Origin of the sequence: Paenibacillus sp. LK1, from assembly GCF_002750415.1 — a bacterium.
Taxonomy (GTDB): domain Bacteria; phylum Bacillota; class Bacilli; order Paenibacillales; family Paenibacillaceae; genus Paenibacillus; species Paenibacillus taichungensis.
The window spans coordinates 748,500-806,170 of sequence record NZ_PEII01000001.1 but is presented as its reverse complement, the minus strand read 5'-3'; the positions used below and the strand labels follow the sequence as shown (position 1 = coordinate 806,170).

Here is a 57,671-nt window from a genome sequence, read left to right as displayed (position 1 = left end):
CGATCGCAATTTCAGGTTTCTTCAACAGTGCAAACTGTTTGCGAATCGGAACAGGCGCCTCGCCATTGGATTGGGGAATAGCAATAAGGATTAAGAACATGGCAAACAAACCTAGTAGACCGATAACGCCGAAAATGAGCTTCCAATCATAAACCGAAGCGGCGACTCTTCCAAGTGGAACTCCGATAATTAAGGAGGCACTGAAACCCATTATAAGAGTTGCAATAGCACTTCCTTGTTTGCCAGGTGCAGCGAGCTTGGCAGCAACCGTCAATGAGGTAACGAGAAACACGCCGGTACTAATCGCGAGAACAATACGCGATACGAGCAAGAATGTAAAGCCGGGTAACGCGACGGCAATCAGGTTGCCTACAGCAAATACACCAAGCGCATAAAGGAGAAGTTTACGTCTCTCCATACGTGCAGTGACGGCTATGACGATCGGTGTGCCGAAGGCATAGGCCAGAGAAAAAACGGTAATCAGCTGACCTGCGACCGATACGGAGACACCTACGTCTGCAGCCACCTTATCCAAAATCCCTGCAATAATATATTCGGATGTCCCAACTAGAAAGCTGATAATAGCCAGCATATAAATTTTCAATGCATTCGACATACTGGTAAAGCTCCTCTCTATACTTCAATGTTTTATATTTCTAGTTCTATAGAAATAATGTTTAAAAAAAATTACTCCAGCAAATAAGGCGCATATTTCTGTGCCATTTCGCGGTTTACGCTGTAGTAGATATATGTTCCTTCCTTGCGGTGGTTCAACAGTCCACAGTCTGTCAATTGCTTCAAGTGATGGGAAAGCGTTGAGCTGGCCACTGATTCCAGCTTAGACTCGATATCCGAGCAACACAAAGTTGTCTCCTCCGTAAGGAGTAAGGCAATTTTGATTCTCGTGGGTTCTCCGAGCGCTTTGTACACTTTAATAGCTTGACGCACATTCGCATTTTCTTCTAGCATCGTAAATTCACCTTTTTTCTAACTGTAGTTATTTCTATATCCGTAAAAATAATGTAGCACACCTTTTTTTGAATGTAAACAGAGAATAAGACTGTGTAGTTATTTTAACAGATGAGTCGCTTGGGCTTTCCGTCAAAATAGCTACCACCTTGCCAGGCTCTCATGCCAGGAACACCTGAAATCTGGTGCTTACGGCTTCTTGGGTTCGCAGCCTGAATCAGCTCTCCCCGCAACATGATTAAACTTTGAGTTAAAAAAGGATAGGATGGAATGTTTTATTTGAGACCATTATGTAAAAGTAACTTGCGTTGTAGAATACGGTTGAAATTTTTGCCATACTTATGGCGACAATCGTAAAAGCTATTTATAATTGAACGCTAGTATTCTGGAGGAAGCCACAATGTTAAAATAACATGCAGAGCCGTTTATCAGGCATCATCCCATCATCAGTAAGTGGACTGAATGACCCCAGAACAGAACGATTATTTTAGTTTCCCGCTAACAGGCATAACAGTCACGGAGGAATAAGAAAATGAACAACTCGGAATGGGCAGAGTCCTATTTTCCAATATATACAGCAGACAGCATTCAATCATTATATAGTACGTCAACCATGCCGATACATAGAATCCATGAGAACTTGACCGTTCTATTGGCTGTTTCGAGTGGTAAGGGCTCACTTCATCTCGACGATCACATCTACGAACTCACCGATGGGATAGTAATCCTTATTCCGGCGAAGAGTGATGTTGTAATACAGGGGAATCAGTTGCATCCTCTTCATATATACACGCTATCCATCAGCACACAAGAACAGAAGAGATCACTGCCCGTGCAAGCCATGGGGCGGTCCAGTGTGCTTGCGTCAGGAACCCTTATTGAGTTCTATGAACCAACGATTGCAGCTCAGCTTGAGGAGCTCTATATGTATCGTTTACCTGGCAATGAAGTCAGGCATATGCGTAACCAGATTCTGTTTCATCAAGTACTGATGAGTCTTTTGGAACGAATGGAAGCAAAATATATTGCGAGTGAGCAACCGTCTATGGAACGCAGCATCTTATTTATGGAGAACCATTTTAGTGAGAAAATAACAACCGAAGGACTTTCCGAAATTGCGGGGGTCAGTCGATCTCACTACTCCACTCTTTTTAAGCAGCTAACTGGATTCGCACCGAATGAGTATCTCTCACGCTTGCGTGTTCACCGTGCCAAAGAGTTATTGATTGGTGGGTCCGCTTCACTTCGTGAGATCGCGCTGAAGGTAGGATATAAAGATGAATTCTATCTTAGTCGTCGTTTCAAGCAGCAAACAGGAGAGAGTCCATCAGGTTACACACGTCGCAGACCTTCTCAACAAGTGGCTGTGTGGTGTGCACCTTATGCAAGCCATCTAATGTTACTTGGAGTGGAACCAGCGGTCGTAATCTCAGAAAGCAGCGAATATGTAAGCACAGAGGGAGTTAGCCCACCTCAAACGATACATTTTATCCATTCTGACAGTTCACCTGAACAAATAAAGTCCGTATTACTAGATGCTAATATTGAGCTCATCATTGCAGCAAATCAGCATCTACATATGAACGGATTAAGTTCTGAACGTCTAAGATCCATCGCTCCTATTGTTGAAATTGCGTGGATGGAGCTTGGATGGAAAGAACATCTGCGGTTTATCGCACAGGCAATTCAAAGATTGGAGAAGGCAGAACAATGGCTGGCAGACTTTGAAAGGGAAGAACAGCAGGCACGTGAAGCAATTCAAACAAGCCCGATTGTGAATGAGACACTGACCATTCTCGTCATAAAACCGGATACCTTACAAATATATGGAATTAGAAATGTCGGATATGTGATGTATCAATCGCTCGGATTACGACCTTCGGCCAAGATTGCCCAGGAAATAGAGAGGCTTGGAGACCAATTTCATTCGATTACTATCCAACTGTCGCAACTTCAGGATTACGAGGGAACTCGTATGCTCGTCATTGTTTTTCCAGATGAAAAAGGGTCAAAGGCTCATTCAGAGGGTATATTTAACTCGGAATACTGGAAAGGGCTTGAGGCAGTGAAGCGAAATCGGATCTATCATCTGGAGCAGGAAGAGTGGATACCCTACAATCCGGTTTCCATTCGTTTGCAGCTCGGACGGGCTGTATCCTTATGGAATGCCATCCAATAATCCAAAGGTTTTCTCAAACAAAAAGGCATGGTTAGGTTCATCCTGCATGCCTATAATTAGCTATTGTAATGAGAATGATTTTCATATTCAAAGAGAAAAGGGAGAGAGTCATCTAATGAGAAAGCTTTTTGTTCCATTTATATTAGTTCTGGTATTATTGCTTAGCGCTTGTGGAAGCAACTCAGCCAAAGATACAACGGAGAATGCAACTACATCCAACGAATCCAATTCTTCGAACACGGATTCAGCAGGTTCTTCATCCGAGTCAGATTCAGGCACGTTCACTTATCAATCGGAGACAGGTCCTGTGGAAGTTCCCTCCCACCCGCAACGTGTGGTTGTGCTGACCCGATTCCTGACAGGAAACGTGATGGCACTGGATGTACCGCTGGTCGGTGTGGATGAAATGTCCAAGGAGAACCCAAATTTCAAAGATAAACTAGCGAATACAGAGGCGGTTACCGATGAAAGTCTGGAGAAAATTATTGAATTGAACCCAGATCTAATTATCGGCCTGTCTGATATCAAGAACGTAGACAAGCTGAAGCAAATTGCTCCAACAGTCACCTATACATATGGTAAGGTGGACTTCCTCAAGCAACAACTGGAGATCGGAAAACTTGTGAACAAAGAAAAAGAAGCACAGGCTTGGGTTGAAGATTTTGACGCTCGAAGCAAAAAAGTAGGGGAAGAAATCAAAGCTAAAATTGGCGCGAATGCGACTGTATCCGTTATTGAAACGTTCAATAAACAACTTTATGTTTATGGCGAGAAATTCGGACGTGGAACGGAAATACTGTATGATCAATTCGGTTTAGGCATGCCAGATAAGGTCAAGGAAGCTACCAAGAAAGACGGATTCTTTGCTGTATCGAACGAAGTACTGAAAGACTACATGGGAGACTATGTAATATTCAGTAAAAATGCCGATGAGGACAATTCGTTCCAAAATACCGAAACATACAAAAATATTGATGCGGTGAAAAATAATCGAGTATTCGAAGCGGATGCCAAGGCATTTTACTTCAATGATCCACTGAGCATGGAATACCAGCTGGAATTCTTTATCGAACATTTTCTTGGCAAGTAAACCTTGAACGCGATGAAAAATAAACGACTTCCTTTTCGGTTTGCAACCAAGCTGCTGGGTAGTGTACTCGTACTTATCGTGTGTTTCATCATCGCCATGATGTTTGGCGCAGAAGAAACGACATTTCGCAATCTGTGGCTGACCTTGATCTCTGCGACGAAGAACGATAATATTCTTATTCTGCGAGAGATCAGACTTCCACGGGAACTCGCTGCCATGCTGATTGGAGCGGCTCTCGCCGTCTCTGGAGGCATCATGCAAGGAATTACTCGCAATCCGCTGGCTGATCCTGGACTGCTTGGTCTGACTTCAGGGGCCAATATGGCACTCGCCCTGGCTTTTGTTTTTATGCCATCACTCGGATATTTTGGAATTATGGTTGCTTGTTTTGTTGGTGCTGCACTTGGAGCAGTTTTGGTTATTGTGCTTGGCTCGATGCGGAGGGGGAGCTTGTCTCCAATTCGGGTAGTGCTGGCTGGGGCAGCGGTATCCGCTTTTATGTATGCCATCTCGGATGGTATCAGTATCTTTTTCAAAATTTCCAAGGATGTATCCATGTGGACTTCGGGAGGACTCATCGGAACGACATGGGGGCAGATTCAAGCTATTGCGCCTGTCATACTGATTGGTTTAGCTGTAGTTCCGTTTCTTTCCAACCAGATCAACATTCTTAGCCTGAGCGATGAGGTGGCGACTGGACTGGGGCAGAAGCTTGTACTCGTCAAAACTGTTCTGTTCCTGCTGGTCATCGTACTTACCGGAGCGTCGGTTGCATTGATCGGAAATATGGCCTTTGTCGGCTTAATGATCCCGCATATTGTCCGTAAATTGGTAGGCACGGACTATCGATATATTATACCCGTATCCATTTTTGCCGGAGCATCGTTTATGCTGCTTGCCGAAACACTGGGTCGAACGATAAATGCACCTTACGAAACACCGGTGGTCGCCATTGCTTCCATGCTTGGTTTACCTTTCTTCCTGTTCGTTGTGCGTAGAGGGGGCAAAGCATTCTCATGACAATGTCTGCGCGAATTCGCAAACAACGACTGATTCTGCTCGTGTGTTTGCTGCTGATCCTCATCACGGCTGTGGTAGGTATGAGCTGGGGTTATTCCTCGTTGTCTTTCAAAAGGGTAATTCCGGTGTTATTTGGCCAAGGCACATTCAAAGAAGACTTTGTTCTGTTTTCGGTCCGATTACCTCGAATTTTTATTACATTACTAGCTGGTATGGCGCTTGCGCTGTCAGGCTCTATTTTGCAAAGTATTACGCGTAATGATTTGGCCGATCCAGGCATCATCGGAATCAATTCAGGTGCAGGTGTTGCTGTTGCGATCTTCTTTCTGTATTTCCCGATTGAAGCGGGCACGTTCGTTTATATGTTGCCGTTAGCTGCTTTTATCGGTGCATTACTAACTGCGGCGCTCATCTATCTGTTCTCCTATAGTCGGACCAAGGGACTTGATCCCATAAAAATGGTGCTGGTCGGGGTTGGATTCTCGATGGCGCTGTCAGGCATCATGATCGTCATTATCTCTTCCGCGGAGCGTTCCAAGGTCGACTTTATTGCCAAATGGATATCCGGAAACATATGGGGGGCAGACTGGCCATTCATATGGGCTTTGCTGCCTTGGCTGATTGTGTTAATCCCGCTTACTTTGTTCAGAACCAGACGGCTTGATCTGATGGGGCTGAACGAAGAAACAGCGATCGGAGTGGGTTTGAAGCTTGAGCGGGAACGCTTGGTACTCATGGTGATTGCTGTTGCAGCCGCCGCATCTGCTGTATCGGTTACGGGAGGGATCGCGTTTATCGGTTTGATGGCTCCACACATCGCCAAAGCGCTGGTCGGTCCACGTAATTCGTTATTTATTCCTGTTGCCGTTCTGCTTGGAGGCTGGCTTCTATTAATTGCCGATACGGTTGGGCGCAACCTGGTTGATCCTGATGGAATTGCAGCTGGAATTATGGTCTCCCTAATCGGTGTGCCGTATTTTGTCTATTTATTATTGAAGAAATAATCTAAAAAAGTTTTAGACTAATTCAATACTTAGCTAATCAGGCTATCTTTTTGTCGTCAAGACAAGGGATGGCCTTTGTTTGTAGTTTTGGACGGTGGAGGGTGAACTCAGGCAACCAAATATGACTTGATTTGTGTGATAAGATAAAATAGGCACAGTTTAAACCGATTCTAAAAGATAGGTGGAATTACCATGACAGATGTGGGCCAATTAGCTTCAATATTTGCAGATTATTCTTATAAAATAGATGGAATCAATCGATTGGTTTTGCAACCCAAAAGTATATTGCGTGAATTCAGAACATTAAATCATGGATTTCTTTTTGTGGTACGGGGAGAAGCCAGTATGTCAGTAGATGGAACGTTATACGAGTTACAGCCCGGGTCTGTTTTTCATGCAGCACCTGGCATGCAGCTGGACTCACAAGTGAAAGGCCATTCGGAGTATGAATATTATTTACTGTTTTATAGTTTTGACCAATTGGAAAAGGGCGACAGTGTTCAGGAATGCGACTCTCATTTCAAATTGGAATCCGGTGCCAATCCAAGGGTTGTTGAATTACTGGTCATGCTGCAGGAACAATTGCACGCACAAGGGGGAATTGGCAAACTGCGAGTCAAAGAATTATTTTTGAGCATCATGGTTCAGGTTTTTACAGGCTGCAGTCAACGGGAAAGTGGAACTTCGCCGAGTGAAAAGGTGATTGAGCAAGCCATCTCTTATATACATGGACATTACATGAATCTGCTGACACTGGATGAGCTAGCAGAGTTACATGGCATGAGTTCAAAGCGTTTCTCATACTTTTTTCACAAATACACAGGATTCCGCCCAATTGACTATGTCATCCATTATCGCATGGAGAGGGCAGGAGAGCTGCTGAAATCAGGTAGTTATTTGATTCGCGATGTTGCGATCAGTGTTGGTTATACCAATCCGCTCTATTTCAGTCGAATTTTTAAAAGTAAATTTGGTGTTTCTCCTTCGGAATACATGCATCTTGATTAAGCCTCCATTAGACAATAGTACATCCCAAATTGGTGATTTGTGCATTCGCATTTTCAATAATCCTTGCTATAGTATTAAATGATAATGAGAATCATTATTATAAAAAGGTTGGAAGGTTGACTGAGATGAATACAATAAAAGCTCTTTTTTCTCTCGATGCGTCCTCGGCCGTTCTAACCATGCAGGAATAAATTGAAGAATGTTGGAACAAACCAATTCGGAAATGAGGGTATTCAAGATGAAAGATCATGAAGTGTTTGATGTAACGATTATTGGTGGTGGGCCTGCCGGATTATTTTCAGCTTTTTATAGCGGTTTGCGTGAAATGAAAACCAAAATCATTGAATTTCAGCCCTATCTGGGCGGTAAGGTGCATGTGTATCCTGAAAAAATGATCTGGGATATAGGGGGATTACAACCCGTTCCGGGCGCACAACTAATCGAACAAATGGTCAATCAGGGGCTGACTTTCCAGCCAGAGGTTGTTCTTGGAGAAAAGGTCACGTCCATATCCAAGGATGAGCAAGGACACTTCGTACTGCACACCGCTTCTGAGGAAAAACATTACTCCAAAACTGTGATTTTAGCTATTGGTGGAGGAATTCTGAAACCGATTAAACTGGAAATTGAAGGTGCAGAACGTTTCGAGGTTACGAACTTACATTATACAGTCAAATCGCTCTCCCGCTTCAAGGATAAAACGGTTCTGATCTCGGGTGGTGGTAATGCGGCAATTGATTGGGCGAACGAGCTAGCCCTTATTGCCAAACAAGTCTTTTTAACGTATCGGAAAGATACGCTGAAAGGTCATGAAGCTGAAATATCACGTCTTGAGAACAGTTCAGTCGAATGCCTGCTTAATACAACGATTGAGAAGCTGGTCGCTACAGACGATCATCAACAGATTGAGACAGTTGTGCTGAAACGTAATGAGGACGGAGCTTCATTGGAGCTGGCCGTGGATGAGGTCATCATTAACTACGGTTATGAGCGGGACAAGGAATTGCTGGTGAATAGTCATATTAAAATTGATATGAAGGATCATTGGATCGCAGGCACACCAGTCAGCGAAACATCTGTTCCGGGCATTTTTGCTGCGGGAGATATTTTGCATCATGAAGGGAAGCTTCATTTGATCGCAGGAGCGTTCCAGGACGCAGCCAATGCCGTGAACAAAGCCAAACTATACGTAACACCCGAAGCCAATACACATGGAATGGTTTCCTCACACAATGACTTGTTCACGCAGAAAAACCGTGAGCTGATGAAGCATCTATACACCAAATAAAATACACAAACTAAAATGGTCATCATAAAAATCTTCGTTCAATATCAAAAAAGCCGCTCACCGTCAGCATGACGAGGAGCGGTTTCTTTTTCACAAGCCGACGATCTCGTCGGTCTGCTTAATTAATTAGTGTAAGGCTCATGTTTTAGCGTTTAACCGCTTCTCCAGCGAATACTTCAACGTTCATTGGAGCGGCCATGAATGCTGCTGCTTGTTGAACGAAAGCCTGGAAATGGGCGCTTGCATTATGGGAAGCTGTAGCGGCTTCGTCTTTCCACAGCTCAATCATCGTGTAGTGATGTTCGCGTTCAGTACTTTTGGCGAGATCATAGCTGATGTTGCCTTCTTCATTACGTGTTGCAGGGATCAGCACTTTTGTAGCTTCCAAAAAAGCTTGTTCCTGGTCTGGTTTAACTTGCAAGTGAGCGTGAATGATAATCATAATATTCAACCTCCATTAGTGTATTTAGAATGTTGTTATTGTTTGAAATGTAACTGGTGCTGGAGCACGTAAAACATTGACTGATATTATGCCCAAGTCGTAATTGTCTCAACAGGCAGACGGTAGGAAGGGTGACCTTCTTTGGCCGATTTACCGATCGAGATCAGCATAACGGGTTGGTAACGATCTTTATCCATACCGAATGCTTCAGCAATTTGATCTTTCTCATAACCACCGATTGGGTTAGTATCATAACCATGAGCACGTGCAGCGAGCATCAATTGCATGGAAGCCAGACCGGCGTCAATCAGATTGACATCGCGAAGAGCGGAAGTGGGCATATTTTCGTAATAAGGCATTACAGTTTTGAGCTGCATATCCTTGACTTCCTGTGGCATATAACCAAGCTCTACCGCTTTACCAAAAATTTCGTCCATGTACTCGACATTGTTCATATCAATAAATACACCAACGACTGCTGCGGAAGTCAAAACCTGATTTTGGTTGAATCTGGCGAGAGGAGCAAGCTTTTCTTTGCCTTCAGCCGTATCTACAACGAGAAAACGCCAAGGTTGCAAATTGATGGAAGATGGGGCGCGAGAAGCTTCTGACAGAATTTCTGTCATTTCTTCACGGCTGATTTTGACTTCAGGATCATATAGTTTTACAGACCGGCGGCCGTAAGTAATTTCGTTAAAATCATTTGTCTTTTGAAAAGTGCTTTGGAATGTACTCATGTATGATTCTCTCCTCTATATATGGGTTTAGAAATTGTTTTGCATTCGTTCCAGGAAATCGGCGAGAGCGTAAACTTCATCTTCGTTGAACCCCTGTAAAATCTGGTTAATATAATTGGTTTTCTCTGCCTTGTAGCCTTCAATCTGCTTCCGACCATGGTCCGTCAGACGAACAAACGTTACCCGGTTATCATCGGGATTTTTACGTCTCGTGACCATCAGGTCCGCCTCAAGCTGTTTCAAGTGACGTGTGATTGCAGCACTATCGATGTTGATGATTTTCTGGAGCATGGACTGGTTAATCTCGTCCACCTGATCCAACTCATGCAAAATCTCAAAGCGAGAGGAACTGATACCAGTACAGCGTTCGAATTTGGGACTAATTTTATTCCCCAGTACGTTCAGCAGATTGATAATCTGCTCTTCTTTGGAAACAATACGTGTCATGACTAGACCTCCCGGGTGAATCTCGACCATGAACAACGGCTTATGTGAACAAAATACATAAAGTGCCATTATACAGTGCCATTGCTTATTCAGTGAAATCTGCTAAGTTAATCTTTGACGTATCAATATTTGATGCATCAATCATTGATGGCTCAATTAATATATCATGAGTATTTTGATTTTGCAACAGGGTAGTCATGAGAAGATAAATCCATCTATTCCAAAGCGAAAGTCTTCTTAGTTCCGTAGGTGTAGGTTATCCAATTAAGTAACTATATATCGATTTCCTGCCGGACGATAATAGCATGTGGGAGCGCTGCACGAGTCGGTTCAGTTTATCCTGGATTAGAGTGATGAGTCTCTTTGCAATTCATTAGACTTTCCTATATACTTCAAGCTATTGATCAATTAATTACTAATGAATGGAGGCGTGATTACCATGGCTAAAGATGCAGCGGTGTCGGTTAATCGACGTAGTGATATCATATCCGCAGCGATTGAGGTGTTTGCTGAAATCGGCTATTTTCGGGCGACCACAGCTCAAGTAGCAGAAAGGGCAAATATTTCGCAACCGTATATCTTTCGTTTTTTTAAAAGTAAAGAGGCTTTGCTTCTAACAGCGCTGGAGGTATCTTGGACGCGAGTAATTGATTCATTCCGAGGGGTGGTGGAGACAGCTACTCCAGATCAATTGGAGAACGAGTTAACAGAAGCCTATGAGGAGATTCTTAAATCTCACAAGAACGAAATTTTGCTGCAAATGCAGGCTCAGACGATTCAGGAGGAAGTCATCCGTCAAGCCATGCAAAAAGGGTTCACTGAGGTGCGAGATATGGTATTGGAAGCTTTCACAGCAGCAGGCAGTGCCAATCCAAAGCAAAGAACGTTAATATTCCTGGCAATTGGCATGTTATGTAATATATCTACCTCACTGCATATGCCAGAGCTTATGGATAGATAGAAAGGGAAGAATCCCTTTTTGCATTTTAGTTATTGATCAATCACTAAATATACGTTATATTGTGTTTAAGTAAGTAATTGATCAATAACTAATTGAGAGAAAGAGGTTGAGATGAAATGAACAGAGCAATCGTAGTTGGGGCAACAGGTGGAACGGGCGCAGCAATTACAGAGGAATTGATTAAACGTGGCATTTCTACAACCATTTTTGGTCGCTCACGTCAAAAACTGGAGCAACTTGCGGTAAAGCTTGGTTCCCCTGATTACCTTCAAATCGCTGTGGGAGATGCGTTCCGACCTGATGATATAGTAGCTGCTTCACTAGGAGCTGATGTAATGTTTCACTGTGCGAATGTACCTTATAACGAAATGGAGAGTAAGCTGATCCCTTTGGGTGAATCCGTTATGGAGGCGGCAGAACAACTGGGCCTGAAGGTGGTCGTCATTGACGGGATTTATCCTTATGGAAGAAGACAAATGAAAGAAGTGACTGAAGAACATCCAAAGCAGCCGCATACTCGAAAAGGCAAAACTCGACTTGCCTTTGAGCAGATGTTATTTAGCGGTCAATGGTGTAAAGCGCAAGTGATGATTGTTCGATTGCCTGATTATTATGGCCCTACTGCCAATCAGGCTTCATACCTGGGGTCTACGCTTGAAGCAATAGCGGAAGGGAAAATGACTTTTTTTATCGGAACTATGAAAACGCCACGAGAATATGTCTATTTGCCAGATGCGGCGGTCATGGTTGTGGAGTTGGCGAGCAGAGATGATGCCTACGGGCAGAACTGGAATATTCCTGGTGCTGGCGTAATATCGGGCAAGGAAATCGTACGTATTGCACGACAGGCCGCGGGTAAAGCGAAACCGGTCATAGCCCTTGGCAAAACAGGACTTTCGCTGCTTGGATTGGCCGTACCGGTAATGAAAGAAATTGTTGAAATGTTATATTTGACAGAAGAACCGCTGGTGTTGAGTAAAACGAAATACGAGGCCACCATTGGGCCGGTGAAGATGACTTCTTTTGAAGAAGGGATTACACAGACGATAGATGAGCTGCAAAAGAAATAATTGTGTTATGTTCAATTGTAATTGATCAATCAATAATTAAAATACTTTATGACTCGGTTAATGCTTACGACCTAAACCCAAATGATGCATGGTGATATGACTTCATTAATGGGCGGTGCACAAGACCTGTCCTAGACATAGAGTGTAGTATTGCAAAAGCGGAGAATTGATACGGTGTACAAGGAGGGGGGATTTTCTTGTGAGCTATATATCCAAAAAGGAGCGCAAAATGTCCTCCATCAGTACAACCAGACGCAAATTAAAAAAAGCAGGCACTCACGTTTCTAAAAAAGGAAAAGTCAAATGTAAATCTAAAAAGAAGCTTACGCTAAAAAAGAAAAGAGCACTCAGATCCAGATGTCGTGTGCTTCGTGGACCGAGGGGATATAGAGGGGTTCAAGGAAAGACAGGAGCGATTGGAGCTACGGGAACCACAGGAGCTATGGGATTAGCAGGTAAGATGGGGAGTACGGGAGCTACTGGCTTGATAGGAATAACAGGATTGACTGGAGTAATAGGTAAAACTGGTGACCGGGGAGTTACAGGAAGTACAGGGGCAACTGGGTCAAACGGAATCTCAGGCGTAACTGGTGTGACAGGTGCAACTGGAATTAATGGTGATCCAGGAGTCACAGGTGCAACAGGCTCGACAGGGGTAACAGGAGCGATGGGCGATCCTGGGGTGACCGGAGTGACAGGTAATACAGGTTCGACCGGAGCTACCGGAGCCGTGGGAGCAATGGGCACAACAGGTGTAACCGGCGTAACTGGAATGGGAGCTACGGGAGTAACGGGTAACACAGGAGTGACGGGTACGACAGGTATAACTGGGTCCACAGGCGATCATGGAGAAACAGGCGTTACAGGTACCGCAGGTGTGACTGGGGCAACTGGAGCTATCGGAAGCGCAGGAGCTACGGGAGCCACCGGCGCGACGGGTCTTACTGGGATAACCGGTACGACCGGAGCAACTGGAACAGGAACGACTGGGGCCACTGGTACAACAGGATCTACGGGTATAACTGGTGTGACCGGCGATCCTGGAGTGACCGGAATTACAGGCGTTACAGGTTCGACTGGAGCAACTGGAGCCGTTGGAGCAATGGGCACAACAGGTGTTACAGGTAATACAGGTGTGACTGGGGCTACTGGAGTAACGGGGCTTGATGGGGTAACTGGTGCAACCGGGGCAACGGGAACGACAGGTGCGACTGGCTTAGCTGGGATAACCGGTACGACAGGATCAACGGGAACAACAGGAACCAGCGGCGCGACAGGATCTACTGGGGTAACAGGTGTGACAGGTGCCACCGGAATAGGAACAACTGGAGCCACCGGCGTGACGGGATCAACGGGTGTAACCGGAGGAACGGGGCTTGATGGGGTAACTGGTGCAACCGGCGCAACGGGAGCGACAGGTACGACGGGCTTAGCTGGGGTCACCGGTACGACAGGATCAACGGGAACGGGAATAACCGGAGCCACCGGCGCGACGGGTTTAACTGGTATAACTGGTGTGACAGGTGCAACAGGTGTGATTGGAGCAACTGGAATAGGAGTCACCGGGGCTACTGGAACTACAGGAGCCATAGGTACGACAGGATCTACTGGGGTAACAGGTGAGACAGGCGCAACCGGGACGGGAACGACTGGGGCCACCGGAGCCACAGGATCTACGGGTATAACAGGTGCGACAGGCGCCATCGGAACAGGAACAACTGGAGCTACAGGAGCAACGGGTCTTACAGGAGTAACTGGTGAGACAGGTGCAACCGGAAACGGAGCAACTGGGGCCACCGGCGCAACGGGTTTAACAGGTGAAACTGGTGTGACAGGTGCAGCGGGGCTTACTGGTGAAACAGGTGTGACTGGAGCAACCGGAATTGGAGTCATGGGAGCTACCGGAGCCACAGGTACGACAGGGTCTACTGGGGTAACTGGTCCAACAGGCGAAACCGGAACGGGAACAACAGGAACTACTGGTGCAACGGGTTCAACTGGGGCCACCGGCGCAACAGGATTTACAGGTGCAACAGGTGTGACAGGCGCTACCGGAGCCACAGGTACGACAGGGTTTACTGGTGAAACTGGTGCAACCGGCGCGACGGGTTCAACAGGTGTAACTGGTGCGACAGGTTCCACCGGAACAGGAACAACTGGGGCCACCGGCGCAACAGGATTTACAGGTGCAACAGGTGTGACAGGCGCTACCGGAGCCACAGGTACGACAGGGTTTACTGGTGAAACTGGTGCAACCGGCGCGACGGGTTCAACAGGTGTAACTGGTGCGACAGGTTCCACCGGAACAGGAACAACTGGGGCCACCGGCGCAACAGGATTTACAGGTGCAACAGGTGTGACAGGCGCTACCGGAGCCACAGGTACGACAGGGTTTACTGGTGAAACTGGTGCAACCGGCGCGACGGGTTCAACAGGTGTAACTGGTGCGACAGGTTCCACCGGANTGAAACTGGTGTGACAGGTGCAGCGGGGCTTACTGGTGAAACAGGTGTGACTGGAGCAACCGGAATTGGAGTCATGGGAGCTACCGGAGCCACAGGTACGACAGGGTCTACTGGGGTAACTGGTCCAACAGGCGAAACCGGAACGGGAACAACAGGAACTACTGGTGCAACGGGTTCAACTGGGGCCACCGGCGCAACAGGATTTACAGGTGCAACAGGTGTGACAGGCGCTACCGGAGCCACAGGTACGACAGGGTCTAGTGGTGAAACTGGTGCGACAGGCGCAACCGGAACCGGAGCAACAGGGTTTACTGGTGAAACTGGTCTTACAGGTGCAACAGGTGTGACAGGTGCAACCGGGACAGGAACAACTGGGGCCACCGGCGCAACAGGATTTACAGGTGCAACAGGTGAGACAGGTGCCACCGGAACAGGAACAACAGGAGCTACCGGAGCAACGGGTCTTACTGGGGTAACTGGTGCAACAGGCGCCACCGGAACCGGAGCTACGGGAGTCACAGGTGCGACGGGTTCAACTGGTGTAACCGGAGTGACAGGAGCCACGGGAACAACAGGAGCTACTGGTGCAACGGGGTTTACTGGAGTAACAGGAGCGACGGGTTCAACGGGTGAAACAGGTGCGACAGGCATCACCGGAACGGGAACAACAGGAGCTACCGGAGCAACGGGTCTTACTGGAGTAACTGGTGAGACAGGCGCCACCGGAACCGGAGCTACGGGAGTCACAGGTGCGACGGGTTCAACTGGTGTAACCGGAGTGACAGGAGCAACGGGAACAGGAACGACAGGCTCTACTGGTGCAACTGGTCCGACAGGTGCAACAGGAACGGGAACAACTGGTGCAACGGGTTTAACAGGTGTAACTGGTGAAACAGGTGTGACTGGAGCAACCGGAATTGGAGTCACCGGAGCAACGGGTCTTACTGGGGTAACAGGTGAGACAGGTGCCACCGGAACGGGAACAACTGGTGCAACGGGAGCAACGGGGCTTACTGGAGTAACTGGTGAAACAGGTGCAACGGGAACCGGAACGACAGGAGCCACAGGCGCGACGGGACTTACTGGTGCGACAGGCGTAACCGGAGTAACTGGTACAACAGGAGCCATCGGACCCACAGGATCTACGGGTATAACCGGTGAGACAGGTGCCACTGGAACCGGAACAACTGGAGCTACAGGTGCGACGGGTTTAACAGGTGTAACAGGTGAGACAGGTGCCACCGGAACAGGAACAACGGGAGCTACCGGCGCCACAGGCGCGACGGGTTCAACTGGAGTAACAGGTGCGACAGGCGAAACCGGAACGGGAACAACTGGAGCCACTGGTGCAACGGGGCTTACTGGAGTAACAGGTGAGATAGGTGCCACCGGAACGGGAACAACGGGAGCTACAGGTGCAACGGGACTTACTGGTGAAACAGGTGTGACTGGAGCAACAGGAATTGGAGTCACCGGAGCTACCGGAGCAACGGGTCTTACTGGGGTAACAGGTGAGACAGGTGCCACCGGAACGGGAGCTACAGGGGCCACGGGAGCAACGGGGCTTACTGGAGTAACTGGTGAAACAGGTGCAACGGGAACCGGAACGACAGGAGCCACAGGCGCGACGGGACTTACTGGTGCGACAGGCGTAACCGGAGTAACTGGTACAACAGGAGCCATCGGACCCACAGGATCTACGGGTATAACCGGTGAGACAGGTGCCACTGGAACCGGAACAACTGGAGCTACAGGTGCGACGGGTTTAACAGGTGTAACAGGTGAGACAGGTGCCACCGGAACAGGAACAACGGGAGCTACCGGCGCCACAGGCGCGACGGGTTCAACTGGAGTAACAGGTGCGACAGGCGAAACCGGAACGGGAACAACTGGAGCCACTGGTGCAACGGGGCTTACTGGAGTAACAGGTGAGATAGGTGCCACCGGAACGGGAACAACGGGAGCTACAGGTGCAACGGGACTTACTGGTGAAACAGGTGTGACTGGAGCAACAGGAATTGGAGTCACCGGAGCTACCGGAGCAACGGGTCTTACTGGGGTAACAGGTGAGACAGGTGCCACCGGAACGGGAGCTACAGGGGCCACGGGAGCAACGGGGCTTACTGGAGTAACTGGTGAAACAGGTACAACCGGAACCGGAACGACAGGAGCCACAGGCGCGACGGGACTTACTGGTGCGACAGGTGCAACCGGTACAACTGGCGCCACAGGATTTACAGGTGTGACTGGTGCAACCGGAATAGGAATCACCGGCGCCACCGGCGCGACGGGTTCAACTGGGGTAACAGGTGCGACAGGTGCAACGGGAACAGGAACAACAGGATCCACAGGTGGAACGGGTCTTACTGGAGTAACTGGTGCAACCGGCGCAACAGGATTTACAGGTGCAACAGGTGTGACAGGTGCCACCGGAACAGGAACAACGGGAGCTACTGGTGCAACGGGGTTTACTGGAGTAACAGGTGCGACAGGTGAAACCGGAACGGGAACAACAGGAGCTACCGGAGCAACGGGTCTTACTGGAGCCACCGGCGCAACGGGTTTAACAGGTGTAACAGGCGCCACGGGAACAGGAATAACAGGAGCTGCTGGAGCAACAGGTCTTACTGGAGTGACAGGTGCAACAGGGCTTACTGGGGTAACTGGTGCGACAGGAGCCACCGGAACCGGAGCTACGGGAGCCACAGGTGCAGCGGGTCTTACTGGAGCTACCGGAGCAACGGGAACAGGAGCTACAGGCGCGACGGGTTTAACAGGTATAACTGGTGTGACAGGGGCAACCGGAACCGGAGCTACGGGAGCCACAGGTGCAGCGGGTCTTACTGGAGCTACCGGAGCAACGGGAACAGGAACGACAGGAGCTACAGGCGCGACGGGTTTAACAGGTATAACTGGTGTGACAGGGGCAACAGGAACCGGAGCAACGGGAGCTACAGGTGCAACGGGGCCTACTGGTGTAACTGGTGTGACAGGGGTCACAGGAACCGGAACGACTGGGGCTACTGGTGCAACGGGTGTAACGAGTGCAACTGGTGCGACAGGAGCAACGGGAACGGGAACAACAGGCGCAACTGGGGCTACCGGGGCGACTGGAGTTACTGGATCCACAGGGGCTACGGGTGCATCAGGGCCCAATCTAGCTGCACAAGGATTTTCTGCATTTTTGGCTAATCTATCAACAACAACCAGTGCACAGTTAACCAACTGGAGCACAGCAAGTCCCTACTATGGTAATGCAAATTTTAATGCAACTACAGGCAATTACACGGCGCCCAATACTGGGACCTACTCGATTGTGGCAACAATCAATTTTTCTACAACTGCCGCAATTGCCATCTCATTGGGTGCTGGGGTCAATCCAGCGTTTCTGGTGCAAAGAACATCCCCCACTACGACTACATTGGTCAATGGACTATTGCCGATCCTGAATATCAGCGTAACGCTACTTACGTTGCGGGCAGTGCTTGGTAGTGGAGCCGTAACGCTAGCAGCACAGGTTACGCTGAACGCAGGCGATGTGATCGGGTTGTTTTACGCAGCGAATGGATTAACGATTACTCTGAACTTGGGGATTGGAGCAACGAACGGTATTGTATGGTCAGTACACGAATTGACATGAGGTGTTGATTTTCAGCACCCCACCTATTTGAAAATAAGACAAAACGAAAACAGATCTGGGTTGGATCGACCGTTAATATCCAACCTGATCTGTCTTTTTTACATACAGGACGAAGTCGTTAAAATTTGGTTTCGTTATAGTTAACAAGCATGTTAGATATTTTTAGATCTGATGACAAGAAATCTGTCGTGATATTCAAAAAAATGACTCCAACTCATATAATAACGCTAATCCTTATGAAAATGATGTAAGGGATTGAGACGGAATCACCGTCTTTATCCATATGGTAAATGAATTAGGCTACTTTGAACTTATAGAATATCCATCAACAAAACAAATTATTACACCAACATAACATTAAACGAGCGGTTCGTAGCAGCATACGAGTGGACGTTGAAAGGGTTGATGAATGATGAGCCTTGAAACATTAAACCAACGAGTACAAGATGATCTGGCTTATCTCGCATATGGAGGTGCGGATTGGATTCGCCCTCGCGAACATGACGAAGGCCATATCTATGATGTCGTTATTGTAGGTGGTGGGCAGAGCGGTTTGGGGGCTGCTTTTGGATTCCTACGTGAGCGGATATCCAACATTCTGGTCATTGATGAAAATGCCGCAGGGTTGGAGGGACCTTGGGAAACTTACGCGCGTATGGTCACGTTACGTACACCAAAACATCTGACTTCCATTGATCTCGGTATTCCTTCGCTGACGTTTCGAGCATGGTGGGAAGCGCAAGCGGGTCCTTCGGGATGGGATGAGGTTGATAAAATTCCGCGCAGCGAATGGATGAACTATCTGCGTTGGTACAGGGATGTGCTTAAACTACCTGTCGTGAATGAAGTGAAGCTGAGACTGATTGAACCTGCAGATGGAGGCTTACACCGGCTACACATTACGGGTGCAGGGGCTCCAAGTAATATGTTGCTGGCACGAAAGGTTGTCTTGGCTACGGGCATCCAGGGTGGTGGAGAATGGCATGTACCGCCGATGATCGCTGAGAAAGTACCTAGACATCTGTACGCTCACACGTCCGAGCTAATTGATTATGAACGGTTAAAAGGAAAAAGGATTGCCATACTTGGTGGCGGGGCGTCTGCCTTTGATAATGCCAACTTTGCACTTGCCACAGGCGTGGCTGAGGCTCACGTATTTGTGCGGCGGGAACAATTGCCAAGCGTTAACCCGATACGTCAGATGGAACAATCCGGTATGATCGAACGTTTTCACGTATTGTCGGACGAGGATAAGTATGCGACCATTTCCCATTTTTTTAAATACAATCAGCCACCAACCAATGATACCTTCAACCGGGCCGCTGCATGGCCAGGCTTCCAATTACATCTTCATGCGCCTTGGCTGGATGTACAGATGAAGGATGGGAAAGCGGTAGTGACTACGCCACAGGGCCAGCACTCCTTTGATTTTCTGGTCATCAGCACGGGTATGGTGAGTGATCCGTCACTGCGCCCCGAGCTCAGAATGGTGGAGGCACACATTGCACGCTGGGCAGACCGTTTTCAAGCTCCGATGGAACAAAGGAATGCATTACTTGACGCACATCCCTACCTTAGTCCCGGGTTTGCAATGACCAGCAGAGATGAGGAGGGACAGGTTAAACTGCGTGGGTTGTTTGTCTTTAACTACTCTGCACTTGCAAGTTGCGGCCTCTCTGCCTCGGCAATATCGGGGACAAAGAATGCTGTGCCGAAGTTGGTTTCAGCTGTAGCCGATCAGCTTTTCCTGGATGACCGTGAGCAGATCTTGGAGCAATTTTTGAAGTATAACGAACAGGAATTTACTGCGAGTTGGGTGAAGAGTGAAGTTGGAATCTGAGTATTCAAAATGACCGTACAGCGGAGTAAGATGCTGTACGGTTTTCCTTTTTCTAAAGTTACATTTACGGGTGCTTATATAATGCTGTAAAATATCGAATTATACAGCGTTAAGGCAGGCGATAGATTATTGTGAGAATCATGGATTATGAGGGGTTCAGAACTCATTTGAAGAAAGCGTCACGCAAACGAAATGAACCCTTGATCAAAATTGTGGCTTTTCAGGAAAAGTATATGAAGATTGATGAGATCCAATATTATGATGTAGAGCAGAACTATATGAGTGTTCAGGCGTGTAATACGCTGTGGATGAACTTGAAAGATAAATCGTTCCGCAATCTGGTGTCCCATGATCTGAAGTATTTCCAAACCATGGACAACCTCGGGCGTCATTCATTGGAAAATCTAATTAAAGAACTGTACGACATGGCTGTTCCAATTCTGCTGGATTATGATCCAAGTGATTTTTATAGTTTGCAGCAGTTGTCCGAAATTCTGGTGCTGGATGAGATGAAGCTAATAGAGAAATTGGAGATGGGGCGTTTCAAGGGAGCATTTATTAATGAAGAAGGAAATTGGGTAAAACCCAAACCAGACAGGGCTGAGCTATTCTTATAATTGAAAAAAGAGACTCGTGTCAATTCCACAATGACCGAATATCCATTCTGCAATGGTACGCCGAATACGGCTCATTGCAGTTTTTTTTCATTAACGAATCTGTCAACGAAGAAGTCTTAGCCGTTTCGTTTTACGACGAAAGAGTCTCCGCGTGGTCCCGGTGCTCCTGGAATGGAAACAACCTGTTTTTGCTGAATCATGATACCTTTCTCTTTGGCAACGAAGCCGGGGGAGCAACCATTCAGGCGACAACATTTGAAGGTGACAGGCGTAATTTTTGCCATCTTGGAGATGGAACTTCCCACTGATGGGGCTTCTACAATCCACTCCGCGGATGATTGTTGGCCTGTATATTGCTGAACGGTGCGGAAAGTCCAACTTTGAGTCAGGTTATGGAGTGTGATACACCAGCGGGTACGATTGATTTTATAAATGGCAGCTCTGATCCGATCTCCTGGTGATACAGGAAAAGGGATGACCGTTTCAACGTCCGGAAGAATTTCCCACCAGGCATAATAACTAGCTTGGCCGTTAACCCAGTCATGGCCTGTTCCAGTCTGAATGAGATTGGAATTCTCGTATCCATCAATACCGATCCAGGCTGAGGAGTATGAGGACTTGGATGATGGTAGAACAAAGGGCACGTTCCATTCAGCCGAGATACGTCTGAATTTAGCTTTGTCACTCGCTCGGGCATAACCGCTCCAGTTGGAGGAAATCCACCCGAAGCGTAGTGAAGAATTTATTTTACCTGTATGAGGAATACAAGGTCTTCGGTGTTTATTTCTACTATTCGTCATACGGCCACCTCCCATGTGGAAATAGAGACGAAATCATTCGTTCGATATTATCAAATGCATGGAAGAAGAAAGAGGATATGGACATTCTGAAAAAGAAATAAGATTTGAACGATTTTGAACGATATTTAGGGTTGAATGCGATGTTTGATGTCTATTAAATGTCGAATGTTGATGGTTTTTGGATGTTTTTAAATTAATTTGAATGAAAATGATTGTTTTTTACGGATTTTATGTTACTATAAAAGCAGTTGGAGGAATGAAAATGCTAACTGAAGAACGATATGCTGCAATTATAGAGCGCTTACACGAAAGAGGAATTGTGAAACTGCAAGAGCTTGTCGATGTGCTTGGTGCTTCTGAATCAACGATACGGCGCGATTTGATTGATCTGGAGAGCCGTCAGATGCTGAAACGCATACATGGTGGTGCTGCTCTAGTGAATGAAAAGACGCCAGAACCAGGTATGGAAGAAAAAACGTTCAAAAACATTCAACAGAAAACGGCGATTGCTCGTTTAGCTGCGCAGGAGATCAACAATGGTGAATGTATCTATCTGGATGCAGGGACGACAACATTAGCCATGATTCCCTATATTGAAGCCAAGGACGTTACGGTAGTGACGAACGGGCTTTCTCATGTAGAAGCGCTGGTAAGTAAACGAATACGCAGCTATCTGCTTGGCGGAATGATGAAAATTCACACCAAAGCCGTGATTGGCAGTATCGCATTACAGAACATGGACAACTTCCGTTTTGATAAATGTTTTATTGGAACCAACGGAGTGGACGCCGAAATGGGGTATACAACTCCTGATCCGGAGGAAGCCTTGATTAAAAGGCGTGCACATCAATTGTCCGGTAAATCTTACGTGCTGGCTGATTCCAGCAAAATTGGAGAAATTACTTTTGCCAAACTGTTTGACCTTGAGGAGGCAGACTTGATCACAGAACGTATGCCGGAACACTGGCGCTCTGTAATCGCCGAGAAAACTAAAATAATTGAGGGATAGCCATGATATATACCGTAACACTTAACCCTTCCATTGATTACATCGTGGAAGTGCATGATCTGAAGCTTGGTGATTTGAATCGCATGAATCGGGACCTGAAACTTCCTGGAGGCAAAGGTATTAACGTATCGCGAGTGCTTAATCAACTGGGAGCCGAAAACACTGCACTCGGATTTCTGGGAGGGTTCACGGGCCGCTTCATTAATGACAAATTACAGGAAGATAAGATCCTGACGGATTTCGTTACCATCGCAGATGATACGCGGATTAACATCAAGCTGAAGCATGGAGACGAGACAGAGATTAACGGATTGGGACCAGCCATTCGACCAGAGGAAGTAGAAGAGTTGCTTAACAAGCTATCCGCACTGCAAAAAGGAGATATCGTCATTCTTTCGGGAAGTGTACCACCTTCGCTGGGAGCCGATTTCTACGATCGTCTGATCAACGTGTGCAAACAAACAAGTGCCGATTTTGTAATCGATACGACAGGCCCCGCTTTATTGGATGCTTTAGTACATGAACCGCTGCTGGTGAAGCCGAACCATCACGAACTGGCTGAACTTTTCGGGGTGACGATTGACTCTCAAGAGGAACTGGTGACGTATGGTCGCAAGCTTTTGGAAGCAGGTGCCAAACATGTGTTGATCTCCATGGCAGGAGAAGGAGCGCTGTTGATTACCAAAACAGATGTCTACCATGCGAGTGTGCCAAAAGGAGTCGTGAAGAACTCGGTCGGTGCTGGAGATTCCATGATCGGTGGATTCGTAGGGACATTTGGACTAAACGAAGACCTGCTTGAAGCGTTCCGAACAGGGGTTGCTTCGGGGAGTGCGACGGCTTTCTCGGATGATCTGGCAACTCGGGAACTCATTGAACAGCTGCGTACTCAAGTCACGATAACCCAAATATAGTCCGTACAAAATGAATGGAATGCATGCCCCTTTTAGAAGAGGGGATTCAATGGATAGCATATAACAGCGCAAGAAGTACAATTATAAGTCGGTCTGCATCACAGAGGCCGACTGAATTTAAGGGAGTGTACCAAAATGAGAATAACAGACCTGATGATCCAGGAAACGATGATCATGGACCTGCAAGCCACAACGAAAGAAGAGGCTATCGATGAACTCATTGCAAGCTTAAACCGTAGCGGACGTATTAATGATCCAATTCTGTTTAAGGAAATGATTTATAAACGTGAAGCGGAATCCAGCACAGGGATCGGTGGCGGTATTGCCATGCCTCATGCCAAGACAACAGCAGTTAATGAACCAACAGTTGTATTCGCCAAGAGTCGAAAAGGTCTTGATTTTGAAGCACTTGATGATGAACCGGCCCATATTTTCTTCATGATTGCAGCTCCAGAAGGGGCGGCCAATACACATCTTCGTACACTTGCGGCTCTTTCCAGGCTGTTGATTGATAGCGATTTCATCTCGCAGCTGATGAGCACGGACACTCCTGAAGAAGTGACTGCATTATTCGATGCCAAACAGGCGGAGGAAGCGGAGAAAAAAGCTGCCAAAGAAAAAGCTGAAGCGGAAAAAACAGCAAAAGCTGCAAATGGAACAAACGCTGTATCTGGCTCGGACAATGCGAATGGACAGAAGCAAAATACATCAGGCCTTATTGTTGGTGATGCGGCATCTGAAGATTTTGTCGTTGCAGTAACAGCATGCCCAACAGGTATTGCTCACACGTTCATGGCTGAAGACGCTCTCAAAAAGAAAGCACAGGAAATGGGCGTTAATATCCGCGTGGAAACCAACGGTTCCGAAGGAGCACAGAACGTACTGACAGCTGATGAAATCGCGCGTGCCAAAGGGGTTATCGTTGCGGCGGATAAAAATGTGGAAATGGCGCGCTTTGATGGCAAACCGGTATTGCAAAGACCTGTAAGTGATGGCATTCGCAAATCCGAAGAACTTATTCGTAAGGCAGTTAATGGGGACGCTCCGATCTACCGAAGCCAGGGCGGTAACGGTGGCAAGAGTGAAGGAGAAAACCAAGGCAAAGTGAGCATGGGCAGCAAGATTTATAAAGATTTGATGAACGGGATCTCGCATATGCTTCCATTTGTCGTGGGTGGCGGGATTTTGCTCGCTATATCCTTCTTGTTTGAACAAATTGCAAGTCCAGAAAATCCTATTGTGCAACTGCTGCAAACCATTGGTGGCGGGACTGGTGCATTCCACTTCCTGATTCCTGTTCTAGCCGGATTTATTGCGATGAGTATTGGTGATCGTCCGGCCCTGATGCCTGGTATGGTCGGTGGATTGATGGCCGTGAATTCAAACGCCGGTTTCCTTGGTGGTCTGGCTGCCGGTTTCCTGGCAGGTTACGTTGTAATTGGTCTGCGCAAGCTGTTTAAAGGACTGCCTAAAGCAATTGATGGTTTGAAACCGATCCTGCTGTATCCTGTGTTCGGATTGCTTATCGTTGGTGCAATCAGTTTCTATGTCTTTGATCCAATCTTCGGTTCCCTTAACACATGGCTTGTAGATGCGCTTGGCAATCTGGGTACTGGAAATGCTGTATTGCTTGGCTTGCTGCTTGGTGGCATGATGTCCATCGATATGGGTGGACCGTTTAACAAAGCGGCTTATACGTTTGCTATCGGTGTATTCACATCGAGCGGCAATACGGATGGTGCTTGGATGGCAGCTGTTATGGCAGGCGGTATGGTACCGCCGCTGGCGATTGCACTCGCTACAACGTTCTTCAAATCGAAATTTACGGAACAAGAACGTAAATCAGGTTTGACGAATTATGTGCTCGGATTTTCCTTCATCACAGAAGGTGCCATTCCATTTGCTGCGGCTGACCCGCTGCGTGTCCTGACATCCTGTATTCTCGGTTCTGCTGTTGCAGGTGGACTGACTCAACTGTGGAGCATTAACGTACCTGCTCCGCATGGAGGGATTTTCGTTGCGGCACTGGCGAATCACGCATTACTCTTCCTGCTCGCTGTAGCAATCGGTGCAGTAATCTCCGGTCTGATTCTCGGACTATGGAAAAAATCGCCGACCGTTGTGAAATAAGTCAAAGAGTAAAGTTTCCTTAAAAGTTAAAAATAAGATGGCATCTTCTCAGTGAAATTCACTGGGGAGATGCTTTTTTATTTCGCTCCAGGTCATTCTATGATAAGATATATATTATCAAAATAATGAAACTTAGTTTCATCTAATGAAACTTGAAGGAGGAGAGAGTATGTCTAATGATCAGGTTAAAGGACAGGTGCGCAAACAATTTGCTAAAAATGCAGAGAAATATGTGACTAGTGCCGGTCATGCTAAGGGGGATGATCTGGCATTGCTTGTGGCTTCATCTCAAGCGAGCTCGGATATGAAGGTGCTGGATATTGCCACTGGAGGAGGACATGTTGCCAATGCGTTAGCTCCGCTTGTGGAGCAGGTTATCGCATTGGATCTAACAGATGAGATGTTACAAGTGGCTGAACGCTTTATCCGGGGAAACGGGCACCAGAATGTGGATTTTGTTGCAGGAGATGCTGAACATATCCCTTTCGAGGATGATTTCTTTGACCTTGTGACCTGTCGCATTGCTGCACACCATTTTCCAGACGTGCAATCCTTTGTATCAGAGGCGCTTCGGGTAATGAAACCTGGTGGCAGACTGTTATTAATTGATAATGTGGCACCTGAACGTGATGAGAGCGACCAATTTTACAATGAAATCGAGAAGTGGCGTGATGGAAGTCATGTTCGGGCATGGCGTAAGACGGAATGGATTCGGATGTTGGAGCTTGCCGGATTTCGAATGGAAACGATGGTTTCCTTTGAGAAACACTTTACATTTGAAGACTGGTGCATCAGGGCTGGACTTCCGGAGACGCAGAGTAAAGAGCTTGAAGCAAGCATGCTGAGCGCGCCATCTGTAATTAAGAAGTATTTCAATTTTGAAGTGACGCAGTCTGGCAGACTCGTTAGCTTCAAAGGAGAGAGTGTTTACATTCAGGCGGTAAAAGCGAAATAAGGTTTATTCGCATTATCATATTGATCCTTTGTAGGAGCAATAGTTAAAGTGAGCAAAAGCAAAATCAAAAAAGGCAGAGGTCCCGTGTAAGGGACTTCTGCTTTTTTAATCGTTACACAATCAAATCAAGGCTTCAGTATAACTTTGGTACATTCGTCTTCGTGTTCGTAGAAAATCCGGTAAGCTTCCTTCGCATTTTCCAGCGCAATGCGGTGGGAGATGATCTCGGTAGGGTCGAATTCGCCAGCCGTGATTTTGCGGAAAAGCTCCGGCATATAGTGAATGACAGGAGCTTGTCCCATTCTAAGGTTAATGTTTCGTTCAAACAGATTGCCTAGGGGGAACATGTTATAAGACGAGCCGTAAACCCCCGTCAGTTGCATCGTCCCGAATTTGCGTACAGCCTTGATGCCGATTTCAATCGCACTCAATGAACCGCCATGAATTTTCAGCTTCTGTCCGATTTCCTCCAAAGTGGATTTCTTGCCATCCATGCCTACACAGTCGATGACAACATCCGCTCCGCCTCGGGTTATTTCGCGAATATGTTCACCCATATCATCGTAATCTTCGAAATTAAATACTTCGGAATCATTCATTCGTTTGGCTTTTTCCAGTCGATATGGAAGACGATCCACTGCAATTACTCGCTTGGCACCTTTCATCCAAGCGAATTTTTGTGCCATAAGACCAATCGGCCCGCTGCCCAGTACAGTTACAGTGTCTCCTGGCTTCACCCCAGCATTCTCAACACTCCAGTACGCAGTAGGAAGCACATCGGACAGGAATAACAGAGCTTCATCCTCCAGTTCACATGATTCGGGAATGACAAACGGCATGAAATTTCCATAAGGAACATGCAAAAATTCAGCCTGACCGCCAGGATAATTTCCGTACCGTTCCGTGAAGCCAAAATAACCACCGGTATGAACCTCCGGATTGCGGTTCGAGTTATCGCACTGGCTCTCCATGTCGTGATTGCAATAAAAACATTCGCCGCAGGAGATGTTAAATGGTAACACCACACGATCTCCTTTTTTTACTCGCGTTACCTCGGGCCCCACTTCCTCAACAATGCCCATAGGCTCATGACCGATGACATAATCCTTTTGGGCGGGCAGTGCTCCCTGATATATATGTAGATCTGATCCACATATGGCTGTAGAAGTAATACGGACGATGATGTCATCCTTTTGCTGTAATCTCGGGTCTTCAACCTCTTTTACTTGAATATCCTTGGTTCCTTGAAAAGTAACGGCTTTCATCTTTATATTCCACCTCCGTATTGGGATTATTTAACTTTTAACCGATTTGCCTCTATTTGATAGAGGTGTAGCTCCACTAAACAACGGGCCATTTTTCTTTACGCAATGCATGAAGTAGTTCAGGGGAAGCGTTCAGGTTGTCACGTACAAGCTCTTCCGGGGTTAATGCCATCCATTGATTTAGGGAGATATCCTCAAACCGATCACTTCTAAACATCTCCAAAAACCATAACGTGTCTGTGCCCGTATTCTGAATATAATGCCCCATAGCTACAGGTACGTATCCAACATCTCCAGCCCGATAGTCAAATGTGCGTGCAATGCCATTCCCTCCAAAAACCGTCATCCTTCCTTGCCCAGTCAAATAGTATTGCCATTCATCCGCATTAGGATGCCAATGAAGCTCGCGCATACCTCCAGGCTTTATTTCCACGAGTGCTGCGGCAACGGTTGTGGAGATCGGAAAGTTGGTGGAGTCTACAATGCGCACACTGCCTCCTGGTGTAATGATCGGTTTTTGGGCTAACAGCCGATGTTTGAAGGAGAGTGGAACTGTGCCATAGGGGGACTGAACTTCCTGGCTAGCGAGGGAACCAGGGACCTGATCCTGAAAAATGTAAACCTGTTCTTTTGGCATGGATTGGAATGCAGATTCGGGTACGCCAAAATTGACGGATAACACCTCTGGTGGCGTATGTGCAAACCAATCAGAGATGGATAATGTATTCAGATCGGAAAAGGACCCATCATCAAAAACAAGCAAAAACTCACACCCATCAGCTAAGCCCTGAATGGAATGCGGCAGACCTTTTGGAAAAAACCACAGATCTCCCGGCCCCACATCTGCAATAAAATTACGTCCTTGCTGATCCACGGACGTAATTCGTGCCGTCCCCCAGATCATATACGCCCATTCCGATTGTTGATGCCAGTGCAGCTCTCTTACACCTCCAGGTGTAAGACTCATATTTACACCGGCCAGTGTCGTAGCGATGGGCAGGTCCCGTACTGTAATTTCGCGGGACCAACCGCCATGGTTCAACTGCATATGTGTATCGGAAAAAGACATTCTCAGGTTGGGTAATAAGCCGTTGTCGGTTTCCGGAGGCACCAGCATATCCGGATTTTGTAAATCTCTCATCACATCCCGAGGTCCCAGATCGGGTCCTCCGGCACCGTCTTTTCGTATTGGCTGCGGTATAATTAATGGCTTGCCATTGTTGTTGTTTTCATTTTTCATATGCAGATTCCTCCAGTTCATACTTCATCCCATGACAGATGTCGGTATAGAGAAGTTATGAACCAGAGCCTGTCAATTATGAGGGACGGGGAATTATATCCAAAGTACAGAAGAAAGCTCAGACACTTTTTTTGCTTACTGGATCAGTCTTGGAGTCAAGCTGCAAAAATTCATGCTCATAAATTTCATGCACTCTGTTCAAAATGGCTGGGCCTTGCTCCGTAAACCGGAGATTAGTGGGTTTGTTTTTCATCAGAAACGTACCGGATGTAAGACTGGTTTGCGCAATGGCAGCCTTATACAGCAGAGAAGCTCCGTGACTTGGATGTGGGAAGAACAGCTTCATGATTGGTTTGATATAAAAGGGTAGTCCGGATGTTTTGTTACCTCTGAGTGTATTGTTGCCTCCAGGGTCCACGCTGAGTAACCGAATCCCTTTAGCCGCAGGGGAAGCAGCAGCTTCGCGTGTCCATAAAGACAGTGCGAGCTTCGAAGTCGCATAAGGACCGAACAGCTTTTTGAACTCGGCTGGATGTTCCAGGATGTCCAGGTTAAACTGTTTGACCATATTAAACGCACTGGTGGATGTATTAATAACGGTTTTCAAGGTGCTTTTGTGAAGGAGATCCTGTAGTTCCATGTAAATGATGTACGGCACCACGGTCTGTAATTCAAAGTGCATTTCATGTCCCTGATCCGACAAACGGAGATCATTACCGCTACCTCCGGCATTATTAAACAATACATCCATGGAATCCGTTTCGGATTTAATCTGGTTGAATGCTTTTCTCAGACTATCGTACTGCGTAAGGTTAGCTTGAACCCAACGGAGCTGGCCAGAGCGCAATCCGTCCTGAATATCACTGTCTTCCTTCGGAAAAGCGGAACGATTGAGGCCGATAACCTGCCAGCCTTCGGCTAACAAACTGCGGGTCAGTTCAAGACCGATTCCCGAAGTTGATCCTGTAATTAAGGCTGTATGACGTGTATGGTTTGAATTCATATAAATACCTCCTGAGTGAATGGGATGACAGAGCCAATCTGTCTAATGCGCTCATTCTATAATTTGGAGTCGACTCCAAGTCAAGCGTACTGTTGGTTTATATTGTAGTATCGATGAACTCAAAACAACCTTGACTTGGAGCTAACTCCAAGTTGTAAGATAGAGTTCAATGAAAGCGGAGGAGGTCGACGATGATGAGTGATACTGAAGTGTTCTCCATTAAAGAGACGTCAGAACAGGCCGGATTATCGGAAGATACCATTCGTTATTATGAGAAGATTGGACTTCTTCCCCGGGCTGAACGCAAGGCCAATCGTCATCGGGTATACCGTTCGGAGGATATCCAGACGATGAAGCTTATTACTTGTTTGAAAAAAACAGGCATGTCTCTGGAGGAGATGAAGCCTTATTTACAGATGTCGATGGATTCGGACCTGGAAGATTTCCCGGATGAGCGTGAAATGCTGCTGAACCATCGGAAGAAAATTGAATCACAGATTGCATCCTTGCAACAGATCGTCGATTTTATAGATGAGAAGATGGAGAAGCGAAGCATGTTTCCGGATGAGTGCCCCATTATCGGGGAGAATCAGATGTCTGTATTTGAAAAGAAGAACATCTTCTCCTGAAGGCTGCTAGCCAACAAAACCCAAAAACCACGTCATTATGACGTGGTTTTTTTGCTTATATTTAGCATTCGATATGGAGTGTATGGCGAAGGCGTTTGATATCACTTTTGGGAGGAAGACCATACATGCGAGCGTACTCCCGACTGAATTGGGAAGGACTCTCGTACCCAACCTGGAATGCAGCATCGGCTGCATCGGTTGAACCTGCAAGCAGCATTCGCCGTGCCTCCTGCAATCGAATCTGTTTTTGATATTGCAGTGGGCTCATGGCGGTAATGGCTTTGAAATGATAATGCAATGAGGATGTACTCATGTTGATCATGGAAGCCAATTGCTCGATTCGTAGCGGATGGGCGTAGTCTGATTGAATCAATTCAATGACTTGAGCGATATGCTGTGCGTGACTGTTCTGGACTGCAAATTGCCTGATGGAATGTCCATGTTCATCCTGAATCAGGCGATATAGAATTTCGCGGATCATAAGCGGTGCAAGTATAGGAATGTCTTCAGGTGTATCCAGTAACCTGACCAATCGGATTACAGCTTCCAGAAGCGGAGGTTTGGTTGAGCTTACAAACAACCCACGACGTGTTGAATTGTCGGGTTTGGTTTGTGTAGAAGGAGCTTCCTGAATAAGATCAAAAATCTGCCCTGAATCAAAATCAAGTCTCAGGCAGAGATAGGGATGTTCTGTCGTAGCCTGTACAACTTGCCCTGAAATAGGCAAATTTATGGAAGCAACCAAATACTGTGAAGAGTCATAGGTATAGCTCTCCTGTCCGAGAATAACCACTTTGGACCCTTGGGCCACAATACACAGGGCGGGTTCGTGCACGGCATGAATGGGCTCTGAAACCTGGGAAGCACGGATCAAAGCAAGCGAAGGAATTGCTGTTAGATGAACCCCGTCTTCGTGGGTGAAACGGCTGATCAGACGGGCCAATTCCTGCTGCTGCTGAACAATAGCTGTATCCTGATCCATTTTTGAAAGCATGGATTGCTGGCCCTCCTTTGCTCGTACTCGTTTAACTATTTTAGAATGTACTGGACGAATAGGCAAGAATACTGTGGGATTCTTCTATCGGATAGAGACTGATTCCTTACATAATGAAGGTAAGCAATTAAATCTGTTGGCAACATAAAGGAGTGTCGTGGAAATATGGCAGGCAGCACAACAGGAAATAAACAAGAAGTGAAGCACCCGTATGTTGGAATGTGGGTGACGAAGGACGGGTACATCAGACATGAACTTCTCCCTGACGGGCGCTATGATGAAGCGCGGGGAAATAGGCAAAGTGCGTATCAAGGTCGGTATGCAGTCGATGGAGACCATATTGAATATGTCGATGATACTGGCTTTACTGCGGATGGAGACTTTAAGGACGACGTGCTTTATCATGCGGGCATGGTGTTGTACAGAGAAAATGCACAATAAAATATCTAATAGGGAGAGAAATCAAAATGTCTAATGTAAAAGGGAAAGTTGTTGTGATCACAGGTGCAAGCAGCGGAATTGGGGAAGCAACGGCGCGTCTGTTAGCAGAGCAGGGTGCACATGTTGTCATGGGTGCAAGACGAGTGGATCGTCTGGAGACGCTGGCTTCCTCCATTCTCTCTGAAGGTGGTTCAGTAGAATATCATACCCTTGATGTTACACAGCTGGAAGAAATGCAAACGATCGTAGAGCTTGCGCTCAGTCGTTATGGACGTTTGGATGTGATCGTTAATAATGCCGGAGTCATGCCACTATCACCTCTTGAAGCACTAAAAGTAGACGAGTGGAATCGTATGATTGATGTTAACATTCGTGGTGTTCTACACGGCATTGCTGTTGGGCTGCCCGTTATGAAAGAACAGGGCTACGGCCAGTTTATTAATATCGCCTCCATCGGAGCCTACGCTGTGACACCAACAGCCGCGGTATATTGTGCAACCAAGTACGCGGTTCGTGCGATCTCGGAGGGTTTGCGCCAGGAGGTAGGCGCAGATATCCGTGTGACCCTCGTATCGCCAGGTGTAACTGAATCCGAACTTGCCGAATCGATCTCTGATGATGAAGCACGCGAGCTTATGAAAGATTATCGGCGGATATCCATTCCGGCCGAGGCTATTGCTCAGAGCATTCTGTACGCGATCAACCAGCCGGCTGAGGTAGATGTGAATGAAATCGTCGTGAGACCCACAGCAAGCATGGCTTAAACCTCGTTATAAGACTCCAAAGATGTCCACAACTCTATGAACGGGTTGGGGGCGTCTTTTTGTACCCTGAAAGAGATCTCGTTTAGGTTACAATATGGTATAGTATGTTCAAGTAACGCACCAGAGAGAGGGGAATAATGCATTGACGCTGCAACAGCTAAAATATGTGATTGAAGTCGCCACGCGTGGCTCGATGAATGAAGCCGCCAAACGGCTGTTTATTTCCCAGCCCAGCCTGTCGAATGCCATTCGGGATCTGGAGCAGGAGCTACGGATTACCATTTTTGAACGCACGAATAAAGGGATAACCTTGTCCAAAGAAGGCGTGGAATTTCTAAGTTATGCGCGCCAGGTGGTGGAGCAGGCGGAATTGCTGGAGAATCGTTATTTGAACGCGAAGCCGTCTCCGCAACATTTTTCTGTCTCCACACAGCACTACGCGTTTGCAGTAAATGCCTTCGTCAAGCTGGTGCAGCAGTATGGACAGGATGAATATGAACTGGCTCTGCGGGAGACGAAAACGTATGAGATTATCCAGGATGTAAAAAGCCTACGCAGCGAAATTGGCATACTATATCTGAATGAGTTCAATTCCAAGGTTATTAACAAGCTGCTTAAGGATGCGGGGCTGGTGTTTAACAGTCTGTTTATTGCCAAGCCGCATATTTTTATCAGTGTGCAAAATCCGCTGGCGAAGCAGGAATCGGTTGCGATTGAACAACTTCAGGATTATCCATACCTGTCCTTTGACCAGGGAGAATATAACTCCTTCCATTTTTCAGAGGAGATCCTAAGCACGCTTTCTCATCCTAAAAGCATACAGGTTAACGATCGAGCTACGCTGTTTAATCTGCTGATCGGTTTGAACGGATACACTATCTCGACAGGTGTGCTTAGTGCCGACCTGAATGGGAATGAGATCATCCCTGTCCCGCTGGAGTGTGAAGAAACCATTAATGTTGGCTGGATCAGCCATAAGAATGCTTCGCTTTCCAATCTGGGCGTGGAGTATGTCCAGGCTCTGCATGAGGCGATTCAATCCTAATTGGTCATGGAAAAACCGTTTCCGTTCAAGCGGAGTCGGTTTTTTTTTTAGAAACACATGTATAATCATTTGCGTAAAAGTACGAAGGGAGAACGGTCAGTGCGAGTTTTATACCGAAATAAGAGTGAACAGCATGAGTTGACGATATATGATACATCCAAGCTTTATGGGGAAAAGGGCCGATTTCGTGTGCTGGAATTCTCCAATGCTGCAGTACAGGGGGCGATGGATCTGGACGAGCCATCCCGAATGGTGCTTGAGTATCCAAGAGCGATGGTTCACCTGATGGAACGAAATAATCCTGAATATCAATCAGTTTTTGTAATTGGCCACGGCATTGGAACCTTAACAAGCTATTTGTCTAACCGTCAAGTAAAAGTCGCCGAACTTGATGCGGAAGTCGTTGAGCTCAGCAGAACTTTCTTTGGATATCGTGGAGATCAAGTGCTGGTTGGTGACGGTCGTGAACTGTTGGAGCAGGAAACCTCAGGCTCATATCATTATATTATTGTAGATGCTTTTACGGCTGCGGGAACACCTGCACAGTTTACTTCTAGCTCATTTTTCACGATGCTAAAAGACAAATTGCATTCTGGTGGTATCGTATTGCTGAATGTATTTGGTCGTGCAGGCAATGACAGACTGGTGAATGCGATTCATACCACGTTACAGGAACACTTCGCTTATACGCGCTCGTTTGCATTACCAGCTGAAACAACTGATGAAATCCAAAATCGTATTTTGGTGGGTTGTGACGGACCCATTTCGTTTCAATCACGTCATATGGCTGGGTTTGTAGAACAGCAGCCTGGCGAGGGATATGTTATTGTGGATTCAAATGAATTTTAATCTCGAATACAGATCCAGTAGATTTCGAAGAAAGTGTCATATCATGTAATCAATTGTCATTAATTCGTCAATGTTCCTATGTAATTATTCGAACTTCACAAACTATTTATTTCTTCTTAACAACTTTCGTATAAGATAGAAGGAATATGCCTTTTTATGAAAAACCGGGGGACGCAATAATGATCGCAAAGAATAAAACATCCAGATTAAGAAGAAAAGTAAGGGAGATCAAAAAAATCAGCCTTACCGCTCTGTTGAGTGGATTGGTCACCATTGCCGTTTTGATGACATTGACCATTATGTTTATTTCGTCTTATACATCCCAGAAGCAATCGCTGATTGATAATACACTCTCACTTAATTATTCAAGTGCCGTGCAAATGAGCCAAACTCTGGACTCGTTGTTTCAATCCATGCAGGGCAGTTTGAAGTATTCAGCCAACTATTTTCCGGACATAGACTATGCAGACGCCAAAAAACTGGATTCCACACTGGATTTGATTCGAAACAGCAGTAACTACTTCAATTCGGTTTCTCTTATAGATGCATCGGGAATTATTCGAGGTTCATCTCCTTATTTGGAAAAAAGCCTGGGACAGCCTATAACTTCTAATGCAGCGAAAAATGCGTTTAAATCGAGGGCTTCCTTTATATCCGAAGCGTATCGTGCGCCTTATTCGGAACGCATAGTCGTTTTTGTGAGTGAACCGATCTTCAGTCCATCAGGTGAATTCAAAGGTTTAATTAGTGGGAGTATCTATCTGCAGGAAAACAACATTTTGAACCTGTCATTTGGCAGTCAGCTGAGGACCAGTAATGGCTCTTATTTTTATATTGTTGATGCCAAAGGGACGTTGTTGTTTCACCCGGATACGGAAAGAATCGGTGAAAATCTAAGCAAAAATCAAGTTGTGCAGAAATTGCTTAACGACCAAACAGGCAAAGAACAGTACAAGAACCTGGCGGGTGTGAATTCACTCGCAGGTTATTATAAGGTCCCGACAACAGATTGGGGAGTTGTCGTCGTATCTCCAACCCAAATGGTATACGATCAGCTGAATCAACATATTCGTATGTTGTTGTTGTACACTTCAATTCCGTTTATCATTCTGACGCTTATCGTTATTCGTGTAGCTCGCAAGCTGGCTAGTCCGTTTGTTTACCTTGCGGATTTGGTTAACCAGGTGGATCAGGGTAAAGTAGATCTGCCTGTAATGAAGCCGCATTGGAACAGGGAAGCGGACTTATTAACACGCACTGTCCTAAGTGCACTGGCGAACTTTCGAAAGCAAAAGGACCAGCTAACTTATGATGCCAGAACGGATGTATTGACCGGAATGACCAATCGCAGGACATTTGAAGAAGTTATTCAGCAGTGGATTGATGAAGAAGTTCCGTTCTCCATAGTAGTACTGGATATAGATCGCTTCAAATCCATAAATGATACGTATGGGCATCATGCGGGGGATCAGGTTCTGAAGCATATCGCGAATATCATTAAACTGTCGGTTCGGACACAGGATGTATGTTCCCGGTTTGGGGGAGAGGAGTTTGTTGTGTTATTGCGACATACGAATTCCAAAACAGCGTATCAGATTGCTGAGCATATCCGTGTATCGGTGGAACAGAGTATATTGCCCATTGATCGTTCTGTGACGATTTCGGCAGGCATTGCCGAATATCCGTTGCATTCCACAACGGCGACAGAGTTGTTCCATTTGGCGGATAATGCGTTATATCAAGCCAAGGAAGAGGGACGTAATCGTACCATTACCATTCAAACGGTCATAAAATAAGGTTTGCGTACCTTCTATCTTGAAATAAAAAGAAGCTAATCCCATCTAAGAGAGGGATAGCTTCTTTTGTTTAGACCTCTTGTGATCTGGCCTGGACTTCATTTGTATACTGTTCTCCCCAGTCTCGCATGCTGTAAATAATCGGCTGGAGCGTTTCTCCAAACGGTGTAAGCGAATATTCCACTTTGGGTGGAACTTGGGGATAGATTTCCCTGTGAACAATTCCGCTGCTTTCCAGCTCTCTTAATTGGAGAGTTAACATCCGCTGAGTAATATCAGGGAATAACTTTCTGATCTCGTTGAATCTTAACGAGCCGGAGAATAGGTGATATAGAATCGCACCTTTCCATTTGCCTCCAATGACGCTCAGCGTGACTTCGACGGAACAGCCATATGGCGAGGGGCACCCATCGGCCGGGTTTTTTCTCATTATAATTGCACCTCCAGTTCGTGGTGGTTATTTATAGTATCCATTTTAGTACTACAGCACATAAATGTACATATTACTCATCTATGAGCATATCACTTCTCCCTTGGATTATAAACCCCATCCCATACATCTACATGAAGATAAAACAACAAAGAACCCCGGTTTCGTATCACGAAACACCGAGGTTCTCAGGAATGAAAGGCTTGATTAGATTAAAGTGTCCAGGGAGTAAGCTCCAGCACCCGCAAGTGCAACACCGATCAGTGATCCGAGCATAACCAGATTGTACTCGAATCCTCCGTTCAGATTCCAAAGTCCTTTACCTGCATGGACTTTTGCTATGGCAACAACCATAGTGATGATGAGCAAAATGACAGCAAAAACAGTCCACAGACCTGCCCCAAACAGGAACCCGCCGATCAACTCAATAAGGCCTCCACAGACAGCCATAACTCTTGCGGGCCTCAGACCAATCGCCCCGAAAAATTCGGCTGTTCCTGATATGCCTTCTCCACCAAACCAGCCAAACAGTTTCTTGCATGCATGACCCATCATAATGAAACCAATAACAAGTCGAATGATAAGTAATCCGGCGTCTAACATGTGCTTCTTTCCTCTTCTCTAGTTGTATAAAATGATTGGTCTTATATATCGTATGAACGTCAGATCAGCGACGCCAGAATGGTATCACATAACGCCATGGTTTCAATATTATCCTTACCACTGGAATGTGGATCAGATTTGTTCTGGCAGCATTCCATAAAATGAGCCATCTCACCAACAAATCCTCGTAAGTAGAGATCGCGATAAGCCCCTGACATGGGAGAGCCCGACGGGGTGAAAACAGTATCCTGCTCCTCAAGGGATTTCCAGGGAAGGTTTTCCCCTGTACGAGATTGATGAACCGTAAGCGTGTTGATTTCATCTGCTAACGCAAATCCGTTGTCAAAGGTGACAAGTACATTTTCGCTTTCGCGTGACCATGCACTCATGCCAACAAAGTAGGCACTGCCTACCACACCATGATCAAATTTCAGGGAAATGCTCTGGTTAATATGTTCTCCGTCCTTAACCGTTGTGCCTGTTACCTGTATGGCTTCCCCGAACAGAAAACGCATCAGATCGACCATATGAATGGCAGCGAGCTTTATGAATTGTTCCTCATCCTTGCAGAATGGTGTGCTGTCTACAGCGAATTTCATTTGGAAAGAACGTGCTCTGCCCAATGATCCACCATCAATCAGTTCCTTGAGTTTCATGTAGACCGGAGCATATCGTTTCATAAATCCAACCATGACAACCACACCTGCCTTTTGGGCAGCTTCAGCCACAGCAGCAGCTTCGGCAGCATTCCATCCGAGGGGTTTATCCACGTATACATTTTTGCCAGCCCGGATGCATTCAAGGGCAAGTGCTGTCTGATCCTCTGGTTGCGCCACAACAACGACGCCGTCACAGTCTTCATTCTGCAACATCAGCTGAGTATTATCATACGCTTTCCCGCTGCTCCCGAAACGGAGGAGAGCATCCCTTGACCGTTCAATACTGCGGGTGGCGATGGCCTGAATGTCTGCTCCTGCTTCAACAGCAGATGGATATATATTCGTGGATGCATGGAATCCTGCACCGATAAAACAAAGTTTCGCTTTTTTCATGTGAATCTCTCCTTTAAATGCAGATCACCAATCACACTGATTAGATTTTGTAGCTTAAATGCTTCAACATCTGTCCTGCAATGGTGTTGTTAACGCTATGAGGAACCGGCTGTGGTCCGAGGGTGAGATGCTGGCGTTGCTGTACAAGATATAGGAGGGAGGCGGCTTGTAGGGACAAGCCTAGATCCATCGTTTCGGCAGGGTTACCGCTGCCACCAGCCAGGTTCAGCATCTCGCCTTGAGTAAGCAGCATGAGTCGACGTCCATTGGCTAATGTAAATTGTTCGATATCCGCGGTCAGTTGTTCCGTATGCTTCGCATCCTGACGGAGACTTTCCAGATCCATCTCCCAAGAAAAATGTCCGGCATTGGCGAGGATCGTTCCATCATTCATTTGATTAAAATGTTCCTTCAGAATGGCGTTAGGACGTCCAGTGACAGTGATATACACTTGGGCAAATGCAAAAGTATCCTCCAGTCGCGCCACTCTGAATCCATCCAGTGCCGCTTCCAAGCCAGCAATCGGATCGGTTTCAACAACGACGACCTGACTGCCCAAATTCCGCAAATACCTGGCAATGCCTCGTCCACAGGTTCCATAACCTACGATGACGAAACGACGTGTGGGCAGAATCAGGTTTGTAGTACGCATAAAACCTTCAATAATGGTCTGTCCAACACCGTGTTCATTTTCCATAATTCGTTTGAGTGGGCTGTCATTAATAACAATGATCGGGAAAGGAATGTTCTCACCCGTCTCTTCACGCAGCAGATTGGCACCAGTCGTCGTCTCCTCCGTACCACCAATAAGAGAGTTAGGATCATACTGTTGAATGAGCGTGCGCGCCAGATCAGCTCCATTATCCATAAGGAGATGGGGATGGTGACGAAGTACGCTGTGGATATTTTGCAGGTGCTCATTGCGTCTGTCCGCACGTTGACCATATACCGTGATGCCTTCTTCTTGCAGAGCTGCTGCGACGGCGTCTTTGGTTGTGCCCGGGCTGCCAGTCAATACAACGTTGGCTCCACCTGCCTGGAGTGTGCGGCATAGCACAGCTGTTTTGGGCTCCACATGAATACATATACCGATGGTTAAGCCAGCAAAAGGCCGCTCTTTGGCAAACTGGGTTTTCAATTCGCCGAGTAGGGGCATATGCATTTCCGTCCAGTGAATGCTGCGTTTTCCTTCTTCAATACGTTCATGTGTTGTGTTCTTGATCGTCATGAAAAACTCCCCTTTTCTATGCAAGGTATAGCGTGTCCAGCAGGACACATGATCTGCTTAATGTCTACGATAGGGAGTTTGATGGGGTTAAAAAAGGACATATGTCCTTTTCATTGCAGCTTGGAAAAAAGGTATTGCAAACTTATTTGAGAGCATGTATACTCTTAATTACGGTAAAACAAGCAATTGCTTGACCGGGATGCTTTTCATCCATGATGAGAAGATACATATTATGCGGTCGTGGCGGAATTGGCAGACGCGCACGGTTCAGGTCCGTGTGGGCTAACCCCCGTGGAGGTTCGAGTCCTCTCGACCGCATCGAAGAAAAAAGCTCGCGAAATTGCTCTAAAAGCAATTCGCGAGCTTTTTTTGTTTTTTTATTTATTGAATATGAATTGCTGCACACATAGGCCTGCTATCGCTCCAGCAATACCAAAGAGTGCAACACTGGCCATCACCTCATATGCTTGAAAGCGAAACAAAAAGGCGATGCCGCTGCCAAATGTCGTTCCTGCGAGAAATCCGAGAGAAATTCCTATTTCTTTGGTTAATTTCATAGGTTCACCTGCTTGGGAATGTGAGTTTAGGATTTGCAAATTTTGGATACAGGAAGTAAAGTGTGATCAGGAAAATACTCACATTTTATTTCCTTTTTTCATTTTGTGGTTTTCTCCATGTAATTATGCATGATATTTCTTAAGGGAGGTTAAGAGCGAAATGAATATGAACGAGCGGATTGCCGCATGGAACGAAGAAGCGCAGAATTGTACTTGTGGGCATGATCATCGGTTGGTAGAAATGCAGGTCTATCTGGAGCATGGAGCTATTCAGCAGTTACCTGGTTATTTGTCCAAGCAAGGATACAGACATGTAACAGTTGTATATGATCGATTTACAGGTCCGGCAGCAGGACACGAGGTGGTAAAGAACATCCGAGAAGCTGGCGTTTATGTGGATGAGATATGCATGCCAGAGAACAAAGCAGGCGACGTGATCGCCGATGAGGGCGGGATTGTGCAGGTACTGCTAGGTGTGAAACAGGAAAGTCAGGCGATCATTGCTGCTGGTTCAGGGACCATTCATGACCTGGTACGATTTGTTTGCTCCAAAATGAACAAGCCTTTTCTGTCAGTGCCTACAGCAGCTTCGGTTGACGGATTTACTTCGGCAGGTGCTCCTCTTATTGTAAGCGGCGTCAAACAGACGTTCCAGGCGGTGCCGCCTGAAGCTATTTTTGCGGATATCGATATTTTGGAGCAAGCTCCCCAAGAGATGAATGCTGCCGGATTCGGAGATATGCTTGGTAAATATACATCACTGGCGGACTGGGTGGTTTCCAGGGATTTGGGTGGGGAACCGTTCTGCCCCGTTGCTTATCGCATGACGGAAGAAGCACTAACGTCCTGTGTGGAACATGTGCAAGGTATCGCTGAAGGACGGGACGATGGTGTGACTGTATTGATGGATGCGCTGATTGCTTCGGGCATTTCTATGCTAATCATCGATCATTCCCGTCCTGCATCTGGTGGAGAACATCATCTGTCTCATCGGTGGGAGATGGACCTGATGGAGGCAGGGCACAAGCCTGTTCTGCATGGAGCCAAGGTGGGAGTAGCCTGTGCACTGCTTACCGTAAAATACAAAGATCTTGCACAAAAATCCGAAGAGCCGATTTTCCGTATTTATAATAATCTGCCGGATGCTTCTCAGCTTATAGCTTGGCTTGAGCAAGTTGGGGGACCTACGACGACTGAACAACTGGGTGTATCCATGGAGATGGTGGAACATGCTTTCACCACAGCTCATTTGCTACGGGATCGTTATACGGGACTGAAATATATCAATGAGATTCTAAATGTCGGTTCGAAATAAAGAAGGAAGAAACAGTATGAACAGTGTTATCTTATACAATTAGTTGTACGTACAAATTAAGAATGATTAATGTGATGTATGAGACAGGATAGCGTCGTTGTATACAATAGAGGTATTGGTGCTTGATTGGAAAGTAATATAGCCGGATAAATTTCTGAAGAACAAGGTCATACAAGGGTTTAGAATAGATCGGATCAAACGTTATTCAAACTGAATTAAAGGATGAATTAAAGCCTACTCCCTTAAGGGACAGGCTTTTTTTATACTTCATATAAAGCGTTGGATTAAATTGTTCGTACAAATAGATCGGGGGATGGAGCTAACGATGAAGTTTTATTTCTTTAAATGATCAATGATTTAATGGAATGGTTGGTTAGCATGGATAAGAAATATATTGGCATATGGGTATAAGTGGCCGCGCCTTTCGACAATGGGATTTCCCCTCGTTCAGAGAACGCGCTGTACCGGCCCAGATTAAGGAGTGACTGGGAATGAAGGGAATGATGCACCCAAAGCTGTTTGGTGGGCAAGAGGGCCGCTTATCGCCCCTGAGAGACGATGCTGAGTGCAAGCGATTGGAGAAATGGTAACTTAATATAATCTGTACGATGAAAATGGTATTTTAAAAAGGCTCTGTCTTTCCCACTGGGAGAGGACAGAGCCTTTTGGTTGTTCGCTAATTTAGTTATTGTGGCGATCTTTCAAGATGACATCTGCGAACAAAATAGTTTTCGGGATGCGGAAAAATTGTTCCGCTTGTTCCTGAAACGCAGCAGAAGGCAGCGTTCCCTGATGCAGCCATTTGCGGAAAGTGCCGGGGTGAACCCCGATCCAGTGGCTGACATCTGTCACCGACAAATCATGGACCATACACAAGCCTGTCAGAATACGGTTGCTAACCGGAGAACGGGTCACCGTACGCTTCATGAAGCGGGAAGGCTCGGGCTGACAAATGACAGGGCTTTTGCGTACCACTTCTTCATTAAAAAGAATGTGGCGCGGGTAGCCGAGCAATTGGCATGCCTTGTCCAAATTGGTACTGCCGGGTATCCGTCCTTCATACACCCACGCGCTGACGCTGCGTGAAGAGATGGATAGATCTTCGGCGAGCTGAGACAACTTGATATCATTGGCCATCAGCACGGCAAGAAGAACACGGTTGCGGATTTGACAGCGTGTCGGTTTTCGGAATCGTTTAACACGGACGCCTTTTCCCAAATATTTACGGTTGATCAGAGACCACGCCTGGATGGAATGTTGTTCTGGTTGATTAGGCATATTTCCTCCGATTTTTTTAACCAAATACTACAATAAGTACGGGGGTACTTTCAAGTGCCGGGTGCACCTGTTTCAAATGAGTGGATGCGCGAATCCGCTACAAAGGAGGAATTATGAACTAGACCAGACGCAATTCACATCCTAGTATATTCCTAGATTACAATGTTTCACTAAATTTAAGGGATCAAATAGATAATGAATAAAAATAAAATGAGTCTAATTACCTATTAGTGAGACTTTAGTACTTTTATCTATTTTTTGTTGATATGATGCGGTTTATTTCCCTGATTTAACCATAAATATTCGATTTCCGTTAAAGGAACCCATTTCCAATGTGCACAAATCTGAAATTAGAAATCCGCGTGTTCAGCAAGGCATGTGGACTGTCAAAATCTCTTATTCTTACATATCTTGTATGGAGATCAATGAGAGGGAGAGGTGAGAAACGTGAGTCCATCCGTGAGTACCTTTGCTGCCATTTCAGGGGCGTTCATGACGTTTGCTTTTGGTGGATGGGATCAGCTGCTTAGCTTGCTGGCGGTTGCAATGGCTGTGGATTATATTACGGGTCTCGCTGCGGCAGTAAGAACGGGAAAAGGATTGAATAGTAATGTTGGATTCTGGGGGCTTGCGCGCAAAGGTCTCATGCTGACGGTTATTTTGCTTGCCCACCGAATTGACATGCTCATGGGAACTGACATCATTAAAGGGGGAGCCATCTACTTTTATCTGGTGAATGAGCTAATATCCATTACCGAAAATTATGCCCGCATTGGGCTTCCTTTGCCTGACAAGCTCAGACAGGCTATAGCGGTGCTGAAAAAACAGGAGGGGTTGTCTGACAGGGAATGGCCTCCACCACAGCCAAACGTGGAGAATAAGGAGACAAAAGAACAAGCAACAGAAGTCGTACCGGAAAAACAGACAAACCAAATTGAACAGACGGATAATATGTCTCAGGAGAAATCCAAGGCGAATGAAAGCAGCCCTGATTAGGTTGTCTTTTAAGAGAACGTTTCCAAGTATCCTTTCGTAATAGAGGACGTTATGATATATTTTGGATACAAGAAAATTCATTCATACCAATTATTATACTTAAATGAGGTGCTTGTCTGATGATTAAACATATTGTTCTGTTTAAAATGAAAGATCGTTCTCCTGAAAGTATCGAAGCGGCTGCGAATGTTCTTCGCAATCTGCAAGGAAAAATTGATGTTCTGGTCTCGCTTGAAGTGGGTATTGACGTGCTTCGTTCGGACAGATCTTTTGACATCTCACTTACGGCAGAATTTGCCTCACTGGAAGATCTTCAAGCATATCAGGTGCATCCGCTGCATCAGGAAGTCATCAAGTATATGAACGAGGTCAGAGAGCAGTCGATTGCAGTGGACTACGAAATCTAATCTGTTATTCATTCTACTTTGGATAGGGGACTCTGCATGAGCGATTTAAGAGACGTTATGGAATTTTTATATATTTTTGTCGTGTTTCTGATCGCTTGTCCTGTGATGTTATTTTGGCTGAAGCGAAGAGGAAAAAGGAACCGATAATTCACTGAACGGGAAGTGAACATATTGTATTACGTAAACAGAGAACAGATTGCCCGCCGGCTTGCTGCCGTACCGGAGGTGGCTGAAGGTCTTCGCCGCGCATCACAAGCCTGGGATGGTAGTCTAATGCTGGGTCTGGTACAGGAACGTTGTCTTCATCTGGCAATTGAAATCGTTACGGATGTTGGAAGTTATCTCATTGATGGCTTCATCATGCGTGATGCGAGCAGTTATGACGATATTATTCAGATTAACCACGAAGAGAAGGTTTTTGATCATGCAACCTATGAGGTGCTTAGTCGCCTCGTATTGTTGCGCAAGCCGCTCGTTCAGGACTATTACAGCTGGGAGCGGTCTGAACTGCATCCACTGAGCAGTGACTTGCCGGGCGTGCTTGAACATTTTTCCCATCAGGTCAATACCTATGTGGAAAAAGAACTCGGACCTTTCCAGACTACACAGGCCGAGGGACAGAGCAAGGAATGAGGGGAAGCAGCATGACGAACGAATGGAAAGAAGATCGAGAAGTAAATAATGAAACGAATGACATACCTTCCGGGTTTCATCCGGTATATATGATTGAGCTGTTATTTCAGGAACGTCCCGTTATAGATCAAGGGCGTCTGCAGGATGCACTGAGCCGTCATACCGGACAAGTCCGGCTTGATGTGAAGCAGGGTAATGAGGAGCATAAACCTGAGATGCTGGTTTTCTACCATCTGGACCATAAGGTTTCTTTTCAGGAAGGTAACATTCCGGCTCAGACTTGCATGCTCCCCATTACTGAAATTGTAGATCGCGCCCGCTTTGGAGGGGCTTTGCAGCAAGCCTGGCATTGGCCAGAAGCAGGACAAGCTATGGATACGATCCAATATTCCATCCGACTTCATGATATGTTCACTGCTGCCATGCCGCGTAAACAGCGGCTCGAATTGTTCCAAAAGACGATTCAGGCTGTCATGGAAGTGTTGCCTTGTGAGGCGTTATACTGGTACGGCAGTGACAAATTAGTTGAACCGGAAGCCTATGTGCTGTCACAGGAACGTGAGGAGCATCTGTACGCTGCGATGAATGTGCGCATGTATCAGGCTGGAGGCACAGAGGAACAGCGTCAGCTGGTTATGGACACGGTAGGTTTGTCAGCACTTGGCGTGCCTGATGTACAGTGTCATTTCATTGGACTCGATCCGGATACGGTAGCCCAGACATTACTGGGTGCCGCCTATTACATATTTGATCAGGGGGATGTTCTACAAGATGGACAGACGCTGGGATCTTCCGGCGGACGACGCTGGCGATGTGAGCATCAGGTTGCATTGATTGCACCAGGAAGATATGTAATTGATCTGGACCCGGGTGATGAACATGCTGCTGCTCCGCTTGAGCCGGCGCGGCAGACTTGAGACATATCTCGATAACGTCAGAAGGTGCGAAAGACGGTATCCAGAATTTTTTTTGATATCCGAGTGTCAGGTCAAGCCCTTGCTGCTTATACTGCATCAACAGAGTAGGCATTCGCCCGGATTGACGAGCAACAGTCCGTTGCTTGGTTATTCGGTACTTCATTTAAGGTAAAGGGAGAGATGCGACGTGAAGGATTCTAACAAAAGTTTGTTGTGGGGAGCATTAATCGGTTCAGTTGTAGGTTCGGTGACAGCGCTGCTGCTGGCACCAAAATCTGGACGTGAGCTGCGTCAGGACATTTCGGAAGGTGCACGTCAGGTGAGTGAGAAAGGTCAGGAGCTGGCTACTAAGGTGGGCGAACAAAGCGCACAGATCGTATCCAAAGTAAAAGAGACGGCAGATGTTGTTATCCAGGATATCCAATCCTGGCGCAATTGCGCTGAAGGTAAAGAAGTGCGCGTATCCGCCGTCATTACTGATTCCGATTCTTCCATCGATGCAGATGCAGCGAATGAGTCAGGTATTGAAGTCATCGCTAAGCTACCTGCCGACGACTCCAAAGATAACATCTAAAACTAAGCTTGAACGCGAGCGGGCTTTCCTCCATCTGGAGGGGAGCCTGCTTTGTTGTGCGTGGTCGTACAGGAGTTGTACGATACGGTATTTTGTTTGAACCCTGCGATGAAATCGGGTAAGATGTAGGTACCTTTTTGCCTGAAAATTCATACGGTAGGAAAGAAAGCTCTGGGAACCAATTTGTTAACAGAACCAAATCAATGAAGAAGGAAGCGGTGTGTTCGTGCAGCAAGCAATCGCTATATTAGACTCCGGTGTAGGGGGATTGACCGTCGCCAAGGAAGTGATGCGTCAGCTCCCACGGGAAAAGATCATCTATTTTGGAGATACTGCCCGGACACCGTACGGACCCCGTTCGTCCGAACAAGTTAAACAATTCACGGAACAAATCGTTGATTTCTTGATCCAGTTCGATCCGAAAGTTATCGTTATCGCCTGTAATACGGCTACGGCAGCAGCGCTCGATTATATTCGAGCCAAGGTGAATGTGCCTGTCATTGGTGTCATTCATCCGGGAGCACGAGCAGCCATCACAGCGACACGCACAGGACGCATCGGTGTCATTGGCACCGTGGGAACTATTGGTAGTGGTGCGTATACATCTGCACTCAAACAGTTGTCTCCCTATATTGATGTGGTCAGTCAGGCTTGTCCGGCACTTGTGCCACTGGTGGAGCAAGGCGAATTCCGTTCCGAGCAAACGACAAGTACGGTGGAGCAATCTTTAGGCGAAATTAAGCAGCAGCCAATTGATTGTCTTATTCTGGGTTGTACGCACTATCCTTTTCTCATGGATACCATCCAGGAGGTTATGGGGCAGGAAGTGAAGCTGATTAGTTCGGCAGATGAAACGGCGAGGGAAATTAGTACGATTCTGTATGATAAACGAAAGCTGGCCAGTGGAAATGAGACGCCAGTCCATCAGTTTTTTTGCACAGGGGACCCACGCATGTTCCAGAATATTACCCGCCAATGGTTAGGAGAGCAGATCTCCAAAACGCCAGTTGTATGGCAGGTTACGCAATTATCATAGCTTTTTTGATTTCTAGGCTTATAAGAATCCCGGAGCACTTAGTGTTCCGGGATTTTTTTTCAATCCAAAAAGTAAAAGAACTCCGGATGATCATCACGTTTTTATTATGTTAAAGGGATATACGCGATTCATGTCACATGACGGACAACCAGATTGGCATACATATTACATACAGTAAGGACAAAAGCGAGAAAAGGACAGGAGATTACACAATTTCCTAAGGGAAAGGAGATCGACATGGAACTGCAATGGATTATTGTTCATCAGGGAGATACCTTGTCGCGTATTGCGGCAGCGAACCATATGACGAAGGAGTTACTGGCTGCTCTCAACCCGGAAGTAGCGTCCCAGCCCTATTTACTGACAGGACAGATGTTGCGCATTACGCCGGGGACGGGGCGCAGGTATGCAGTACAGCCTGGGGAGAAAGTGGCCGTGATTGCATTACGTTTTGGACTGAATGAAGAAGAATTGCGCGAGGCCAATCCAGAAATAGCGAACATTCCGGACTGGTGCGGGCGATGTATTCATATTCCGGATTCAAATGGAAAAACTATCGTCAAGCTGCAGGGAGAGTATGGTTATCGTGAAATGAGCCGTGATATCGGTTTGCTCGAAAAGAAGTATCCATTTATCGAGATTGGCTCGATTGGCAGTAGTGTAATGGGCAAGGCTTTGCCTTATCTACGTTTGGGTCAAGGCCCCAGACATATTCATGTCAACGCATCTGTTCATGCAAATGAGTGGCTGACAACGGCCGTTCTGATGCGGTTCATTGAAGAATATGCGAAGGCCTACAGTACACATACGCCATGGCATCAATTCCAGACGGAACGCTGGATGCAGGAAACTACGCTGTGGGCTGTGCCCATGGTCAACCCGGATGGAGTTGAATTGGTGCAAGAGGGCGTGGTCAATGATCATCCCCATGCAGAAGATTTGCTGGCATGGAATGCCGGACGCTCCCATTTTACGCATTGGAAGTCCAATATCAGGGGAGTAGACCTGAACGATCAATTCCCGGCTTATTGGGAGGAAGAGGCGGCTAGAAGAGGGATAACGTCCCCAGGGCCAAGAGATTATGCAGGAACCGCTCCTTTATCGGAACCGGAGGCATGGGCACTTGCACATTGGACCGAGCAGCATCCTTTTGATGCTGTCGTTTCACTGCACAGCCAGGGACAAGAAATATATTGGAACTACCGAGATTTGGAGCCAAAGGAGAGTGCCCCGCTGTCTCGCAGACTGGCAAAGGCTTCGGGATACAAGGCAGTTAAGTTGGGTGGAAGTGATGCAGGGTACAAAGACTGGTTCATTCAGAAGTTTCGGAAGCCTGGCTTCACGGTAGAAGTGGGACTCGGGGTCAACCCGCTGCCCTTGGATCAGTTCGAGGACATCTGCGTAGAGGTTGGCATGCTTTTGGCTGAATTATTATCAGATCGAGAGCACCAACAGGGAAGATCGGGAATCCTCGAATCCTGACTTCACATAATCTGGATGGGGGAACATGAAACTTACGGGTTGTCCACTCGTATAACAGGAACGGGCGCTGTTACCGGCGTTCGTTTTTTAATCTGCATGTTGCATCATTCGTTCCGGATCGCTCTGGAACGGGTAATGATGGGTGTGACTATAACATGTGCTGTTTTATTTCAGTGCATTAATCATACGGAGGGGTTCATATGAAGTGGAGAAGACTGCTGTCATTCAAACGATGGACACAAGTATTCAAACGGCTGCCGCGTCTGTTGAGGGCTCCGCAGATCCCTTTGGGTGAGAAGCTGCTGTTTATCATCCCGGCGCTGCTCTACTGGGTGCTTCCTGACGTGATGCCGTTTATGCCTATAGATGATATCGGGGTTACGTTGTTGCTGATGAACTGGTTTGTAAGTCGTGCGGAGCGCAAATATCCGGTGCTTACAGCGGGTGCGTCGTCTTAATCCGACACAAAATGGGTGGTTTTAACATCGATTTTGCATCAATGTTATTGCGAAGCGCAGTAATTTTCTTTACAATAGATGCTGGAGTTTAGAAATACTGAAAAATTGTTGGGACCAGCAATTACGATATAGGAGATGAATGAAATGAACTGCAAAATTACACGTAATGCCGCGAAAGTATTGAAACTTGAACTGGACAAGCCTGAGAACGAAGGTAAATTGCTGCGCGTTGTGATCACACATGCACATGGAGATCATGCCCACTACGGCCTCGATATCGATACGCCAAAAGAAAATGATACGGTTGTATCTACCGATAAAGAGATCGACGTTATTCTTGAGAATGATCAGCCTTTACTGGATGGCGTTAAAATTGATTACCTTTACTTCCCTGAAGAAGGCTTCGTTATTACGAACCCATCCCAAGGCAACCACGGCGACCACTAAGGGAGCGAAGAAGGGGAACTCATGGCTAACGATATCCGCGTATGCGAAAAATGTAATCATATCAGACTAAAATCGATTGTAGCCAAGTTGGAGAAAATGGCTCCGGATACGGAGATCAAAATTGGTTGCAAATCGTATTGCGGTCCTTGCGCGAAGCGTGCTTTTGTCTTCATCAACGGTAGGTACATCAGTGCTCCGTCAGAAGAAGAAGTGCTTGCAAAAGTAGCGAAATTCGTAAAGTAATTGTATGGGTATGCAGTGGGCAAACTTGTCCACGACAGGGAAGAGAGGCCGCGGCCTCTCTTTTTTTAGTTGTTGATGAGGAATTGTACGAAATTAGAACGTAAAGTCCTGCCTCATTTCAAAAATCTCAAAGGTATCCTCTCGAATCTCTATGGCGATGATAGTATCACTTTTTTTCAGAAAATGAACATGTCCCATACGCTCTTCTTCCACCTCAACCCATCCGGCTTCGGATAACTTCTCAAAATAATCGGATGGTACATATAATCCCTGTTCTCCCCCGATATGTTTCAATTCATATTTAATGCCTGTTTGAATGTTTGGATTGTCTGAATGTGTCGTTATGCTTAGCTGCTTTGCATTCACGGGGACCGGAATCTCGTTATTAATGGAGGAGCCTGTATATCCCGTTATTTCATACGTCGAAGGTGTACAGCCGCTGATGAGCAGTAATAAAAGTACCAGTATGAACACAATCCCAAAGTTCTTCAAATACACACCTCCTTGTGAAAAAGTACTTATCAAATAAACGCAGTCAGACCGGAAAAGGTTATACACTTCATTAATATTCATCTTTAATCTTACATAGGGAACATTGAGGCTATTCGTTATTGTTTCAACAAAAGAAGAATAAGGAAGGCCGATGTCAACCATCCTAAAGGGGTAACAGGAACATGATCCCAAGGAGGAATACTCATGCCGAAGCGTTATGATTCCAGTTTGCAAGCCGATACGACCGTATCCCAGGCGCAGAATGCAGTGAACAAACTTCATTTTGCCGTTTCACAGGCAATGTCACATCCAACAGAACAGACCATTGAACAGGCAGAACGCCGTTTGGCGCATACCGAGCAGGCTATGCTTCAAGCAGAACGTTCACTTGGAGGTCAGGGCGTTGAGCTGGCAGAAGAGATGTTCATTGAGGAGAAGAGAAGATTGAACTCGATCCAGAGTCAGAATGGGCAAGGGGATCTATAGGCGTTCCTGTCACACCAGAACCCGCAGAGCAGCAGTGCTTTGCGGGGTATTTATGTTTCCTTTGAAAGACCCGCAAAATGGATATCAGCCAAACTGTATGCAAAGTGCCGCTTAAAATTTGGTGAGAAGGTTAATAGACCAAGAGCAGGCAAATTTCACACAGGAGGTACAGAATGACAAAACATATTACAGATTGTACGATTCTGAACAACGGCGTGACGATGCCATGGCTGGGATTTGGGACTTATCGAGCAAAGGGCAAGGAAGTACAGCAAGCGGTGGAGACTGCATTGGAAGTCGGATATCGGAGCATTGATACGGCGTCCGTTTATGGAAATGAAGAGGAAGTGGGACAAGCCATTGCGAGCAGTGGTATTGCCCGTAATGAGCTGTTTGTGACAACCAAGCTGTGGAATGAGGACCAAGGGTTTGACTTGACTTTGAGAGCCTTTGAGGCCAGTCAGAAGGCGCTTGGATTAAATGTCATTGATCTATACTTAATTCACTGGCCTGGCAGAGACCAGTATAAAGAGACATGGAGAGCATTCGAACGTCTATATAGCGAAGGAAGTGTACGTGCTATTGGTGTAAGTAATTTCGAAGTGCACCATCTGCGCGATATTATAGATGAAGGTGGAACGGTACCCGCGGTGAATCAGGTGGAACTGCATCCGGGTCTGATTCAACAGGAGTTACAGGACTTCTGCGGGGAGCAGGGCATTCAACTGGAGGCATGGAGCCCCATTATGAGAGGTAAACTGAACAAGGAATCGGCTTTGAAAAGTCTGGCCCAGAAATATGGGAAAACACCAGCACAGGTTATTCTGCGTTGGGATATCCAGAACCAGATTGTGACGATTCCGAAATCGGTTACCCCGGAGCGGATTCGCGAGAATGCGGACATCTTTGATTTTGAATTGACTCCTGATGAGCTGAAACTGATTGATGCGCTGGATTCGGATAAACGGACGGGACCACATCCGGATCAGCTGTTTTGGGATTGAGTGTGTAGCTCAATTCCAAAATGAGTGTTTAATGATCTGCTTGGAGTTGTTCCGGTTACGACTAAAACTTTATAATGAACTTGAGTTGTAGATTGTAAAAAAAGCAGCAGGTTCAGGGGATTACCCTTGATCCTGCTGCTTTTGTGTTATTTGGATTGGTCCGGTTGCGGAACCTCGCAGCCGTCTTCTGTACATACTCCACTGCCATCTGCGTCAGTGGTGCTGGATTCTACCATGGTGAAAGGGGAACGCTCGTCCCATGCTTTTTGGATAGCGTCAAGGAACACCTCATCCGGTTGAGCGCCAGATACAGCGAACTTGCGATCAAATACGAAGAACGGTACACCCCGGATGCCTAACTGTTCGCCTTCTGCCTGATCGGCACGAACTTGTTCTGCGAATTGATTACTGGACAACACTTCTGCTGCTGCATTGCGATCCAGACCTACTTCTTCAGCTAACTCTATCAGTACATCGGTATTGCCGACATGTTTCCCTTCAATGAAGATTGCTTGAAATAGTCGTTCGCTCAGCTCAAGCATTTTTCCTTGTGTTTCTGCCCAATGCGTCAGACGGTGAGCAGAGAAGGAGTTGGTAGGGATCATCTCATCAATGTTGTATTCCAGTCCAGCCGTACGAGCATTGGCGTTCATCTGTGCATTCATGCCACGTGCCTGCTCTACACTCATATTGTATTTGGCAGCCAGATATTCTGCGTTGGTTTTGCCACTGTTCAATTCAGCATTTGGATCGAGCTCAAAACTTTTGAACTGTAATTGCACTTCATCGCGGTGTGGGAATTGTGCCAGTACATTCTCCAAACGACGTTTGCCAATATAACAGAAAGGACACATAAAGTCGGACCATATTTCAATATTCATTCATTAAAACCTCCATCATCTATAAATGAAACCGATACAGTTACAATTATATAGCGACTTTCCATCATTCGCAAGGTTGTGGTTATTACCAGACTCGAAAAAAGAAGTGCTGAAGCATGCGACGGATTGCAGCCTCAACACTTATAGTTTAACTTCTTACTTATCCCGGTATGCTTTGGTCCAATGGTAAGGCTGAATTTCGTCCAACCTCTTGTAAATTAAAGCTCCATCTGGATCGTACACGGCAGCCTTCACGTCTTCTCCCCAGAAAAACAGTCGTTCCTGGCACACACCACAAGGGGTGAGGACCTTGAATTCCGAATGCTCATCGTCACGTGCTACACAGATCGAGTGGGTGACCCGCTCATTTAATTTGTGGGCTTCCAGATAGGCTCCTGTTTCCATACATAAGTGCGTGGCGTCATTAATCACTTCTGGAGCTACGCTGATTAATAGCGAGCCAGCTACAGTATAAACGGCAGCTGCGCCACCCCACCCTTGGGGGTAGCGATGTTTTACAAAGTTTGCAGCTTCATCGAACAGTTTTTGCTCGATATTGAATTGATCTGGATGTGACGTCATGGTAATGCATTAGCTCCATTTCATTGTAGTGTCGGGTTAGCTTTAATAATTGATTTATACCGTTCCCTCAGCATACCGCCCCATATCTGTTAGTATTCGGAATCAGACGCTTGCTCCTCACGAAAACGCGAGATCAAGTCAAACGTATTAACCGTATCTGACACATGCAGTCGCTTTGTTGCTTCATCATGACCAGCTCGGCAAGCATTAATATCCGTTTTGTTTCCTGTAGACAGATCGTAACAGGAGCCGCTGTCATAGATGTAATCATCCGAAGGAATATAGAACAGGGAGCCATCTGTAAATGCACCACTGCGCAATACCACCATGCGGGAGGAACCGTCGTACACATCGTTGCCCATGTGGTAGTAGGATTGATCTGAAATACCCAGCAGATGCAGTACTGAAGGTGTAACATCCAGTTGTCCGGCAGGCTCGTCAATCGTTCCCGCTGCGGCTCCGTCAGGCAGATGCACCAGCAAAGGCACTTCGTTCATAATCTGCTCCATATCCAGATCAGTTAGTGAACGCCCGAGAAATTTCTCGTATTGTGGCTGTTCCTTGATAGAATTATCGTGATCCCCATAGAACATGAAGATTGTTTTGTCCCATAATCCCCGATTTTTCAGGTCTTCCACCATGTTGCCGAGCGCAGAATCCACGTAATGAACAGATTGCAGATAGTTGCCAAACATCGTTCCTTTGAATTCGCCCACATCCAGCTGCTGTTTATCTTGGGGTAACGCGTATGGATGATGACTGCTGAGAGTAATCAGGAAAGAATAGAATGGCTCTGTAACCTCACTGCTCATTTTTTCAACCGATTGGCGGAAAAAGGACTCATCCGACAGTGACCAGCCAAGCGGGTCATCCTGTTCAAAATCATTTTTACTGTAAAATTTGTCATACTTCATATTCTGATACATCGTATAGCGATTCCAAAATCCACTCTCATAGGCATGAAATACATTCGTACTATAACTATGATCCTTCAAGATAGAAGGCAGGGAATCATAACTGTGGTCTGCGTAACGGACAAACGCGGATCCAACCGACAGTGGATGTAATGAAATATTGGCCCCAAAGTCAGCATCCGATGTCCGCCCCTGACCTGTCTGATGATAAAAATGACTGTAGTACTGGCTTTCCTTCATCAGCTCGTTAAAATGAGGCGTAATTTCCTGTCCGCCAATGCTCTGACCAATCATGAAATTCATGAAGGCTTCACCTTGGACAATAATCACATTGCTATCTTTGTACTTGCCAAACATCGCATCCTTCAGTGGATCAGCCTGTTGTCTGCTGGCGAAATAAGCTTCAGCCTGCTCCAAATCGGCAGGATCGACCTCCGGTCCAGAGCCGAGCTGATCTTTGGCATAGTTGTACAGATCATAGCCATGAAAAGCAAGAAGTCCGGTAACATTGTACATGGATACATTCCACCAGTTGTTATCAAACAACCCTTTTGCCCAGGTTTTACTATAAAAATAAATCGGACCAACTGCGAGCCCCAGACCCAACACTAGGGCAATGCTGCCTGCGGTGAGTCGACGACGCATGCTTGATTTGCGGGAATTTGATGAGTAAGAGTTCAACCCGTTCGAATATGCGCTGAAACGTCCACGACGGTTACGTTTGCTGAACAGCAGGATCGCCGCATAGGGGATAATCACCAGCCAATCGACGAAGAACCACAGATCACTGGCGTAAATAAGCGTAGCAATACTGTCTCCCAAAGCGTCGACCTGTCTGGCTTGCATCAGCACAGGGATTGTTAGGAAATCCTGAAAGTAGCGATAATAAACCATATCCGCATAGATCAGTGCAGTGAGCAGCAGATTGAGTATAACGAGTGATATAATCATGCCCCGACGAGGCAGCCACCAGGTCCAGAAGGACAGAAGCAGCAGCGAACCGATGGCAATCACTTTGTCCAGAAGCCCCATCGTAATGTTGTAAGCGTGCAGATTGTGGTGGAGCCACATTAATTTGAGCAGCATGAGTACAAGAAAAATAAGATATAACGTAAGTGGATGATTCAGAAGCCCGCGCGGCGTAAGGCTGCGTGTTGGCTTAGTGACAAACATATATGTCTCCCCCCTGATGAATGGATTTGTTAACGGAATGTAAAATAGGACTTTATCCATTATAGCGTGGTGTCATGGCTTTTCAACTATGCCCAAGGGAGAAAAACTTCATGCGGAAACAATATCACCAAGATCAATCATAGGTCACCGGCAATACATACAAAAAAACGCCCCAGCCGTGGAAGGCAGGAGCGCTGATCATTCTGATATTATTATTGTTGTGGTGTTTTATTGCGTGGAGGCAGTGGCCCCAAATACTGATAATATTGGGTTTCAATACGTCCATTGAACAACTTACGACGTTTGTCTGCCTTGTGGCCAAAGTCTTCCTCGAAAGATTTGGTCGACGTGATGGCAAAAAAGGACCATGTAGGCAAATCGAGGTAACTGCGCCCTAAAGAACGCAGCAGCTTCTGCACTTCTTTCTCTTCACTCAAACGTTCACCATATGGAGGGTTGGTAATAATGACACCATATTCGCCCTGTGGTCTTGCACGATGAGCGGGCAGGACGCTGACTTCAATCTCTTTGGCGAAGCCGGCACTCTTGATTGCTGCCTGTGCAACTTCAATGGCTTCCGGATCGATGTCGCTGCCCGAAATTTGCAATGGAATATCGTCGCGAACCGCGTCAAATGCTTCTTCGCGCGCCTGTTCCCACAATTCTTCAGGAATGACAGCCCAGTCCTCGGAGTTAAACGTACGACGCAGTCCTGGTGCAATGTTCCAGCCGATCATGGCGGCTTCAATCAGCATGGTGCCTGATCCACAACATGGATCATAGAAGGGGCGGGATACATTCCAGCGACTGAGCTGAATAAGTGCCGCAGCAAGCGTTTCTTTGAGTGGTGCTTCGGTTACGAGTTTACGATAACCCCGTTTATGCAGACCTGGTCCCGTCGTATCTAAAGTAAGCAGAGCGCGATCGTTCAGCAGAATGACCTCAATCACATAACGAGACCCATCCTCTGGGAACCACTCCGTGTCATAAGTCAGCTTCAGTTTCTCTACGATTGCTTTCTTTACGATCCCTTGTGATGCAGGCACGCTGCTTAGCTGAGACTTGTGGGAGCGACCTTCTACCGGAAATTCGCCATCGGCTGGAATCCATTCCTCCCAAGGTAATGCTTTGGTACCTTCAAATAATTCATCGAAAGTTGTCGCCGGGAATTCACCCATTTTGATCAACACCCGATCAGAACTTCTCAGCCACAGATTACACCGGCAAATATCAATATAATCTCCAGTGAAGAAAACCCGGCCGTTGTCGATCGTAACATCCTCATACCCCAGCTGCTTCAGTTCCCGGGCGACAACAGCCTCGAGTCCCATCGCCGAGGTCGCAATCAATTGCAATTGAGCCATGTGATTCATTTCAACTCCATTTCAAGCTGGAGAAGGAATATCCTTCTCTCAGCTGTATAGTGACGGTGCGGCCTTGCCGCTTTCCGTGAAAAAACTTACAATGAGAAATGCGGTGAGCTAATGCATTTATCTTTCGAGTCGATGCAGCAGTTCAACCGCCTGTGTTTGACAACAAACATTTATTATAGAACATTGGCATCCATATGGAAAGCAGTCCAAGTGTCCAAGGAGGATTTTAGCGGTGAATCTGACCCCTGATGAATATGTAAATCAATTATTTCAAGAGGATGATCTCTTGTTAAAGGTAAAAGAAGCCATCCGATCGAACGGCATGCCGGAAGTTTCGGTGGCAGCAGCCTATGGCCGTTTGCTCACTTTTCTCGCGAAGACATCGAAAGCGGAGGCTGTACTCGAAATCGGTGTACTGGGCGGATACAGCGGTATCTGTCTTGCTCGTGGTTTAAGTGACGGGGGAACCCTGACTTCGCTGGAACTGAAAGAGGAATAC

General features: G+C 46.5%; 55 protein-coding genes, 1 tRNA gene and 1 pseudogene (2 of these 57 cut by a window edge). 36 read left to right on the top strand and 21 right to left on the bottom strand.

The window, feature by feature from the left end:
• Together CS562_RS03660 and CS562_RS03655 are read right to left on the bottom strand one after the other, a co-directional pair.
• On the bottom strand, window positions 1–616 hold the 5' portion of the coding sequence (locus CS562_RS03660; protein ID WP_072735885.1) for an MFS transporter. It extends 581 nt beyond the left edge of the window; only the first 616 of its 1,197 coding nucleotides appear in the window; the start codon lies at window positions 614–616; its stop codon lies off the left edge, out of view.
• A 71-nt stretch (window positions 617–687) separates the two neighbouring features.
• Complete coding sequence (locus CS562_RS03655; RefSeq protein WP_099853628.1) at window positions 688–969, bottom strand: ArsR/SmtB family transcription factor; 282 nt, start codon at window positions 967–969, stop codon at window positions 688–690.
• A gap of 532 nt (window positions 970–1,501) precedes the next feature.
• On the opposite strand from CS562_RS03655, the gene CS562_RS03650 reads away from it, so the two are divergent.
• The 6 genes from CS562_RS03650 (at window position 1,502) to CS562_RS03625 (ending at window position 8,558) form a co-directional block, all read left to right on the top strand.
• Window positions 1,502–3,148 carry an AraC family transcriptional regulator gene (locus CS562_RS03650; RefSeq protein ID WP_099853626.1) on the top strand — a complete coding sequence of 549 codons (1,647 nt, stop codon included), beginning with the start codon at window positions 1,502–1,504 and terminating at the stop codon, window positions 3,146–3,148.
• Window positions 3,149–3,263: 115 nt separating this feature from the next.
• Window positions 3,264–4,238, top strand: a complete 975-nt coding sequence (locus CS562_RS03645; protein ID WP_076289770.1) for an iron-hydroxamate ABC transporter substrate-binding protein — start codon at window positions 3,264–3,266, stop codon at window positions 4,236–4,238.
• Between the two features lie 12 nt (window positions 4,239–4,250).
• On the top strand, window positions 4,251–5,258 hold the full coding sequence (locus CS562_RS03640) for a FecCD family ABC transporter permease (RefSeq protein ID WP_099853726.1): 1,008 nt from the start codon (window positions 4,251–4,253) through the stop codon (window positions 5,256–5,258).
• Window positions 5,255–6,262, top strand: coding sequence for a FecCD family ABC transporter permease (locus CS562_RS03635; RefSeq protein ID WP_099853624.1), 1,008 nt, complete (start codon window positions 5,255–5,257; stop codon window positions 6,260–6,262). The genes CS562_RS03640 and CS562_RS03635 overlap by 4 nt, the downstream gene beginning before the upstream one ends.
• A 192-nt stretch (window positions 6,263–6,454) precedes the next feature.
• Window positions 6,455–7,270 (top strand): helix-turn-helix domain-containing protein, encoded by an 816-nt coding sequence (locus CS562_RS03630; RefSeq protein WP_099853622.1) that lies wholly within the window; start codon window positions 6,455–6,457, stop codon window positions 7,268–7,270.
• A 238-nt stretch (window positions 7,271–7,508) separates the two neighbouring features.
• Entirely contained in the window at window positions 7,509–8,558 is a 1,050-nt protein-coding gene (locus tag CS562_RS03625; RefSeq protein ID WP_099853725.1) for an NAD(P)/FAD-dependent oxidoreductase, read from the top strand.
• Window positions 8,559–8,703: 145 nt separating this feature from the next.
• On the opposite strand, the gene CS562_RS03620 is transcribed toward CS562_RS03625, so the two are convergent.
• From CS562_RS03620 to CS562_RS03610, 3 genes are all read right to left on the bottom strand, one after another.
• Window positions 8,704–9,000: a putative quinol monooxygenase gene (locus CS562_RS03620; protein ID WP_053783565.1), complete on the bottom strand. Its 297-nt coding sequence runs from the start codon at window positions 8,998–9,000 to the stop codon at window positions 8,704–8,706.
• Window positions 9,001–9,086: 86 nt separating this feature from the next.
• Entirely contained in the window at window positions 9,087–9,737 is a 651-nt protein-coding gene (locus tag CS562_RS03615) for a nitroreductase family protein (protein ID WP_099853620.1), read from the bottom strand.
• Between the two features lie 27 nt (window positions 9,738–9,764).
• Complete coding sequence (locus CS562_RS03610) at window positions 9,765–10,184, bottom strand: MarR family winged helix-turn-helix transcriptional regulator (RefSeq protein ID WP_099853618.1); 420 nt, start codon at window positions 10,182–10,184, stop codon at window positions 9,765–9,767.
• Window positions 10,185–10,623: 439 nt separating this feature from the next.
• Here CS562_RS03610 and CS562_RS03605 point away from each other — a divergent pair, with 439 nt between their 5' ends.
• From CS562_RS03605 to CS562_RS03580, 5 genes are all read left to right on the top strand, one after another.
• Complete coding sequence (locus CS562_RS03605; RefSeq protein WP_099853616.1) at window positions 10,624–11,145, top strand: TetR/AcrR family transcriptional regulator; 522 nt, start codon at window positions 10,624–10,626, stop codon at window positions 11,143–11,145.
• A 116-nt stretch (window positions 11,146–11,261) separates the two neighbouring features.
• A complete protein-coding gene (locus CS562_RS03600) occupies window positions 11,262–12,215 on the top strand; it encodes an NAD-dependent epimerase/dehydratase family protein (RefSeq protein ID WP_099853614.1) in 954 nt (317 codons plus the stop codon).
• A 2,475-nt stretch (window positions 12,216–14,690) separates the two neighbouring features.
• On the top strand, window positions 14,691–18,320 hold the full coding sequence (locus CS562_RS33675) for a collagen-like protein (RefSeq protein ID WP_306553612.1): 3,630 nt from the start codon (window positions 14,691–14,693) through the stop codon (window positions 18,318–18,320).
• Window positions 18,321–18,732: 412 nt separating this feature from the next.
• Complete coding sequence (locus CS562_RS03585) at window positions 18,733–20,160, top strand: FAD/NAD(P)-binding protein (RefSeq protein ID WP_076292094.1); 1,428 nt, start codon at window positions 18,733–18,735, stop codon at window positions 20,158–20,160.
• Between the two features lie 167 nt (window positions 20,161–20,327).
• Window positions 20,328–20,777, top strand: a complete 450-nt coding sequence (locus tag CS562_RS03580; RefSeq protein WP_099853612.1) for a hypothetical protein — start codon at window positions 20,328–20,330, stop codon at window positions 20,775–20,777.
• Window positions 20,778–20,893: 116 nt separating this feature from the next.
• Here CS562_RS03580 and CS562_RS03575 read toward each other — a convergent pair whose 3' ends face one another.
• A complete protein-coding gene (locus CS562_RS03575; RefSeq protein WP_076292092.1) occupies window positions 20,894–21,577 on the bottom strand; it encodes a G1 family glutamic endopeptidase in 684 nt (227 codons plus the stop codon).
• A gap of 262 nt (window positions 21,578–21,839) precedes the next feature.
• Here CS562_RS03575 and CS562_RS03570 point away from each other — a divergent pair, with 262 nt between their 5' ends.
• The 4 genes from CS562_RS03570 to CS562_RS03555 all read left to right on the top strand — a co-directional run bounded on the left by CS562_RS03570 (window position 21,840) and on the right by CS562_RS03555 (window position 26,585).
• Window positions 21,840–22,586, top strand: a complete 747-nt coding sequence (locus CS562_RS03570) for a DeoR/GlpR family DNA-binding transcription regulator (RefSeq protein WP_076292091.1) — start codon at window positions 21,840–21,842, stop codon at window positions 22,584–22,586.
• 2 nt (window positions 22,587–22,588) lie between these two features.
• Complete coding sequence (pfkB, locus tag CS562_RS03565) at window positions 22,589–23,500, top strand: 1-phosphofructokinase (protein WP_076292090.1); 912 nt, start codon at window positions 22,589–22,591, stop codon at window positions 23,498–23,500.
• A gap of 135 nt (window positions 23,501–23,635) precedes the next feature.
• Window positions 23,636–25,630 carry a PTS fructose transporter subunit IIABC gene (locus tag CS562_RS03560; protein ID WP_099853609.1) on the top strand — a complete coding sequence of 665 codons (1,995 nt, stop codon included), beginning with the start codon at window positions 23,636–23,638 and terminating at the stop codon, window positions 25,628–25,630.
• A 169-nt stretch (window positions 25,631–25,799) separates the two neighbouring features.
• Entirely contained in the window at window positions 25,800–26,585 is a 786-nt protein-coding gene (locus CS562_RS03555) for a class I SAM-dependent methyltransferase (protein WP_099853607.1), read from the top strand.
• Between the two features lie 125 nt (window positions 26,586–26,710).
• Here the strand turns inward: CS562_RS03555 and CS562_RS03550 are convergent, their stop codons facing one another.
• The 3 genes from CS562_RS03550 to CS562_RS03540 form a co-directional block, all read right to left on the bottom strand.
• On the bottom strand, window positions 26,711–27,850 hold the full coding sequence (locus CS562_RS03550) for a zinc-dependent alcohol dehydrogenase (RefSeq protein WP_099853605.1): 1,140 nt from the start codon (window positions 27,848–27,850) through the stop codon (window positions 26,711–26,713).
• Window positions 27,851–27,926: 76 nt separating this feature from the next.
• The gene (locus tag CS562_RS03545) at window positions 27,927–29,090 is read right to left on the bottom strand and encodes an oxalate decarboxylase family bicupin (RefSeq protein WP_076292086.1); all 1,164 of its coding nucleotides are present in this window, start codon (window positions 29,088–29,090) and stop codon (window positions 27,927–27,929) included.
• Between the two features lie 118 nt (window positions 29,091–29,208).
• Window positions 29,209–30,093, bottom strand: coding sequence for an SDR family NAD(P)-dependent oxidoreductase (locus CS562_RS03540; protein WP_099853604.1), 885 nt, complete (start codon window positions 30,091–30,093; stop codon window positions 29,209–29,211).
• Window positions 30,094–30,284: 191 nt separating this feature from the next.
• On the opposite strand from CS562_RS03540, the gene CS562_RS03535 reads away from it, so the two are divergent.
• Window positions 30,285–30,722: a MerR family transcriptional regulator gene (locus tag CS562_RS03535; RefSeq protein WP_076292084.1), complete on the top strand. Its 438-nt coding sequence runs from the start codon at window positions 30,285–30,287 to the stop codon at window positions 30,720–30,722.
• Between the two features lie 61 nt (window positions 30,723–30,783).
• On the opposite strand, the gene CS562_RS03530 is transcribed toward CS562_RS03535, so the two are convergent.
• Window positions 30,784–31,716 (bottom strand): AraC family transcriptional regulator, encoded by a 933-nt coding sequence (locus tag CS562_RS03530; RefSeq protein WP_099853602.1) that lies wholly within the window; start codon window positions 31,714–31,716, stop codon window positions 30,784–30,786.
• 165 nt (window positions 31,717–31,881) lie between these two features.
• On the opposite strand from CS562_RS03530, the gene CS562_RS03525 reads away from it, so the two are divergent.
• From CS562_RS03525 to CS562_RS03505, 5 genes are all read left to right on the top strand, one after another.
• On the top strand, window positions 31,882–32,157 hold the full coding sequence (locus CS562_RS03525; RefSeq protein WP_076292083.1) for an Atu4866 domain-containing protein: 276 nt from the start codon (window positions 31,882–31,884) through the stop codon (window positions 32,155–32,157).
• A 26-nt stretch (window positions 32,158–32,183) separates the two neighbouring features.
• Window positions 32,184–32,921, top strand: a complete 738-nt coding sequence (locus CS562_RS03520) for an SDR family oxidoreductase (protein ID WP_099853600.1) — start codon at window positions 32,184–32,186, stop codon at window positions 32,919–32,921.
• 142 nt (window positions 32,922–33,063) lie between these two features.
• Window positions 33,064–33,966 carry a LysR family transcriptional regulator gene (locus CS562_RS03515; protein ID WP_076292081.1) on the top strand — a complete coding sequence of 301 codons (903 nt, stop codon included), beginning with the start codon at window positions 33,064–33,066 and terminating at the stop codon, window positions 33,964–33,966.
• A gap of 99 nt (window positions 33,967–34,065) precedes the next feature.
• Entirely contained in the window at window positions 34,066–34,815 is a 750-nt protein-coding gene (locus CS562_RS03510; RefSeq protein ID WP_257219333.1) for a spermidine synthase, read from the top strand.
• A 179-nt stretch (window positions 34,816–34,994) separates the two neighbouring features.
• The gene (locus CS562_RS03505) at window positions 34,995–36,611 is read left to right on the top strand and encodes a sensor domain-containing diguanylate cyclase (protein ID WP_099853596.1); all 1,617 of its coding nucleotides are present in this window, start codon (window positions 34,995–34,997) and stop codon (window positions 36,609–36,611) included.
• A 70-nt stretch (window positions 36,612–36,681) separates the two neighbouring features.
• Here the strand turns inward: CS562_RS03505 and CS562_RS03500 are convergent, their stop codons facing one another.
• The 4 genes from CS562_RS03500 to CS562_RS03485 all read right to left on the bottom strand — a co-directional run bounded on the left by CS562_RS03500 (window position 36,682) and on the right by CS562_RS03485 (window position 39,924).
• Window positions 36,682–37,041, bottom strand: coding sequence for a winged helix-turn-helix transcriptional regulator (locus CS562_RS03500; RefSeq protein WP_064639235.1), 360 nt, complete (start codon window positions 37,039–37,041; stop codon window positions 36,682–36,684).
• 207 nt (window positions 37,042–37,248) lie between these two features.
• Complete coding sequence (locus tag CS562_RS03495; RefSeq protein ID WP_099853594.1) at window positions 37,249–37,644, bottom strand: DoxX family protein; 396 nt, start codon at window positions 37,642–37,644, stop codon at window positions 37,249–37,251.
• Window positions 37,645–37,703: 59 nt separating this feature from the next.
• Entirely contained in the window at window positions 37,704–38,696 is a 993-nt protein-coding gene (locus tag CS562_RS03490) for a Gfo/Idh/MocA family protein (protein WP_099853592.1), read from the bottom strand.
• 40 nt (window positions 38,697–38,736) lie between these two features.
• Complete coding sequence (locus CS562_RS03485; RefSeq protein ID WP_099853590.1) at window positions 38,737–39,924, bottom strand: adenosylhomocysteinase; 1,188 nt, start codon at window positions 39,922–39,924, stop codon at window positions 38,737–38,739.
• A gap of 234 nt (window positions 39,925–40,158) precedes the next feature.
• Here CS562_RS03485 and CS562_RS03480 point away from each other — a divergent pair.
• Window positions 40,159–40,242 (top strand) — tRNA-Leu (locus tag CS562_RS03480).
• 59 nt (window positions 40,243–40,301) lie between these two features.
• On the opposite strand, the gene CS562_RS03475 is transcribed toward CS562_RS03480, so the two are convergent.
• Entirely contained in the window at window positions 40,302–40,481 is a 180-nt protein-coding gene (locus CS562_RS03475; RefSeq protein ID WP_063564909.1) for a hypothetical protein, read from the bottom strand.
• A 160-nt stretch (window positions 40,482–40,641) separates the two neighbouring features.
• Here CS562_RS03475 and CS562_RS03470 point away from each other — a divergent pair, with 160 nt between their 5' ends.
• A complete protein-coding gene (locus CS562_RS03470) occupies window positions 40,642–41,796 on the top strand; it encodes a sn-glycerol-1-phosphate dehydrogenase (RefSeq protein WP_099853588.1) in 1,155 nt (384 codons plus the stop codon).
• A gap of 681 nt (window positions 41,797–42,477) precedes the next feature.
• Here the strand turns inward: CS562_RS03470 and CS562_RS03465 are convergent.
• A complete protein-coding gene (locus tag CS562_RS03465) occupies window positions 42,478–43,074 on the bottom strand; it encodes a helix-turn-helix domain-containing protein (protein ID WP_024629188.1) in 597 nt (198 codons plus the stop codon).
• Window positions 43,075–43,512: 438 nt separating this feature from the next.
• On the opposite strand from CS562_RS03465, the pseudogene CS562_RS03460 reads away from it, so the two are divergent.
• The 10 genes and pseudogenes from CS562_RS03460 to CS562_RS03415 all read left to right on the top strand — a co-directional run.
• Window positions 43,513–43,905 (top strand): annotated as a pseudogene (locus CS562_RS03460) (phage holin family protein); the annotation flags it as partial.
• Window positions 43,906–44,189: 284 nt separating this feature from the next.
• A complete protein-coding gene (locus tag CS562_RS03455; protein WP_063564906.1) occupies window positions 44,190–44,477 on the top strand; it encodes a Dabb family protein in 288 nt (95 codons plus the stop codon).
• Between the two features lie 171 nt (window positions 44,478–44,648).
• On the top strand, window positions 44,649–45,110 hold the full coding sequence (locus CS562_RS03450) for a DUF86 domain-containing protein (RefSeq protein WP_099853586.1): 462 nt from the start codon (window positions 44,649–44,651) through the stop codon (window positions 45,108–45,110).
• A gap of 11 nt (window positions 45,111–45,121) precedes the next feature.
• Window positions 45,122–46,027: a DUF4261 domain-containing protein gene (locus CS562_RS03445; protein ID WP_180287007.1), complete on the top strand. Its 906-nt coding sequence runs from the start codon at window positions 45,122–45,124 to the stop codon at window positions 46,025–46,027.
• 187 nt (window positions 46,028–46,214) lie between these two features.
• Window positions 46,215–46,601, top strand: a complete 387-nt coding sequence (locus CS562_RS03440) for a YtxH domain-containing protein (protein WP_076292071.1) — start codon at window positions 46,215–46,217, stop codon at window positions 46,599–46,601.
• A 226-nt stretch (window positions 46,602–46,827) separates the two neighbouring features.
• Window positions 46,828–47,637: a glutamate racemase gene (gene racE, locus CS562_RS03435; protein WP_076292102.1), complete on the top strand. Its 810-nt coding sequence runs from the start codon at window positions 46,828–46,830 to the stop codon at window positions 47,635–47,637.
• A gap of 237 nt (window positions 47,638–47,874) precedes the next feature.
• Entirely contained in the window at window positions 47,875–49,119 is a 1,245-nt protein-coding gene (locus CS562_RS03430; RefSeq protein ID WP_373561673.1) for a M14 family metallopeptidase, read from the top strand.
• A 200-nt stretch (window positions 49,120–49,319) separates the two neighbouring features.
• A complete protein-coding gene (locus CS562_RS03425; protein ID WP_062322197.1) occupies window positions 49,320–49,577 on the top strand; it encodes a hypothetical protein in 258 nt (85 codons plus the stop codon).
• Between the two features lie 144 nt (window positions 49,578–49,721).
• Window positions 49,722–50,024 (top strand): hypothetical protein, encoded by a 303-nt coding sequence (locus CS562_RS03420; RefSeq protein ID WP_063564902.1) that lies wholly within the window; start codon window positions 49,722–49,724, stop codon window positions 50,022–50,024.
• A gap of 21 nt (window positions 50,025–50,045) precedes the next feature.
• Window positions 50,046–50,267 carry a YuzB family protein gene (locus CS562_RS03415; RefSeq protein ID WP_024629198.1) on the top strand — a complete coding sequence of 74 codons (222 nt, stop codon included), beginning with the start codon at window positions 50,046–50,048 and terminating at the stop codon, window positions 50,265–50,267.
• A 93-nt stretch (window positions 50,268–50,360) separates the two neighbouring features.
• Here CS562_RS03415 and CS562_RS03410 read toward each other — a convergent pair whose 3' ends face one another.
• Window positions 50,361–50,759 carry a hypothetical protein gene (locus CS562_RS03410; RefSeq protein WP_099853582.1) on the bottom strand — a complete coding sequence of 133 codons (399 nt, stop codon included), beginning with the start codon at window positions 50,757–50,759 and terminating at the stop codon, window positions 50,361–50,363.
• 204 nt (window positions 50,760–50,963) lie between these two features.
• Between CS562_RS03410 and CS562_RS03405 the strand changes: the two genes are divergently transcribed.
• Both CS562_RS03405 and CS562_RS03400 read left to right on the top strand, forming a co-directional pair.
• On the top strand, window positions 50,964–51,245 hold the full coding sequence (locus CS562_RS03405) for a hypothetical protein (RefSeq protein ID WP_076292069.1): 282 nt from the start codon (window positions 50,964–50,966) through the stop codon (window positions 51,243–51,245).
• Window positions 51,246–51,418: 173 nt separating this feature from the next.
• Window positions 51,419–52,249 (top strand): aldo/keto reductase, encoded by an 831-nt coding sequence (locus tag CS562_RS03400; protein ID WP_099853580.1) that lies wholly within the window; start codon window positions 51,419–51,421, stop codon window positions 52,247–52,249.
• A 146-nt stretch (window positions 52,250–52,395) separates the two neighbouring features.
• Here the strand turns inward: CS562_RS03400 and CS562_RS03395 are convergent, their stop codons facing one another.
• From CS562_RS03395 to CS562_RS03380, 4 genes are all read right to left on the bottom strand, one after another.
• Entirely contained in the window at window positions 52,396–53,130 is a 735-nt protein-coding gene (locus CS562_RS03395; RefSeq protein WP_099853578.1) for a DsbA family oxidoreductase, read from the bottom strand.
• A 156-nt stretch (window positions 53,131–53,286) separates the two neighbouring features.
• Entirely contained in the window at window positions 53,287–53,712 is a 426-nt protein-coding gene (locus CS562_RS03390; protein WP_076292066.1) for a cytidine deaminase, read from the bottom strand.
• A gap of 89 nt (window positions 53,713–53,801) precedes the next feature.
• On the bottom strand, window positions 53,802–55,799 hold the full coding sequence (locus CS562_RS03385; protein WP_099853577.1) for an LTA synthase family protein: 1,998 nt from the start codon (window positions 55,797–55,799) through the stop codon (window positions 53,802–53,804).
• A 212-nt stretch (window positions 55,800–56,011) separates the two neighbouring features.
• Window positions 56,012–57,163 (bottom strand): THUMP domain-containing class I SAM-dependent RNA methyltransferase, encoded by a 1,152-nt coding sequence (locus tag CS562_RS03380; protein ID WP_076292064.1) that lies wholly within the window; start codon window positions 57,161–57,163, stop codon window positions 56,012–56,014.
• Window positions 57,164–57,404: 241 nt separating this feature from the next.
• Between CS562_RS03380 and CS562_RS03375 the strand changes: the two genes are divergently transcribed.
• On the top strand, window positions 57,405–57,671 hold the 5' portion of the coding sequence (locus CS562_RS03375) for an O-methyltransferase (RefSeq protein WP_099853576.1). The gene runs 366 nt beyond the window's last position; the window shows 267 of its 633 coding nt (coding positions 1–267); the start codon lies at window positions 57,405–57,407; the stop codon falls past the right edge of the window.

Bases quoted from the DNA above. Each gene is read 5' to 3' on its own strand.
- CS562_RS03655 (WP_099853628.1), bottom strand. From the start codon at position 969: ATGCTAGAAGAAAATGCGAATGTGCGTCAAGCTATTAAAGTGTACAAA.
- CS562_RS03650 (WP_099853626.1), top strand. From the start codon at position 1,502: ATGAACAACTCGGAATGGGCAGAGTCCTATTTTCCAATATATACAGCA.
- CS562_RS03645 (WP_076289770.1), top strand. From the start codon at position 3,264: ATGAGAAAGCTTTTTGTTCCATTTATATTAGTTCTGGTATTATTGCTT.
- CS562_RS03640 (WP_099853726.1), top strand. From the start codon at position 4,251: ATGAAAAATAAACGACTTCCTTTTCGGTTTGCAACCAAGCTGCTGGGT.
- CS562_RS03635 (WP_099853624.1), top strand. From the start codon at position 5,255: ATGACAATGTCTGCGCGAATTCGCAAACAACGACTGATTCTGCTCGTG.
- CS562_RS03630 (WP_099853622.1), top strand. From the start codon at position 6,455: ATGACAGATGTGGGCCAATTAGCTTCAATATTTGCAGATTATTCTTAT.
- CS562_RS03625 (WP_099853725.1), top strand. From the start codon at position 7,509: ATGAAAGATCATGAAGTGTTTGATGTAACGATTATTGGTGGTGGGCCT.
- CS562_RS03620 (WP_053783565.1), bottom strand. From the start codon at position 9,000: ATGATTATCATTCACGCTCACTTGCAAGTTAAACCAGACCAGGAACAA.
- CS562_RS03615 (WP_099853620.1), bottom strand. From the start codon at position 9,737: ATGAGTACATTCCAAAGCACTTTTCAAAAGACAAATGATTTTAACGAA.
- CS562_RS03610 (WP_099853618.1), bottom strand. From the start codon at position 10,184: ATGACACGTATTGTTTCCAAAGAAGAGCAGATTATCAATCTGCTGAAC.
- CS562_RS03605 (WP_099853616.1), top strand. From the start codon at position 10,624: ATGGCTAAAGATGCAGCGGTGTCGGTTAATCGACGTAGTGATATCATA.
- CS562_RS03600 (WP_099853614.1), top strand. From the start codon at position 11,262: ATGAACAGAGCAATCGTAGTTGGGGCAACAGGTGGAACGGGCGCAGCA.
- CS562_RS03585 (WP_076292094.1), top strand. From the start codon at position 18,733: ATGAGCCTTGAAACATTAAACCAACGAGTACAAGATGATCTGGCTTAT.
- CS562_RS03575 (WP_076292092.1), bottom strand. From the start codon at position 21,577: ATGACGAATAGTAGAAATAAACACCGAAGACCTTGTATTCCTCATACA.
- CS562_RS03570 (WP_076292091.1), top strand. From the start codon at position 21,840: ATGCTAACTGAAGAACGATATGCTGCAATTATAGAGCGCTTACACGAA.
- pfkB (WP_076292090.1), top strand. From the start codon at position 22,589: ATGATATATACCGTAACACTTAACCCTTCCATTGATTACATCGTGGAA.
- CS562_RS03560 (WP_099853609.1), top strand. From the start codon at position 23,636: ATGAGAATAACAGACCTGATGATCCAGGAAACGATGATCATGGACCTG.
- CS562_RS03555 (WP_099853607.1), top strand. From the start codon at position 25,800: ATGTCTAATGATCAGGTTAAAGGACAGGTGCGCAAACAATTTGCTAAA.
- CS562_RS03550 (WP_099853605.1), bottom strand. From the start codon at position 27,850: ATGAAAGCCGTTACTTTTCAAGGAACCAAGGATATTCAAGTAAAAGAG.
- CS562_RS03545 (WP_076292086.1), bottom strand. From the start codon at position 29,090: ATGAAAAATGAAAACAACAACAATGGCAAGCCATTAATTATACCGCAG.
- CS562_RS03540 (WP_099853604.1), bottom strand. From the start codon at position 30,093: ATGAATTCAAACCATACACGTCATACAGCCTTAATTACAGGATCAACT.
- CS562_RS03535 (WP_076292084.1), top strand. From the start codon at position 30,285: ATGATGAGTGATACTGAAGTGTTCTCCATTAAAGAGACGTCAGAACAG.
- CS562_RS03530 (WP_099853602.1), bottom strand. From the start codon at position 31,716: ATGCTTTCAAAAATGGATCAGGATACAGCTATTGTTCAGCAGCAGCAG.
- CS562_RS03525 (WP_076292083.1), top strand. From the start codon at position 31,882: ATGGCAGGCAGCACAACAGGAAATAAACAAGAAGTGAAGCACCCGTAT.
- CS562_RS03520 (WP_099853600.1), top strand. From the start codon at position 32,184: ATGTCTAATGTAAAAGGGAAAGTTGTTGTGATCACAGGTGCAAGCAGC.
- CS562_RS03505 (WP_099853596.1), top strand. From the start codon at position 34,995: ATGATCGCAAAGAATAAAACATCCAGATTAAGAAGAAAAGTAAGGGAG.
- CS562_RS03500 (WP_064639235.1), bottom strand. From the start codon at position 37,041: ATGAGAAAAAACCCGGCCGATGGGTGCCCCTCGCCATATGGCTGTTCC.
- CS562_RS03495 (WP_099853594.1), bottom strand. From the start codon at position 37,644: ATGTTAGACGCCGGATTACTTATCATTCGACTTGTTATTGGTTTCATT.
- CS562_RS03490 (WP_099853592.1), bottom strand. From the start codon at position 38,696: ATGAAAAAAGCGAAACTTTGTTTTATCGGTGCAGGATTCCATGCATCC.
- CS562_RS03485 (WP_099853590.1), bottom strand. From the start codon at position 39,924: ATGACGATCAAGAACACAACACATGAACGTATTGAAGAAGGAAAACGC.
- CS562_RS03475 (WP_063564909.1), bottom strand. From the start codon at position 40,481: ATGAAATTAACCAAAGAAATAGGAATTTCTCTCGGATTTCTCGCAGGA.
- CS562_RS03470 (WP_099853588.1), top strand. From the start codon at position 40,642: ATGAATATGAACGAGCGGATTGCCGCATGGAACGAAGAAGCGCAGAAT.
- CS562_RS03465 (WP_024629188.1), bottom strand. From the start codon at position 43,074: ATGCCTAATCAACCAGAACAACATTCCATCCAGGCGTGGTCTCTGATC.
- CS562_RS03455 (WP_063564906.1), top strand. From the start codon at position 44,190: ATGATTAAACATATTGTTCTGTTTAAAATGAAAGATCGTTCTCCTGAA.
- CS562_RS03445 (WP_180287007.1), top strand. From the start codon at position 45,122: ATGACGAACGAATGGAAAGAAGATCGAGAAGTAAATAATGAAACGAAT.
- CS562_RS03430 (WP_373561673.1), top strand. From the start codon at position 47,875: ATGGAACTGCAATGGATTATTGTTCATCAGGGAGATACCTTGTCGCGT.
- CS562_RS03425 (WP_062322197.1), top strand. From the start codon at position 49,320: ATGAAGTGGAGAAGACTGCTGTCATTCAAACGATGGACACAAGTATTC.
- CS562_RS03420 (WP_063564902.1), top strand. From the start codon at position 49,722: ATGAACTGCAAAATTACACGTAATGCCGCGAAAGTATTGAAACTTGAA.
- CS562_RS03415 (WP_024629198.1), top strand. From the start codon at position 50,046: ATGGCTAACGATATCCGCGTATGCGAAAAATGTAATCATATCAGACTA.
- CS562_RS03405 (WP_076292069.1), top strand. From the start codon at position 50,964: ATGCCGAAGCGTTATGATTCCAGTTTGCAAGCCGATACGACCGTATCC.
- CS562_RS03400 (WP_099853580.1), top strand. From the start codon at position 51,419: ATGACAAAACATATTACAGATTGTACGATTCTGAACAACGGCGTGACG.
- CS562_RS03395 (WP_099853578.1), bottom strand. From the start codon at position 53,130: ATGAATATTGAAATATGGTCCGACTTTATGTGTCCTTTCTGTTATATT.
- CS562_RS03390 (WP_076292066.1), bottom strand. From the start codon at position 53,712: ATGACGTCACATCCAGATCAATTCAATATCGAGCAAAAACTGTTCGAT.
- CS562_RS03385 (WP_099853577.1), bottom strand. From the start codon at position 55,799: ATGTTTGTCACTAAGCCAACACGCAGCCTTACGCCGCGCGGGCTTCTG.
- CS562_RS03380 (WP_076292064.1), bottom strand. From the start codon at position 57,163: ATGGCTCAATTGCAATTGATTGCGACCTCGGCGATGGGACTCGAGGCT.